The 57,671-nt window shown below is 72.7% G+C and carries 43 protein-coding genes and 1 pseudogene (2 of these 44 cut by a window edge); 16 read left to right on the top strand and 28 right to left on the bottom strand.

Translation table 11 applies throughout. The features are described 5' to 3' along the window. Nucleotides 1-840 carry the 3' portion of an LAETG motif-containing sortase-dependent surface protein gene (locus VT50_RS39905; RefSeq protein ID WP_107424692.1) on the top strand. The gene continues 180 nt to the left of window position 1, outside the view, so the window shows 840 of its 1,020 coding nt (coding positions 181-1,020); its start codon lies off the left edge, out of view; its stop codon occupies nucleotides 838-840. A gap of 87 nt (nucleotides 841-927) precedes the next feature. Here VT50_RS39905 and VT50_RS01370 read toward each other — a convergent pair whose 3' ends face one another. The 6 genes from VT50_RS01370 to VT50_RS01345 all read right to left on the bottom strand — a co-directional run bounded on the left by VT50_RS01370 (nucleotide 928) and on the right by VT50_RS01345 (nucleotide 11,537). Then, on the bottom strand, nucleotides 928-2,679 hold the full coding sequence (locus VT50_RS01370; protein WP_046090731.1) for a GMC family oxidoreductase: 1,752 nt from the start codon (nucleotides 2,677-2,679) through the stop codon (nucleotides 928-930). Between the two features lie 172 nt (nucleotides 2,680-2,851). Beyond that, entirely contained in the window at nucleotides 2,852-4,471 is a 1,620-nt protein-coding gene (locus VT50_RS01365) for a succinic semialdehyde dehydrogenase (RefSeq protein ID WP_046090715.1), read from the bottom strand. A 120-nt stretch (nucleotides 4,472-4,591) separates the two neighbouring features. After that, complete coding sequence (locus tag VT50_RS01360; protein ID WP_046090714.1) at nucleotides 4,592-6,397, bottom strand: serine/threonine-protein kinase; 1,806 nt, start codon at nucleotides 6,395-6,397, stop codon at nucleotides 4,592-4,594. A gap of 77 nt (nucleotides 6,398-6,474) precedes the next feature. Beyond that, a complete protein-coding gene (locus VT50_RS01355; protein ID WP_046090713.1) occupies nucleotides 6,475-8,175 on the bottom strand; it encodes a serine/threonine-protein kinase in 1,701 nt (566 codons plus the stop codon). A gap of 393 nt (nucleotides 8,176-8,568) precedes the next feature. Next, entirely contained in the window at nucleotides 8,569-9,957 is a 1,389-nt protein-coding gene (locus VT50_RS01350) for a M64 family metallopeptidase (RefSeq protein WP_078841023.1), read from the bottom strand. A 221-nt stretch (nucleotides 9,958-10,178) separates the two neighbouring features. Next, the gene (locus VT50_RS01345) at nucleotides 10,179-11,537 is read right to left on the bottom strand and encodes an alpha/beta fold hydrolase (RefSeq protein WP_046090712.1); all 1,359 of its coding nucleotides are present in this window, start codon (nucleotides 11,535-11,537) and stop codon (nucleotides 10,179-10,181) included. Between the two features lie 67 nt (nucleotides 11,538-11,604). On the opposite strand from VT50_RS01345, the gene VT50_RS01340 reads away from it, so the two are divergent. The 3 genes from VT50_RS01340 to VT50_RS01330 all read left to right on the top strand — a co-directional run bounded on the left by VT50_RS01340 (nucleotide 11,605) and on the right by VT50_RS01330 (nucleotide 15,586). Then, a complete protein-coding gene (locus tag VT50_RS01340; protein ID WP_420822159.1) occupies nucleotides 11,605-13,095 on the top strand; it encodes a helix-turn-helix domain-containing protein in 1,491 nt (496 codons plus the stop codon). A gap of 458 nt (nucleotides 13,096-13,553) precedes the next feature. After that, on the top strand, nucleotides 13,554-14,222 hold the full coding sequence (locus VT50_RS01335; protein WP_079343743.1) for a response regulator: 669 nt from the start codon (nucleotides 13,554-13,556) through the stop codon (nucleotides 14,220-14,222). Further along, a complete protein-coding gene (locus VT50_RS01330; RefSeq protein ID WP_078840983.1) occupies nucleotides 14,219-15,586 on the top strand; it encodes a sensor histidine kinase in 1,368 nt (455 codons plus the stop codon). The genes VT50_RS01335 and VT50_RS01330 overlap by 4 nt, the downstream gene beginning before the upstream one ends. Nucleotides 15,587-15,777: 191 nt before the next feature. Here VT50_RS01330 and VT50_RS01325 read toward each other — a convergent pair whose 3' ends face one another. Beyond that, the gene (locus VT50_RS01325; protein WP_046090069.1) at nucleotides 15,778-16,155 is read right to left on the bottom strand and encodes an STAS domain-containing protein; all 378 of its coding nucleotides are present in this window, start codon (nucleotides 16,153-16,155) and stop codon (nucleotides 15,778-15,780) included. 311 nt (nucleotides 16,156-16,466) lie between these two features. Between VT50_RS01325 and VT50_RS01320 the strand changes: the two genes are divergently transcribed. Together VT50_RS01320 and VT50_RS01315 are read left to right on the top strand one after the other, a co-directional pair. Next, nucleotides 16,467-17,045 carry a sigma-70 family RNA polymerase sigma factor gene (locus tag VT50_RS01320; RefSeq protein WP_046090070.1) on the top strand — a complete coding sequence of 193 codons (579 nt, stop codon included), beginning with the start codon at nucleotides 16,467-16,469 and terminating at the stop codon, nucleotides 17,043-17,045. Next, a complete protein-coding gene (locus VT50_RS01315; RefSeq protein ID WP_206269315.1) occupies nucleotides 17,042-18,538 on the top strand; it encodes a zf-HC2 domain-containing protein in 1,497 nt (498 codons plus the stop codon). Before VT50_RS01320 ends, VT50_RS01315 begins: the two co-directional genes overlap by 4 nt. Nucleotides 18,539-18,624: 86 nt before the next feature. On the opposite strand, the gene purU is transcribed toward VT50_RS01315, so the two are convergent. Beyond that, a complete protein-coding gene (gene purU, locus VT50_RS01310) occupies nucleotides 18,625-19,494 on the bottom strand; it encodes a formyltetrahydrofolate deformylase (protein WP_046090071.1) in 870 nt (289 codons plus the stop codon). 70 nt (nucleotides 19,495-19,564) lie between these two features. Beyond that, nucleotides 19,565-20,011 (bottom strand): SCO4402 family protein, encoded by a 447-nt coding sequence (locus VT50_RS01305; protein WP_046090072.1) that lies wholly within the window; start codon nucleotides 20,009-20,011, stop codon nucleotides 19,565-19,567. Between the two features lie 171 nt (nucleotides 20,012-20,182). Between VT50_RS01305 and VT50_RS01295 the strand changes: the two genes are divergently transcribed. Further along, entirely contained in the window at nucleotides 20,183-21,493 is a 1,311-nt protein-coding gene (locus tag VT50_RS01295; protein ID WP_046090073.1) for an ABC transporter substrate-binding protein, read from the top strand. 98 nt (nucleotides 21,494-21,591) lie between these two features. Here the strand turns inward: VT50_RS01295 and VT50_RS01290 are convergent, their stop codons facing one another. Then, the gene (locus VT50_RS01290) at nucleotides 21,592-23,022 is read right to left on the bottom strand and encodes a hypothetical protein (protein ID WP_240528993.1); all 1,431 of its coding nucleotides are present in this window, start codon (nucleotides 23,020-23,022) and stop codon (nucleotides 21,592-21,594) included. Between the two features lie 455 nt (nucleotides 23,023-23,477). Continuing rightward, entirely contained in the window at nucleotides 23,478-24,875 is a 1,398-nt protein-coding gene (locus VT50_RS01280) for an NsdA family TPR-like regulatory protein (protein ID WP_046090074.1), read from the bottom strand. A 384-nt stretch (nucleotides 24,876-25,259) separates the two neighbouring features. Here VT50_RS01280 and VT50_RS01275 point away from each other — a divergent pair, with 384 nt between their 5' ends. The 3 genes from VT50_RS01275 to VT50_RS01265 all read left to right on the top strand — a co-directional run bounded on the left by VT50_RS01275 (nucleotide 25,260) and on the right by VT50_RS01265 (nucleotide 28,569). Then, the gene (locus tag VT50_RS01275) at nucleotides 25,260-25,925 is read left to right on the top strand and encodes a bifunctional DNA primase/polymerase (protein WP_046090092.1); all 666 of its coding nucleotides are present in this window, start codon (nucleotides 25,260-25,262) and stop codon (nucleotides 25,923-25,925) included. A gap of 203 nt (nucleotides 25,926-26,128) precedes the next feature. Next, nucleotides 26,129-26,887 (top strand): ABC transporter ATP-binding protein, encoded by a 759-nt coding sequence (locus VT50_RS01270; RefSeq protein WP_046090075.1) that lies wholly within the window; start codon nucleotides 26,129-26,131, stop codon nucleotides 26,885-26,887. Continuing rightward, nucleotides 26,884-28,569, top strand: a complete 1,686-nt coding sequence (locus VT50_RS01265) for a hypothetical protein (protein WP_046090076.1) — start codon at nucleotides 26,884-26,886, stop codon at nucleotides 28,567-28,569. Before VT50_RS01270 ends, VT50_RS01265 begins: the two co-directional genes overlap by 4 nt. 87 nt (nucleotides 28,570-28,656) lie before the next feature. Here the strand turns inward: VT50_RS01265 and VT50_RS01260 are convergent, their stop codons facing one another. Both VT50_RS01260 and VT50_RS01255 read right to left on the bottom strand, forming a co-directional pair. Next, nucleotides 28,657-29,001: an SH3 domain-containing protein gene (locus tag VT50_RS01260; protein ID WP_046090093.1), complete on the bottom strand. Its 345-nt coding sequence runs from the start codon at nucleotides 28,999-29,001 to the stop codon at nucleotides 28,657-28,659. Nucleotides 29,002-29,092: 91 nt separating this feature from the next. Next, nucleotides 29,093-30,280: a lactate 2-monooxygenase gene (locus tag VT50_RS01255; RefSeq protein ID WP_046090077.1), complete on the bottom strand. Its 1,188-nt coding sequence runs from the start codon at nucleotides 30,278-30,280 to the stop codon at nucleotides 29,093-29,095. Nucleotides 30,281-30,598: 318 nt separating this feature from the next. Here VT50_RS01255 and VT50_RS01250 point away from each other — a divergent pair, with 318 nt between their 5' ends. Further along, nucleotides 30,599-31,060 carry a hypothetical protein gene (locus VT50_RS01250; RefSeq protein WP_240528992.1) on the top strand — a complete coding sequence of 154 codons (462 nt, stop codon included), beginning with the start codon at nucleotides 30,599-30,601 and terminating at the stop codon, nucleotides 31,058-31,060. 111 nt (nucleotides 31,061-31,171) lie between these two features. On the opposite strand, the gene VT50_RS01245 is transcribed toward VT50_RS01250, so the two are convergent. Both VT50_RS01245 and VT50_RS01240 read right to left on the bottom strand, forming a co-directional pair. Beyond that, entirely contained in the window at nucleotides 31,172-32,041 is an 870-nt protein-coding gene (locus VT50_RS01245) for an alpha/beta fold hydrolase (RefSeq protein ID WP_046090078.1), read from the bottom strand. A gap of 654 nt (nucleotides 32,042-32,695) precedes the next feature. Then, nucleotides 32,696-33,388 carry an iron-dependent transcriptional repressor DtxR gene (locus VT50_RS01240; protein ID WP_046090079.1) on the bottom strand — a complete coding sequence of 231 codons (693 nt, stop codon included), beginning with the start codon at nucleotides 33,386-33,388 and terminating at the stop codon, nucleotides 32,696-32,698. Nucleotides 33,389-33,540: 152 nt separating this feature from the next. Here VT50_RS01240 and VT50_RS01235 point away from each other — a divergent pair, with 152 nt between their 5' ends. Beyond that, nucleotides 33,541-34,293, top strand: coding sequence for an SIS domain-containing protein (locus VT50_RS01235; RefSeq protein WP_046090080.1), 753 nt, complete (start codon nucleotides 33,541-33,543; stop codon nucleotides 34,291-34,293). A gap of 213 nt (nucleotides 34,294-34,506) precedes the next feature. On the opposite strand, the gene VT50_RS01230 is transcribed toward VT50_RS01235, so the two are convergent. After that, nucleotides 34,507-36,063: a PAS domain-containing protein gene (locus tag VT50_RS01230; RefSeq protein ID WP_046090081.1), complete on the bottom strand. Its 1,557-nt coding sequence runs from the start codon at nucleotides 36,061-36,063 to the stop codon at nucleotides 34,507-34,509. 407 nt (nucleotides 36,064-36,470) lie between these two features. Beyond that, nucleotides 36,471-37,169 carry a pyridoxamine 5'-phosphate oxidase gene (pdxH, locus tag VT50_RS01225; RefSeq protein WP_240528991.1) on the bottom strand — a complete coding sequence of 233 codons (699 nt, stop codon included), beginning with the start codon at nucleotides 37,167-37,169 and terminating at the stop codon, nucleotides 36,471-36,473. A 354-nt stretch (nucleotides 37,170-37,523) separates the two neighbouring features. Here pdxH and VT50_RS01220 point away from each other — a divergent pair, with 354 nt between their 5' ends. Further along, on the top strand, nucleotides 37,524-38,627 hold the full coding sequence (locus tag VT50_RS01220) for a citrate synthase 2 (protein ID WP_046090082.1): 1,104 nt from the start codon (nucleotides 37,524-37,526) through the stop codon (nucleotides 38,625-38,627). A gap of 1 nt (nucleotide 38,628) precedes the next feature. Here the strand turns inward: VT50_RS01220 and VT50_RS01215 are convergent, their stop codons facing one another. From VT50_RS01215 to VT50_RS01175, 9 genes and pseudogenes are all read right to left on the bottom strand, one after another. Beyond that, a complete protein-coding gene (locus VT50_RS01215; protein WP_046090096.1) occupies nucleotides 38,629-39,273 on the bottom strand; it encodes a TetR/AcrR family transcriptional regulator in 645 nt (214 codons plus the stop codon). Continuing rightward, complete coding sequence (locus VT50_RS01210; protein WP_078840985.1) at nucleotides 39,270-40,235, bottom strand: enoyl-CoA hydratase family protein; 966 nt, start codon at nucleotides 40,233-40,235, stop codon at nucleotides 39,270-39,272. Before VT50_RS01210 ends, VT50_RS01215 begins: the two co-directional genes overlap by 4 nt. After that, nucleotides 40,232-41,815 (bottom strand): 4-coumarate--CoA ligase family protein, encoded by a 1,584-nt coding sequence (locus tag VT50_RS01205; RefSeq protein WP_046090083.1) that lies wholly within the window; start codon nucleotides 41,813-41,815, stop codon nucleotides 40,232-40,234. The genes VT50_RS01210 and VT50_RS01205 overlap by 4 nt, the downstream gene beginning before the upstream one ends. 101 nt (nucleotides 41,816-41,916) lie before the next feature. Continuing rightward, complete coding sequence (locus VT50_RS01200; RefSeq protein ID WP_046090084.1) at nucleotides 41,917-43,077, bottom strand: acyl-CoA dehydrogenase family protein; 1,161 nt, start codon at nucleotides 43,075-43,077, stop codon at nucleotides 41,917-41,919. 169 nt (nucleotides 43,078-43,246) lie between these two features. After that, on the bottom strand, nucleotides 43,247-45,184 hold the full coding sequence (locus VT50_RS01195; RefSeq protein WP_046090085.1) for an acetyl/propionyl/methylcrotonyl-CoA carboxylase subunit alpha: 1,938 nt from the start codon (nucleotides 45,182-45,184) through the stop codon (nucleotides 43,247-43,249). An 11-nt stretch (nucleotides 45,185-45,195) separates the two neighbouring features. Next, on the bottom strand, nucleotides 45,196-46,794 hold the full coding sequence (locus VT50_RS01190) for an acyl-CoA carboxylase subunit beta (RefSeq protein ID WP_046090086.1): 1,599 nt from the start codon (nucleotides 46,792-46,794) through the stop codon (nucleotides 45,196-45,198). 79 nt (nucleotides 46,795-46,873) lie between these two features. After that, nucleotides 46,874-48,583 (bottom strand): acyclic terpene utilization AtuA family protein, encoded by a 1,710-nt coding sequence (locus VT50_RS01185; RefSeq protein ID WP_046090087.1) that lies wholly within the window; start codon nucleotides 48,581-48,583, stop codon nucleotides 46,874-46,876. Nucleotides 48,584-49,155: 572 nt separating this feature from the next. After that, nucleotides 49,156-49,935: pseudogene (locus tag VT50_RS01180) on the bottom strand (TIGR03084 family metal-binding protein); the annotation flags it as partial. Nucleotides 49,936-50,152: 217 nt separating this feature from the next. Next, entirely contained in the window at nucleotides 50,153-52,996 is a 2,844-nt protein-coding gene (locus VT50_RS01175; protein ID WP_046090063.1) for an FAD-binding and (Fe-S)-binding domain-containing protein, read from the bottom strand. Nucleotides 52,997-53,185: 189 nt separating this feature from the next. Between VT50_RS01175 and serC the strand changes: the two genes are divergently transcribed. After that, complete coding sequence (gene serC, locus VT50_RS01170) at nucleotides 53,186-54,304, top strand: phosphoserine transaminase (RefSeq protein ID WP_046090054.1); 1,119 nt, start codon at nucleotides 53,186-53,188, stop codon at nucleotides 54,302-54,304. Between the two features lie 100 nt (nucleotides 54,305-54,404). Here serC and VT50_RS01165 read toward each other — a convergent pair whose 3' ends face one another. Then, nucleotides 54,405-55,409, bottom strand: coding sequence for a membrane protein (locus VT50_RS01165; protein ID WP_046090053.1), 1,005 nt, complete (start codon nucleotides 55,407-55,409; stop codon nucleotides 54,405-54,407). Between the two features lie 293 nt (nucleotides 55,410-55,702). On the opposite strand from VT50_RS01165, the gene VT50_RS01160 reads away from it, so the two are divergent. Together VT50_RS01160 and VT50_RS01155 are read left to right on the top strand one after the other, a co-directional pair. Beyond that, complete coding sequence (locus tag VT50_RS01160) at nucleotides 55,703-56,230, top strand: Trp biosynthesis-associated membrane protein (RefSeq protein WP_046090052.1); 528 nt, start codon at nucleotides 55,703-55,705, stop codon at nucleotides 56,228-56,230. Nucleotides 56,231-56,473: 243 nt separating this feature from the next. Beyond that, on the top strand, nucleotides 56,474-57,469 hold the full coding sequence (locus VT50_RS01155; RefSeq protein ID WP_046090051.1) for an aldo/keto reductase: 996 nt from the start codon (nucleotides 56,474-56,476) through the stop codon (nucleotides 57,467-57,469). A 188-nt stretch (nucleotides 57,470-57,657) separates the two neighbouring features. Here VT50_RS01155 and thpR read toward each other — a convergent pair whose 3' ends face one another. Then, nucleotides 57,658-57,671 carry the end of an RNA 2',3'-cyclic phosphodiesterase gene (gene thpR, locus VT50_RS01150; protein WP_046090050.1) on the bottom strand. The gene runs 565 nt beyond the window's last position, so the window shows 14 of its 579 coding nt (coding positions 566-579); its start codon lies beyond the right edge, outside the window; the stop codon is at nucleotides 57,658-57,660.

Below are 57,671 nucleotides of genomic sequence, written 5' to 3'. Positions count from 1 at the left end.
ACCACGCCGACCACCCCGGCGCCGTCCACGAGCGCCACCCAGGCGCCGACCCCCGGCGACCCCTCTCCCACGGGCACGCCGACCGAGACCGCCAGCCCGACGCCGACCCCGACGCCGACCCCGACGCCGACCGGGGGGCCGGGCGACGACGAGTGCGCGGACGACGGGGACTACAACGAGGACCCGGAGCTCAGCACCGCCCTGGTCGGCCTGCCGTCAAAGGTCGTGGCGGGCAGCGGCTTCCACGGCTTCAGGTTCCAGGTGAAGAACGCGTCGGACCGCGCCTACCAGCGGGTCGACTTCGGGCTCTTCGCGGGCACGGTGCACGAATCCGCCCCGGACGGGACGGGCAGGTATCTGACGCTGCAGTACAAGGACCCCGAGTCCGGCGCCTGGAAGGCGATCTCCACCGACGAGGACGACCCGGGCTCCGGCTACATCGGCTACACCGATGTGCGCCCCCACGAGACCCTTACGGTCGACCTCCGGCTGAGCGTCGCCAAGAGCGCGCCCGAGGGCTTCGGTTACGCCATCAGCGTCGGCGTGTACGCGGACGACGAGGGCAACTGCGTCTACTCGACCGGTGAGTACTACGAGTTCGACGTGGTGAAGGCGGGTTCGGAGCCGGGCGATGTGCCCCCGGCCGACCCCAAGCCGCAGGGTGGCGAGAAGCCGCTGCCGCACAAGCCGGAGGGCGACACGGCGATCAGCCCGCAGGGCAGCCTGGCCGAGACGGGCTCCTCCTCCGCGCTGCCCGTGATCGCGGTGGTCGGCGGTGTGGCGATGGCCGCCGGCGGAGGCGCGGTCTTCGTGGTCCGCCGCCGTCGCGCCACGGTCTGACGGCCCTTGCGACGGTTCTGAGGGGCGCCGTACGGACCGGTCTCCGGTCCGTACGGCGCCCGCCCCGGCACTCAGGCGCTGTGGCGCTCAGGCGTGCGGCGGGACCTTCGGCACCGGCAGCAGCGGGAGCCTCAGGGCCCCGAAGGCGTCCGCCGGGACGGCGGGGCTGCGCGGCGGAACGGGCCGCAGGCGTTCGTACGGCGCCTCCGGGGCCGGGCGCGGGTCGGACTCGCCCTTGTTGGGCCACAGGGACATCGCCCGCTCGGCCTGTGCCGTGATGGTCAGGGACGGGTTGACGCCCAGGTTGGCCGAGACGGCGGCGCCGTCGACCACATGGATGCCCGGATGGCCGTAGAGCCGGTGGTATGGGTCGATGACGCCCTCCTCCGGGGACGCCCCGATCGGGCAGCCGCCGAGGAAGTGGGCGGTCAGCGGGGTGCCCATGAGCTCGCCGACGTTGCTGCCCGCGAAGCCGTTGATCGAGTCGGCGATGTGGCGGGCGGCCTCGGCGCCTTCGGGGATGTGGTCGGGGTTGGGCTCGCCATGGCCCTGGCGGGCGGTGAGCAGCCCCTTCCCCGGCCCCTTCGGCTTGCGGTAGGTGGTCAGCGAGTTGTCGTGGGTCTGCATGACCAGGCCGATGATGGTCCGCTCCGACCAGCGGCGGTTGGACAGCGAGCGCACCGCCAGGGTGGGGTGCCGGAGGTTGGCGCCCAGGAAGCGCAGCCAGCGCGGCACACGGCCGCCGTGGGGGATCTGCAGGATGGAGAGCATCCCCATCGCGTTGGAGCCCCTGCCGTAGCGGACGGGCTCGATGTGGGTGTTCCCGTCCGGGTGGATGGACGAGGTGATCGCGACCCCCCGGGTGAAGTCCGCCCGTTCCTCCCCGCCCCGCGCACGGCGGTAGCGGCGGTCGGTGGTCTGCGCGCCCACCAGGGCCTCGGAGTTGGTGCGGGTGAGGATGCCGAGCCGCTCGGAGACGCGCGGCAGCAGCCCCTTGTCCCGCATCGTGTGCAGCAGCGTCTGGGTGCCGTACGTACCGGCGGCGAGGACGACGTACCGGGAGCGCAGCGCCTTCGGTTTGCCCTTGCGGCGGTTGTCGGTCGGGACGGTGGTGACCGTATAGCCGCCGTGCGGGTCGTCGCACAGGGCGACGACGGTCGTCATCGGGTGGACCACGGCTCCGGCCCGCTCGGCGAGGTGGAGATAGTTCTCGTTGAGGGTGTTCTTGGCGCCGTGGCGGCAGCCGGTCATGCACTCACCGCACTCCGTGCACGCCTTGCGGGACGGGCCCGCACCGCCGAAGTAGGGATCGGGGACGGCCCCGCCCGGCGCGGCCTTCGTGGTGCCGTCGGCGTCGTGGCCGTCGCCGAAGAAGACCCCCACGGGCGCCATGTGGAAGGTGTCGCCCACGCCCATCTTCTCGGCGGCCGCCTTGAGGTGGACATCGGACGGGGTGAGGGTGTGGTTGAGGCGCGCCCCGAGCATCCGCCGCGCCTGGTCGTAGTGCGGGCCCAGCTCCTCCTGCCAGTCGGTGATGTGCCCCCACTGGCGGTCCCGGAAGAACGGCTCGGGCGGTACGTAGAGGGTGTTGGCGTAGTTGAGCGAGCCGCCCCCGACCCCGGCGCCCGCCAGCACCATGACCTTGCCCAGGACGTGGATGCGCTGGATGCCGAAGCAGCCGAGGGCCGGGGCCCAGAGGTAGTTGCGGAGGTCCCAGGAGCTCTTGGGCAGGGTTTCCGGGGTGAATCGGCGGCCCGCCTCGAGGACGCCGACCCGATAGCCCTTCTCGGTCAGGCGCAGGGCCGATACCGAGCCGCCGAATCCCGAGCCGATCACGATCACGTCATAGTCGAAGTCACCGTCACCGTCGTCGGCGTGGTCGTGGACGTGGGCATCGGCGTCGGTGCTGGCCTCGGGATCGCTGGCGAAGTGCTCGTCGCGGCCGGGCTCTTGTGCCCGCTTTTGGGCAGACTTCTCCCCTGACACTGGTACCTCCCTTGAAATGTGCTGGTCAGCGCAGGCGCAGTGCCTTGAGCGCACGCAGGCTGCGGGTCATGAAGTCCGCGTATTTCTCATCCGTCATCCCGAAGGCCGGGCCGAGCGGCATCAGCCGCTGCTGGGCCACCGTCTGCGGTTCGGTGAACCTGAGGATGCCCTCGGAGCCATGGCGGCGGCCGAGTCCGGAGTCGCCCATGCCGCCCATGGGGGACGCGACGCTGCCGAAGGCGGCGGCGTAGCTCTCGTTGAGGTTGACCGTGCCCGCGCGCAGCCGGGTGGCGATCGCCCGGCCGCGCCGGGCGTCCTTGGTCCAGACGCTGGCGTTCAGACCGTAGGACGTCGCGTTGGCGCGCTCGACGGCCTCGTCCTCGTCGCGGAAGCGGTAGACGGAGACGACCGGGCCGAAGGTCTCCTCGGCGCAGACGGCCATCGGGGACTCCACGCCGTCCAGGATCGTCGGCTCGTAGAAGTACGGGCCGATGTCGGGGCGGGCACGGCCGCCCGCGAGCACCGTGGCGCCCTTGGATACGGCCTCGTCCACATGGCGGGTGACGGTCTCCAGCTGGCGCTCCGAGACGAGCGAGCCCATCTCCGCCCCGTACGCCAGGGCGGTACCGAGCCGCATGGCCTTCGTACGGGCCGCGAAGCGCTCCAGGAAGTCGTCCGCGATCGACTCGTGGACGTACAGCCGCTCCATGGAGATGCACAGCTGTCCGGCGGAGGCGAAGCTGCCGCGCACCGCGCCGTCGACCGCGCGGGCGAGGTCGGCGTCGCGCAGCACCAGCATGGCGTTCTTGCCGCCGAGTTCGAGGGAGCAGCCCACCAGTCGGGCGGCGGCGGCCTGGGCCACCTCGCGGCCGGTGCGGGTGGAGCCGGTGAACGCGACGTAGTCGGCGCGTTCGACCACGGCGGGGCCGACCACCGGGCCGTCCCCGATCGCGATCTGCCACACCCCGGCCGGAAGTCCGGCCTCCACCATCAGCTCGCGCGCCCACAGGGCGGACAGCGCGGTCTCGGTGTCGGGCTTCATCACCACGGCGTTTCCCGCCACGAAGGCGGGGATCGCATCGCCCACGGAGAGCTGGAGGGGGTAGTTCCAGGGGGCTATGAGGCCCACGACCCCGCGCGGCTGGCGCAGTTCGGTGACCTTGGTGAGGGTGGGCACCGCGCCCAGATGTCCCTTGGGGCGCAGATACGCGGGCGCCTTACGGCCGTAATGGCGGGCCACGATGGCCACGCCCTGGACCTCCTCCTGGGCGTGCAGCCGGGTCTTGCCGGTCTCCAGCTGGATCAGGTCCAGGATCTCCGGCTGGCGGCGCAGCAGCAGATCGTGGAAGCGGAGGAGGACGGCGGCGCGCTTGCGTACCGGGGTCGCGGCCCAGGCCCGCTGGGCGGCGCGGGCGTTGTCGAAGGCGGTGGCGACGTCCTCGGGGGTGGACTCGGGCAGGGCGGCGGCGAGCACTTCCCCGGTGAACGGCGTGTGGCTGACGGTGGTGCCGCTGCCGCCGACGCCCCGGGTGAGCCGGGTGATCAGCTCCGGGGTGACGACGTCGGCGGCGGTGCGGGGGCCTTCGGGGGCGACCGGATTGCCGGTGCTGCCGGTGCCGCCCTGCGTGATGTGCGAGTCCGTCATGGGGGCGAGAGTAGGCCCGCCCGACGGCTTTGGGTACCCGGCGGTAACAACTTTCGCCGCGCGCCCCCGCGGGTCGGCCGTGGGCGGTTCCGCCACCCAGGGCGGAACCGCCCCGCTCCCTCAGAGCTGGTGGATCTTCAGATTCCGCACGATCTGCTCGTAGAGCTTCTGGCCGTCCTCATGGGCGTCACCGTCGGCGGGCATGGTGACCGTCAGATCCCAGGCGACCTTGGCCTTGTTCATATAGAGGTGGTCCCGCTTCACATACCGGATGGGGTTCTTGTTGCTGCTGGTGCCGTACGGCAGATAGGAGGTGGTGACGTCACTCGCCTCCTTCCCCTGCTGCTTCGCCCCGGCCTTCTCGCTCTTGGCCTCCTCGACCGTCGCCTCGCCGCCGTCCTTGTAGAAGGCGACGATCTGGTCCGCCGCCGCGTCGAGGTTCGCGGGGTCGTCCTCGCCGTCGGGGGTGGAACGCCGCAGCGAGACGGTGAAGACACCGCTGGGGTCGTAGTACGTGACCAGCGGGTTGTCCGAGTCGCTGTCGTCCTGGACCCGCCGGTACTCGCCCGGCACGGCCAGGGACGCGCCCACGACATCGCGCTCCTCCCGGACCGACCAGCGCGCCGGCAGCCCCTCACCGGAGAACGGCTTCATAACGGTGAGCACCAGGGCGGCCGCCACCACCAGCACCACACCGCCCAGCCCGAGCTGGGCCTTACGGTTCTTGTGCAGGATCGGCGGCACGAAGCGGCTGCCCGCGGACTGCCCGCCGCCCATCGGGTATCCGGCCGTCGCGAGCATGGTGGGCACCGGCTGCGGCTCCCGCGCCGCCTCCTCCAGGGCCCGCCGCACCTCGGGCGCCGCCGGGCGCATCGCCGCGTCCTTGCGCAGCAGTTGCATGATCAGCGTGGCGAGCGGGCCGGTGGCCCGCGCGGGGACCTGCGGTTCGGAGCCGAGTACGGCCTGGAGGGTCGCGGGGGCGTGGGAGCGGCGGAACGGGGACATGCCCTCGACCGCCGCGTACAGCACGACGCCGAGCGACCACAGGTCGGACTCAGGGCCCGGCCGCTGCCCCAGCACCCGCTCGGGCGAGATGAACTCGGGCGAGCCGACGAAGCCGCCCGTCTCGGTGAGCCGCTGCTCGCCCTCGATCTGCGCGATGCCGAAGTCGGTGAGCACCACCCGGTCGCTCCGGCCCAGCAGGACGTTGTCCGGCTTCACATCGCGGTGCAGCACCCCCGCCTCATGGGCCGCCGCCAGCGCGCCCAGCACGGCGAGGCCGATCCGGGCCGCCTCGCGCGGATCCAGCGTGCCCTCCATCAGCCGGTCGCCCAGCGACTGGCCGCGCACCAGCTCCATCACGATCCAGGGGCGGCCGTTCTCGACCACCACATCGTGGACGGTGACGACGGAGGGGTGGTCGATCCGGGCCGCGGCGCGCGCCTCGCGCTCCATCCGCTGATAGACGGTCTGCCGCTCGCGCTCGGGGAGTTGGTCCGGGACGCGCGGCTCCTTGACCGCGACATCGCGGTCCACGATCTGGTCGTGCGCCCGCCAGACGGTGCCCATACCGCCGTGGCCGAGGCGGGAGACGAGCTGGTAGCGGCCGCCGATGAGCCGCCCGCTGTTGGGGTCCTGCGCGGCGGTCAGGTCTTCGGCGGGCCGGTCTTCAGCAGGCTGGTCTTCGGCAGGCCGCTGTCCGGCGGGCGGCTGGACGCCGCCTCGCGGATCGGCGTACTGCGTCGGCTCGTACGCACCCCGCGACGGCCCCGCCGCTCCGGCCTCCCGGCCCGGCTGCTCGGGCGCCTCATGCGCCCCGGGCGCCTCGGGCGGCGGCTGCGGCGCCGGCACCTGGGCGGCCGGCGCGTGCGGTGGCCGCAGGCTGTAGCTGGTGGGCTCGTTCGCCCGTCCCCCGTCGTTCGTCATAGGCCCATCATTACCCAGGGGGCGGTACCGCTGTGGAGGCACCGTGGGCGCTCGTGACAAAGCCGTTGCGACGTCGTTCAGTTCGGCGCGCCGGGGTACGAGAACGTTTTGGTGGCGATGTCGAAATGCCGCTTGCCCTGGGATTTCTCCCCCACGGGTGCGGATAGCCACACGTCATACATTTTGCCGTTTTCGTTCCAGCTCAGGTCGTATGTCTGCCGTGAACCGCCGTCGTCGGCCGAGCCGTTCCAGATGAACGCCCACAGGGCGGCGGGCTGGCCGTTGTGCTCGGTCTCGATGACCTGGCCGCTGCGGTAGCCCGGATAGTCCTGCGGGCCCTTGTCGTCCGCCTTAAGGCTGAGCTCGAACGGGCTCTGGGCGCTCTGCAGCTGGACGTGGATCCCGATCCGGAACTCCATACCTGGCGAGTTGTAGTAGACCCGCGGCGGCTTGTACTCGCGGGCGAACCCCTTGGGCACGGCGAGCGAGAAGCCGAGCGGGTCCGTGACCCGCTCATAGCCCTCGGGGATCCGGTCCGACGGATTCGCCGTGGAGCCGGAGTCCGTCGCGGGCCGCTGCGGCGCCTTCTCGGAGCCGCCCGGGCTCCGGTCGGCGCCCTGGCTGCTACGCCCGCCCCGCTTCTCGTCGCCGTCACCGCCCCCGTTGTGCAGCAGCGCCACGACACCCGCGCTGGTCCCGGCGAGCGCGACCACCGCGGCGGCCGCCATAAGGACGACACGACGGCGCCCGCCACGGCCGGAACGGGACCCGGCGGCGGAGGCGCCCGGGGCGGCGGACGCGGCCGGGGGCCCCGAAGCGGGGAACGGCGCGTGGGAGAACTCCGGAGACGGCGGCCGCACGGGCACGGACGCCGACGAACCGCGGCCGTCCGGCCCGAACGGCGCGCCGGGCTGGGTCGGGGTGTACTCCAGCGGAATCTCCGGAGTGTCGCCCACCTCCCTGGCCATCAGCAGCATCCGCTCGACCTCTTCGGCGGTCAGCCGCTCCTCCGGCGCCCGCCGCAACATCCCCTCGATGACCGGCTTCAGGGGGCCCGCCGCCTCCGGCACGTGGATCTCGTCGAAGACGACGGCGTGCAGCACCCCGGCCAGCGACTCGCGGTGGAACGGTGATTGGCCCTCCACCAGCGTGCAGAGCAGCACCCCCAGCGACCACAGGTCAGACTCCGGCCCGGTGCGCCGCCCCGACATCCGCTCCGGCGCGGTGTATTCGGGCGAGCCCACGAACGAGCCGGTCTCGGTGATCGTGGTGGACCCGGTGACCTGCGCGATCCCGAAGTCCGTCAGCACGACCCGGCCGGTGGCCGACTCCATCAGCACATTGGCGGGCTTGATGTCGCGGTGCAGCACCCCGCGCGCGTGCGCGGCGCGCAACGCGCCCAGCAGCGCGGTCGCGATCCGCCCCGCCTCACGCACCCCGACGGGGCCGTCCGCGCCCAGCCGGTCGGCGAGCGAGAACCCGTCGACCAGCTCCATGACGATCCAGTCGCAGTCGTCGTCCTCGATCACATCGTGGAGGACGATCACGTTCGGATGCTTGATCTGGGCGACGGTCCGGGCCTCGCGCAGGGTGCGCTCGCCGCGCAACTGCGAGTCGAAGGCCGTGAGCCCGTCGTCCATGTGGAGCTCCTTGACCGCGACATCGCGGCCCAGCAGCTCGTCGACGGCCCGCCAGACCGTGCCCATTCCGCCGCGTCCGAGCCGTGTCGCCAACCGATAGCGGTTGGCGATAAGGCGGCCTTCTCCCCCGGTACCCATGGGCTCATCTTGCCTCACTCCCCCGGCGCCCCCGAACACCGGACCACCGACCCACCCCCACGGGCGATTGAGCTCGGGCGCGCCATACGGAAGTCTGAGTTCCGCCGATGTTAAAGGGGCGGACCGCGGCCGCCCCCATCGGGTACCTCTGCGCTTCCGGTCCAGAGGGCTCACCGGCGAGTGAGCCGAAGGGGCGCGTCGCTGCCGAAAGGGAGAGCGCGCGCAGGGCCCGAGGAACGAGGACCCGAGCACGGTTGACCGTCGACAGGGGGCACCCCCAGCGGTAGCTGGGGGAGGCTGAAGCGCCCCGGAGGCGAACCGAGCCCTCAAAAAAAGGGGGCCGCCCCGTGGCGGGGGTCCACGGGGCGGCCAGTCGGAGTGGGACAGGAACGGTCAGCCAGTGACCTTCCATGTCCGGGAATCGCTCAGCAGCTTCCGCAGGGCCGGGTCCTTCACCGCATCCGTGGTGTCCGTCGCCTTCGCGGTGACCTTATGGGTCGCACCGTCGCCCGGGACGCCCAGTTCCGCCGGGGTGACGCTCGTCTTGCCGTTCGCGGTGGTGACCTCCGCCCCGTCCACGTACCACGTCAGCGACGCGCCCTTGGGCACGTCCACCTCGATGCCCGCCGACCGCTTGACGGCCGTCGCGGTGGCCGTACGGCTGCTGAGCGCGCTGGCGTGGCGGTAGAAGCCCGCGATCATCGCCTCGCGGCCGGGGAGGCTGAACTCCCGCCCCAGGGTGCGCATGATCGAGTTGTCCGTGGGGCGGTTGATGCCCTTGGGGTAGTAGCGGCCGCCCTCGTAGGCGCCGACCGTGCCGCCGTCCGGCGAGGTCTGGCCGATCCAGCGGTACCACTTCTGCTGCTGGGCGGTCAGCTCCGCCGCGCTCAGCTTGGTGGCGTTGGACTCTTCGGGCTCGGCTCCCGTGTAGGTGCCGTACTCCGGGTAGAAGTACTCATCGGCCAGCTTGCCGAGCGAGTGGCCGGTCTCGTGGACCGCGATCTGGTCGGAGTCGGCGTGGTCGGAGGAGGCGGTGGCGATGCCGTCGTAGCCGACCTGCGAGGTGAGGGTGTAGCCCGCGCCGCCGTACTTGGTGGAGTTGGACAGCACGACCACCAGATCGGCCTGCGGCGCCTTGGCCGCGTACGACTCGACCTTGGCGGTGTCGACGCACAGCAGCCGCTCGATGTCGTCGCACCAGAAGTACGAGCCGAGGGCGGTGTCCTTGACGACGTCCTTGGACGGGTCGCCGGAGACGCCGGACTGGTTGGAGACGGCGTCCACGGTCCAGACGTTGAAGAGGTCCTGGTACGAGGCGTAGGGCTGCACGGCGGACATCTGCTCCCACTTGGAGCGCGCGTCGGCGTGGAAGTCCTCCTGCTGGCCCGAGGTGTAGCCGTCGCCGATGAAGACGACGTCCAGCTTGTCGGCCGTGGTGCCGTTCTCGACGACCGAGCCGACCTCGCCGTCGGCGGCGGCCTCCTTGGCGGACAGGGGACCGGCGGCGCGGGCCAGCCGCTCGGGGGTGGCGGCCGGGACCTCGGTATGGCGGGGGTGGCCGCCCGGGCCGGTGAAGTACTCCACGTCCAGGGTGCGCTGCGCCGAAGCGGCGTCGGCGTGGGCGGCCGGGCCGGACGCGCCCGGCGACGCCGTGGCCGAGCCGGTCGACGCCGTGGCCGAGGCGGTCATGGCCGCGGCCGCCGCCAGGGCGATGCCTCCGGCGACGGCCGCGGTGCGCAGGGGGTTGCGGCTGCGTATGCGGCTCCGTATGCGTCTGCGCACGGTGACTCCCGTAAGTCCTCGCTATAAGCGGCCAGTTAAGCAGGATTAATTCGCCGCTCAACCTAAGGGGTCCGGGTGTCGGGGGCAATGGGAATTAGGGAAGTGGCTAGGAAATCGGACACCGCACAACCCCGCGGCGCGCTCCCCGCTCACCCCCGCCCTTCGGCCCGCTCGACGCCGCCCGAACCGCCGCTCAGCCCCTCCCCGCCCAACGCCCCCGGTCACCCCCTCCCGTCGCGCGCCAGCCGCAGCAGCCGGTCCAGCACCCGGCGGCCCCCGGCCCGGATCCCGTCGTGCTCGAACTCGTCCGTCACCCAGGTGCGCAGGCCCCGGATCGCCCGCGCGGTGGCCAGGGAGTGCTCCGTGTCCACGTACAGGTCGTCGTGGTAGATCACCGCGGCCACCGGCACGGTGTTACGCGCCAGCCGCTCGGTGTCGTACAGCGGGCCCCAGCCGGTGCGCGCGGCGAGCAGTTCGGCGGTGCGGGCGAGCGGGCGCAGCGCCGCGTGGGTGTCCAGCATCCAGGGGTGCACCGTCTCGCCCGTAAGGAGCACGGGACGGTCCTCGGTGACCGCCTTACCGGCGTCGAACGCGGGGAATTCGGCGCGGACCCGCTCCGCCGCCCAGTCGGTGGCCCGGCCGTCCTGGGCGTAGATGGACTCCAGCAGGAGGCTGAAGAGCGGGATGGCGGCGCGGGAGAGGACGGCCGCCACCTGCTCGCGGAAGGCGTCGCCCAGCCGCGGCCCGTCGGCGGTGGGCACGAACGCGTCCTCCAGGAGGTAGTGCAGCCGGTGCGAGCCGTCGCCGGTGCCGAGCAGGAAGCCGAGCTGCTGGAGGGCGGGGACGGTGAGCCGGGTCCCGTCCGTCAGGACCTCCTCGTGCTCGGTCAGGTGCCGTACGAGGGCGTGGACGGTGTCCGCGTCGCCCGGATAGCGGGCGTAGTGGGCGAGGGTCTTGCGCTCCATCCGCGGATAGGCGGTCCGGTAGACGGCGTCCGCGTCGGTGCCGGGGTCGATCGCGGGCAGCCCGCCGGCCAGCAGCAGCGCGTCCAGCCCCTCGGGCGCGTGGGACAGATAGCTCACGGCGCAGAAGCCGCCGAAGCTCTGGCCGAGCACGGTCCACGGGCGGTCGCCCAGGAGCCGCTGCCGGATCAGCTCGCAGTCGCGGACGATCGCGTCGGCGCGGAAGTGGGAGAGGTACCCGGCCTGTTCCCCGGGCCCGCCGCGCAGCGGCAGCGTCTGGCGGTTGGCCGGGGTGGAGCGGCCGGTGCCGCGCTGGTCGAGCAGGAGCACGCGGTATTCGTCCAGCGCGCGGTCCAGCCAGCCGGAGCGGCCCACCGGACGGTCCGCGCCGCAGCCGGGCCCGCCCTGGAGGTAGAGCAGCCAGGGGAGCCGTTCGCGCTCGGCGGCGGATTTGCCCGCGGCGACGACCTCTCGTGCGTAAAGCCGGATCAGCTCGCCCTCGGGAGCCTTATGGTCGAGCGGTACGTCGAAGTGATAGTCGGCGAGGAGCAGTTCCGGCTGACGGACGGTCGTCACGGCGCCCGGCCCGGCCGGTACCGCTGTGCTTGCCTGCTGCATCCTTCAATCCTCACGTTAAATGGACTTAGCCCGGCGATTAAGTTACCGCCGGGGAGAAGAGGGCACGGTGGCCGACAGAAGCGCCGGTGACGGGCGGACGGCGGGAACGGTGACGGGGGCGGCCGGGGCGGAGTCGACCGCCGAGATAGGGCGCCGGGTGCTCAGGCTGCGTACCGAACGCGGCTTCACCCAGCGGCAGCTGGCCGAGCCCGCCTACACCGCCGCCTACGTCTCCACCCTCGAGGCCGGAAAGGTGCGCCCCTCGGAGGCCGCGCTGCGCCATCTCGCCGACCGGCTCGGCGTCAGCTACGAGGAGCTGACCACCGGCCGCTCACCGCGCGACGCCACCCGGCTGCGGGCCGCCCTCACCGACGCCCGGCGGGCGCTGGCGACCGGCGCCGCGGAGGACGCCGCCGGGCTCTTCGAGGAGGTGCGCCGCGAGGCCGAGCGGCTGGGGTTCGCCGAGGAGCGCGCGGCGGCCCTGCTGGGGCTCGGCGACTGCGCGCTGGAGACCGGCGAACTCACCGTCGGCCGCGACCACTTCGAGGCCGTGGAGCGGCTGCTCGCGGGGGAGCCGCTGCCCCGCCGGATCCCGGCGATCCGCGGCCGGGCCGTGGCCCATCTCCTCGCGGGCGAACTGCGCTACTCCTGCTATCTGCTGGAGAGCGCCATCGACGAGCTCAACGCCTCGGGGCTGCACGATCCGTACGCGCTGCTGCTGCTCTACACGGCGGCCATCGCGCCCTATATGGACATGGGGGCGCACGCCCGTGCCGTGCGCGCCGCCGAGTTGGCGCTCGCGCTGGCCCCCAGCGTGGACGACCCGGGGCTCATCGCCCGGATGCACCGCGGAGTGGCCCGCACCCTGATCGCCGAGGGCCGGACGGCCGAGGCCGACGCCTCCCTGGCCAAGGCCCAGGAGCTGTACGAGCAGCTGCGCATCCACACCGACCTGGCGCACTGCCACTGGATGCGCGGCTATGTGCACGCCCAGGACGGCAATCTGGAGCGGGCCGAGCGCGAACTGCGCACCGCCCGCGACATGCTGGCCTCCAAGCGCGCCGCACTGTTCACCGTGCAGGTCGAGGTCGAGCTGGCGGACGTGCTGCGCCGTCGCGGCCGTACGGCGGACGCCGAGGCCCTGCTGCTACCGCTGCTGGCGAGCTCCCCGGCCGTGGCGGAGGCCGTGAACACCGCCGGGAAACCGGGCGAGGCGTTGGGCGAGGCCGCGTCGGACGAAGCCGGACCGGGCGAGGCCGGGCTGACCGCCGACCGCGGCGCGGTCCACGCGGGCGGCGCCCACCGGCTGCTGGGCCTGATCGCGGACGAACGGGGCGACGCCGAGGCCGCGGAGGAGCACTACTGCGCGGCGCTGTCCCTGCTCGAACGCACCGGCGCCGCGGGTGACCTGGCCGACCTGTGCCGGCTGCTGGGCGATCTGCTGCGCAGGGAGGGCCGTCTGGAGGCCGCGATGGACGCCTACCGCACCGGGCTCGGCCACCGTGCCGCGCCCGGCACCACCACCCTGGGCCCGGCCCCCGCCGAGCCCCCCATGTGAGGCGTCCACCGGCCCCTCCCGCCCCTACCGACCGCCCGCCCGGCCCCTCCCCGTAGCTTCTCGGGGGGCCGGCCGGCGCCTGGGTCGCCGGGCCGGGCGCCTGGTCGGGGCGCACCGCGCGGCGGGCGGTCGGAGAGACGAACAGGCCGCCGCGTGTGGGGGTCGCGGCGGCCTGACCGCGGCAACGCCCCGCTGCCGTGTCCGCCGATCGCGCATCGGGAGGCACTCCGGCGCGGTCACGGGGCTGGGGTTCGGGACGACCCCACGGGGTGATGCGGCTTGACATCCACTCTGCCTGTCGGGAGCCGCCGGGGAAATCCGCCATTGGTCGGCCGTCACCCCCGCCGACTGGCGGGGGTGTTCCCGCCCACTGACGGAGCCAACTACTCCATATTCGCTCTCTGATGAGGCAGGCTGTCCAGGCAATGGGCATGACAGCTGAGGAGAGGGAGCGGCCGGTGATCCGTGTGGCTGTGGTGGACGACGAGGCGCTCGTACGATCCGGTCTGCGACTGATCCTGGGCACGGCCCCGGACATCGAGGTGGTCGCCGAATGCTCCGGAGCCTTCGCGGTGGAGACGGTGCTGGGCAGCAAGGCCGATGTGGTGCTGCTCGATATCCGGATGCCGGACGCCGACGGGCTCAGTGTCCTCAGACAGTTGCGGGCCGCGCCCGCCTCCCCCGCCGTGGCGATGCTGACGACCTTCGACGTCCAGGAGTACCTGGCGGCCGCGCTGCGCGCCGGAGCCGCGGGCTTCCTCCTCAAGGACACCGATCCGGAACAGCTCGTACGGGCCGTGCGCACGCTCGCCGAGGGCGGCAGCGTCCTCGACCCGGCCGTCACCCGCGCCGTGATCGGCGGCTATCTCGCCGCCGAGGCGGAGGTGACGGCGGCCGAGGCCGTCGAGGCGCTCACCCCGCGCGAGCGCGAGGTGCTGACGCTGCTCGGCGAGGGGCTGGCCAATCCGCAGATCGCCGAGCGGATGGGGCTCGCTCCCAGCACCGTGAAGGACCATGTGCGGGCGGTGCTCGGCAAGTTGGGCGGACTCAACCGCGTCCAGGCGGCGATCGTGGCCGACCGCGCCGGGCTCGTCACCAGCCGTCCGCCGATAGGTGGCCCCCGATGACCGTCTCCCCGCTGCCCCCGCCCCGCAGTTCGTCCCCCGGTTCGCCGGGCACGCCCGACGCGTCCGGTACACCCGATATTTCCGGTACGTCAGGCACCTCCTCCGCCGCCTCCGCGCTCTCCTCGCCGCCGCCCGCCCCGGCCTCCCGGCTGCGGCCGCCACGGCCGGTCATCCACTGGGGCGCGCTGATCGTCCCCGTCCTCCTCGCGGTCGCCGACGCGCTGCTCGTCAACGGCGTCACCTTCGGCCTCGAGCTCAACGTCTCGCTGGCGGCGGCGGCCGCGCTGCTGGTGCGCCGGAAGCTGCCCGCGCTGGTCTTCCTGATCACGCTGCCGGGGATCCTCATCGGCTACGTCTGGTTCGCGCCGATGATCGCCCTCTACACGGTCGCCAGGCTCCGCCCCGACCGGTGGCTGCTGTGGATCTCCGCGCTGCTGCTGGCCGCCGCGCACTTCATCCCCTGGCCGGTATCCGACTTCGAGCCCACCGCGTACCGGGAGAACACCCTCACCCTGATCGACGCGTGTGTGACCTCGGTGGGCCCCATCGCGCTGGGCCTCCTGGTGCGTACCCGCGCGGAGCTCGCGGCCCGGATCGAGGACCTGACCCGCAGCCGCCGCCACGCCGACGAGCTGATCGCCGAGCAGGTGCTGTCCACCGAACGCGCCCGGCTCGCCCGCGAGATGCACGACGTGGTCGCCCATCAGGTCAGCCTGATCAGCCTCCAGGCCGGTGCGGTGCAGATCAGCGCGGAGGACGCGAAGGCGCGGGAGGGCGCGCGGACCATCCGCGAGCTGTCCGTGCGGACCCTGGACGAACTCCGCCATATGGTCGGCATCCTGCGCGCGGCGGGCGGCGACCACGAGGAGCTGACCCCGCAGCCCCGGCTGGCGGATCTGCCCCGGCTGATCGAGCTCAGCGCGCTGGACGTCACCTTCGAGACGGACAGCGCGACCCAGCGGCCGGGCCACTCCGAGGCGGTGGAACGGGCCGCCTTCCGCATCGTCCAGGAGGCGCTGACCAACGTCCGCAAGCATGCCCCCGGGGCGCGGGTGACGGTACGGGTGAACGACGCGCAGGGCGACGCAGAGGGAGAGGGGCCGGAGGCGGCGGAAGAGGCGGCGCAGGAAGCCGATCAAGCGGCGGAGGAGACCAGGGGCTTGCGGGTCGAGGTGCGCAACGGCCCGCCCGACGCCTCAGCCGTGGCCCCGGGACTGCCGGGCGGCGGACACGGTCTGGTCGGACTGCGGGAGCGCGCACAGCTGCTGGGCGGCACGCTGGAGGCCGGGCCCACGGAGGAGGGCGGCTTCGCCGTACGGGCCGACTTCCCCAAGACCCCGCGCGTCACGGGACCGGCGGCATGAGTGGGCCGCGCGGCGCCCTGGGCGGGCATCCGGGCACCCCAGGCGGATCGGTGGACGTCGGCCGCGGTTCGGTGGCGCCCCGAAGGGGCGCGGGGCCGTGTCGATGTGCGGCTCCGCCGCGCGGGCACGACCAGCAACGACGGCGCCGTTCGGACGATCGACGGCAGGTCAGGGCAGTTCCGGCGGAGCGCTCAGGCCGACAGGGTGTCGACCGCGTCCTCGTCGTCCTCGTCCGCCTCCGTGGCCGCCCTCAAGTCGGGGTAGACATCGAACAGCCGCCGCACTCCCAGGGCCGCGAGCACCCGGTGCACATGCGAACCGTGCGCGGCGTCCTGCGGCGGCAGGATCAGCCGCAGCCGACCCGAACACGACCGCATCAGCCGGCGCGCCGCGATCAGTACGCCGACCCCGCTGGAGTCACAGAACCGGACCTCCGAGAGGTCCAGAACCAGCCAATGGCGGCCCTCGGCGACCGCGTCGTGGACGTGCTGCCGGACTGCGGGCGAGGTCACCAGGTCCATCTCTCCAGAGACCTGGAGAACGACCCACTCCCCCCGCCGGTCCTCCATCACCTTCAACGTCACGCGCCCGAAGCCCTTCGCTCGCCGCTAACCGGAATTTGCTGTTCCCGGGCGGCTGCCCGCCCGTCGGCGCATGAAACTCCCCCGGGCATACGCCTTGGGGAACGACCCTATGCCGTGCCGAAGCGTTTCGTCTCCCCGATCCTGCGCAAAGCGACCGTCCCAATACCATGCGCAACCCGGTTCTTACGCACTTTGCCTGATGGACGCGTGCTGTGTGAGCCACCGGCATTACATTCGATATGAACGCGGGCATAGTGCCTGGAGGGCCGGTCGAACAACTCGGGATTGGGGGCCGCATGGCGAACGACGCACCTCCCCGCTGGGACCGCAGGATGCAACAGCGCCTGGCACGCGGCGAAGCGGCCGCACTCGCCGAGCTCTATGACCGTTTCGCCTCGCTTGTCCATGCTTTGGCGCATCGGGTCCTCGAGGACGATACCGGTGCCGACCGCGTCACCCGGGAAGTCTTCGGCTACGTCTGGGAGAACCCGGACGCGTACGACCCCCGGCAGGGCTCGCTGCGCGCCTGGATCGCCATGCTCACCCAGCGCCAGGCGGTGCATCGGCTACGCGCGTCACAGCCCGCCTCGGCCGGCGGGGACACCCTCACGAGCGAGGCCCTGGAGGAGCGGATCCGCGAGGCGTCCGTGGCCGCCCGCGCCGACTACATCGTCACCTCGATGCCCGCCCCGCTGCGCGCCGCCCTGGAGCTCGCCTACTTCGACCGCCGCGACTACCGCGAGGCGGCGGCCGCCCTCGGGGTGACCGAGGACGAGGCCAGGCGCCGCCTCCGGCTGGGCCTCCAGCTGCTGTCCACGGCCCATGTCCAGCCGTCCCGCGCGGTCCCGCCCCCCGGCTACGGGCGGGCGCTGTGACCGGGCGCGGCGGGCCGGACCCGTATGACGACGACGCCTACGGCGACAGCTCCGGCGGAGCCGGGGACGGCAGAGACGGGCCCGGACGGGGCAGCGGCGCGGATCTGCCGTCCCACCCCGCCGGGCCACCCCGCATCCCGCCGCCGCGGTCGGCCGCCGAGGACGGCGGCCGCTGGCCGGGCGCCCTGGACGGCGGCATCCCCGCCCCACGGCCGCCCACGGCGGACGAGTCACGGACGGACGGGATCCGGGCCGACGAGGCACCGGCGGAACGGGCACCGGAGCCCGGCCCGGAGCCCGATGCGGCACCCATGCCACCGGGCCCGCCCCCGACACCGCCCGCCCCGCCCCTCGCGGCGCCCACGCCCTCCGCGGCCCATCCGCTCTCGCACGATCTGCTGCGCTCGCTGCTCGGCGCCTGGGCGCTGACCGCGTGTTCGCAGGACGAGACCTCCGCCGTCGAGGCGCATCTCAACCACTGCCCCTCCTGCGCCGAGGAGGCGCTGCGGCTGCGTGACGCCGTCGGGCTGCTGCACACCGAGCACAGCCTGGACCTCGACCCGATGCTGCGCTCCCGGGTGCTCGCGGGCTGTCTGGGCCGCCGCCCGGCGCGGATACCCATGCCCGGCTGGGCCGGTGCCTACGACGCCGAGGCCGCCCGGCTGGACGCGCTGCTGCGCGACATGGGCGAGGCCGAGTGGCGTGCCCCGGTGCGGCTCAAGTGGTTCGACGGGCGGCGGCTCACCGGCCGGGACACCACCGTCGCCGGGGTGATCGGCCATCTGATGGTCGTGGACGGCATCGTCGCGGCCTCCCTCGGCCTCCCCGACCCGATGGGCTTTGACGCCCCCGGCACGCCCCTGGCCCGTACGGAGGCGTACTGGCACCTCGAGCCCGGCGCCGCGTACGGGGCCGGTCCGCCCGGGGCGGTACGGGAGTTGTGGCGCGAGCAGGGCCATGCCCTGGTCCGTACGGTGTCCTTCGCCGGGCGCGGGGTGGCGGAGCTCGATGTGCCGTACGGGGACTTCGCGCTGCCGATCCGCGACGCGTTCCTCGACCGCGCCCTGGAGTGCTGGGTGCACGCCGGGGACATCGCCGAGGCCATCGACTACCCCTATGAACCACCGGCGTCCGCCCACCTCAAGGCCATGATCGACCTGTGTGCCCGGCTGCTTCCGGGGACGCTGGCCGAGCGGCGCCGGGCCGGGCTCGCGGCCCCGCCCCGGCGGCTGGTCGAGGCGGGCACCCCGGGCCGTACGCTCCATCTGCAGGTGGAGGGCACGGGCGGTGGCGACTGGTACATCCCGCTGGACTCCCCGGCGGCGATGCCCGAGCCGGAGGAGGCGGTGGCGACGATCGCGCTGGACCAGGAGGCGTTCTATCTGCTGGCGTCCGGGCACGTGCCGCCGCAGGAGGCCGCGGCGGGCCTGTCCGGGGACACCGAGGCGATCCGGGATGTGCTCTTCGCCACAGCGGCCCTGTCCCGCCTCTGAGGAAGACCTGTCCCGCCTCTGAGGAAGAGAGGAAGAGGAGCCCGGTAGCCCGGTTCCGGTAGCCCGGTGTAGCCCGGCGACCGGCCTCAGTCGAAGACGACCGTACGGTGCCCGTCGAGCAGCACCCGGCGCTCGCTGTGCCACTTCACGGCGCGGGCCAGCGCCTGGCACTCCACATCGCGGCCGACCGCCACCAGCTGGTCCGGGGTGAGCCCATGGCCGACGCGCTCGACCTCCTGCTCGATGATCGGGCCCTCGTCCAGATCGGCGGTCACATAGTGGGCCGTCGCCCCGATCAGCTTGACCCCGCGCGCATGCGCCTGGTGGTACGGCTTGGCGCCCTTGAAGCTCGGCAGGAAGCTGTGGTGGATGTTGATGATCCGGCCCGACAGCTCCTTGCACAGGTCGTCGGAGAGCACCTGCATATAGCGGGCCAGCACCACCAGTTCCACATGCTCCGTGCGCACCAGATCCAGCAGCCGGGCCTCGGCCTCCCGCTTGGTGTCCCTCGTCACCGGGATGTGGTGGAACGGAATCCCGTAGGAGCCCACCAGCTCCTGGAAGTCGGTGTGGTTGGAGACCACCGCGGCGATCTCGACCGGCAGCGCGCCGATCCGCGACCGGAAGAGAAGGTCGTTCAGGCAGTGCCCGAACTTGCTGACCATGAGCAGGATGCGCATTTTCTCGTCGGCGCGGTGGATCTCCCAGTCCATCTGGAAGGACTCGCCGACCGCGGCGAAGCTGGCCCGCAGATCCGCCACCTTCACCGGCGAGACGGAGCGGAAGGCCACCCGCATGAAGAAGAGCCCGGTGTCGCGGTCCCCGAACTGCTGGCTGTCCTCGATGTTGCAGCCGGTCATGAACAGATAGCTCGACACGGCGTGCACGATGCCCTGCTTGTCCGGGCAGGACAGCGTCAGGACGTACTGGTCGGGGACGGGATGCGACTCGCTCATGACTCCATAGCGTCCCACACCCGCGGCGGCGCCCCACACCCGCGACGTCGTTCAGACGGCCCGCGTCACATCAGACCGCCTGCGTCATGATCGCCAGCACTTCGAGGGTGCGCGGTGGGATGTCCGGATCCTCGCCGTCGTTGGTGGCCAGCCGCACATGGGCCTCGCGGGCCGCCCGTACGGCTTCCGGCCAGCCGTGGTGCTCGATGTACGCCGAGACGGGAGCGTCCGCGCCCACCTGGTGCATGATCCTCAGCACCCGCAGCACGGCGACGTCGACCAGCGCCGCCTCCTGCGAGTCACGGAAGATCGTGCCGACGTACTTCTCGGCGGACCAGTTGTCCAGCCAGGTGTCCTCGACCAGCCGGTAGACGGCGTCGGTCACATCCCCGTACCCAGGCTGGCCGGCCAGCCAGCACTCCTGCTGGAAGACGGGATCCGAGAGCATGTGCAGCGCCGAGCGCACATTGGTGCGCCAGCGCCACCAGGGCATGTCGTTGACAGGCATGACCCCCATGGTGGTCGAGCGACGGGCGCGACGGGAAGAGTTCTCCGAACCTTGCACAATCACCGATCGTACGTTCTTCACACAGAGAGACGGTTCAGCCCCCGCTGTTCACCTCTACGTCACCATCCCTTGTCTTGTCATAGCGGCTGTGTTCCTCGCGAAGCACCAAGCTCGCTTGCCATGACCGGACGGCGACGCCCCTCCTCCCGCCCCTTCCGAGCCGCCGTTGCGGCACTGTGTACGGCGGTCGGCGCATCGCTGCTGTCCGGCTGTGGCGCGGTGCTGTCGAACAAGAGCGACAGCGACCCCATCATCGTCATGACCTGGGCCCCCGAGGGCACCAAAGCGACGAACATGCCGGGAATGCCCGCCATGGCGAAGGCATTTGCCCGCTGGGTCAATGACTCCGGCGGCATCCACGGCCGCAAGCTCGAGATCGTCACCTGCAACGAGCGCAATGACGCCGTCCAGGCCGCCGCGTGCGCCCAGCGGGCCAAGGAGGACAAGGCCGTCGCGGTCGTCGGCTCGTACAGCCAGTACGGCCGGGCCTTCATCTCCCCGCTGGAGGTCGCCGGTATCCCCTACATAGGCGGCTACGGGCTGACGCAGGAGGAGTTCGACAGCCCGTACTCCTATCCGGTCAACGGCGGCCAGGCCGCCCTGCTGGTGGGCAACGGCCGCCAGCTGGCCCCCCGCTGCGAGCGCACCGCGCTGGTGCGCCCCGACACCATCGCGGGCGACGATCTCCCCCAGTTGCTCAACACCGGCCTCAGGGCGGGCGACCGCGCCGACGCCCGCGACGTCCGCGCCCCCGAGGACGCGGGCGACTACAGCGAGCAGGCCACCACCGCACTGGAGGGTGTGGGCGCCGACAGCTCCCTCGGCACCGCCGACCAGGGCGCGGCCCTGGAGAACTCCTGCGTCACCGCCGCGCTCGGCAATCGCACCGGCACCTTCTTCGACTCCTTCCGCCGGGTGCAGGAGAACCATCCGAAGGTGCGGATAGCCTCCATACTCGGCGGCGTCCGGCAGTCCCTGATCGACTCCACCGGCGGCGCCTCGAGCCCCCTGGAGGGCACCTACGCCACCGGCTGGTACCCGGCCGGGGACGATCCGCGCTGGAACTCCATGAAGAAGGTCATCAGCAAGTACGCCTTCGACGACAACCGCATCGATCCGGACGACCCCGGGACGCAGACCACCTGGATCGGCTACACGGTGCTGCGCTCGGTGCTGATGTCCCTGCACGCCGACGACATCAGCGCCCGCACCGTGCGCGACGCGCTGGACAACGGCCACGCGGTCGACACCGGCGGGCTGACGCCGACGCTGCGCTGGGGCTACGGCGACACGCTGCACGTGCCCAACTACTCGCGGATCGTCAACGCGGACGTCACCTACCAGATGGTGCGCGACGGCCAACTGGTGGCGGTGCGCAAGGGCTTCGTCAACGTGTCCAAGATCCTGGAGCGCTACCACCCGGCGGACTGAGCCACGGGCCGGGCCCCTACGGGCTCAGCCGCGGTTGCGCCCTTACGGACCGAGCCACGGGCTGGGCCGGGGAGGGTGCCGCCGCCCCGGCCGTCCGGTCACAGGTCGGTGGCCTGGCGCGCGGTGAGGCCGTACTGGGAGGCGATCGGGTTCCACAGCCCCGAGGCCGTCTTCTTGGCCTGGGTCGCCTCGCCGCTCGCCCGCTCGGCCGCCCCGACCCGGGGCGTACGGCGGGCCTTGCCCTTGGGACAGCCCTTCTTGCCGCCGACCTGGTCGGCCCAGGCCGCGTACTCGTTGTCGGCCCTGGCCGAGGACTTCCACGCCTTGGTGAGGGACGCGGTCAGCCGCGCGTGATCGGGCAGCTTGTCCACCGACAGCTTGCCCAGCCGGGTCACCAGGTCATTGCGCTGGCCCGCGGCCGTCCGCAGATCGGACGCCGCGGTGGTCAGGTCCTTGCAGGACTTGATGTTGTCCACGGCCTTGATCACCGAGGAGCGGCTGTTGTTGCTGTCGCCGAGCAGCGCGTCCAGCGCCTTCGCCTGCGTCTCGACGGGGTCGGCGGCCTTGGTCGACTCCGCCGCGCTCGGCGAGGAGCTGCTCAGCGTCGAGTTGTCCTTACCGTCGTCGCCGCCCATGCTGAGCACGGCTCCCGCGGCGAGTCCGGCGACGGCGCAGCTCGCCACCACCACAATGCCGATGATCACGCCCCGCGACATCTGGCGCCGTCCACCGCCACCATGACCGTCATAGCCGCCGCCGTCCCCGTGACCGCCGTTCGGCGGTTGCGGAACGTCCGGGCCGAACTGCGGGAATCGCTGGGTCTCATCGGCGGCACCGGCACCGCCACCGCCCGCGTCGCGGAACAGACCGTCGAACTCCGAGGGCGGCGGCCGGTCCCCGGGGCGGCCGGGACGGATCGCGTACGGGGCGCTGCCGGGCCGCTCAGGAATCGGCGCGGACGCGGCGGGCGTGGGCGGGAGCACCGCGGTCTCCTCGGCCGCCGCGGGGGGCTGGCGGTGGGCGCCCCGGTGGCCGGGGCGGACGGCGCGCAGCTGGGTGGTGGACTCGGCCGGTGACTCGGGCCGGTTCTCGGGCGGCAGCGGTGCGCTCCTGATCTGGGCGAGCGTGGTCGTCGGGGTGTCCAGGGGCGGCCGGGACTCACCCGGGACCGGGGGCATGACCTGGGTCGCGTCCGCGTCCCCCGCGGGCTGCGGCGGTATCACCTGGGTCTCGTCGGCGGCCTGGTACGGCTGCTGCTGGGGCGGGTACGGCGGCTGGACGTCGTACGGCGGCTGGGCGTTGTACGGCGGCTGGTGGGCGTTGTACGGCGGCTGAGCCGGTCTCTCCGGAGCCGTCCAGCCCTGCTGCTGCCCGTACGGCTGCGCCTCGGGCGGCGGGGCGCCGAATCCAGCCTGAGGCGGCGACTCCCCGTGCGGCGGGGCGCCGAACCCGCCCGGCGGCGGCAGCTCCCCCTGCCCCGGCGCGCCGAACCCACCCGGCGGCGGCAGTTCGCCTTGCTGTGGCGGCAATTGGCCCTGCTGCGGCGGCAGTTGGCCATGCTGCGGCGGTTCCGGAGCGCTCTGCGGCCCCCAAGGCTGCCCCCACGCCTGTCCACCGGCCGGGGCCCCCTGTTGGGCGTCCGAGGGCCTGTAGTCCCCTTGGGCAGGGAGCACAACCCCCTCGCGCACAGGTTGCGCGGGCGGGACCGCGGGAAGCCGCGGCTCATTCCCCTGACCGCTCTGCGTCACCGGGACTCCTTGGTTATACGGAACGACGGAATCGTCGGGTCACGCTACCGGTTCCCCAGAGGGCGCGGTGCCCATGAGCCCATCGGGACGGAGAGACACTGGTCACCGCGACATGGGGCACATCACCACGATCGAGGGCGATATGAACCCCATCCGTACCCCCGGTAAACACAACGCAACACACCTCACAGCACCCATCCCCCACCACACCCGCATCAGCCACCACAGGCCGTCTCTCACGCCACCTGCACCTGGAGCCGCGCCCCGAACTCCCGCACCACCGGCTCGTCCCGGTACGGCTCCAACCGCTGCTGGAAGTCGTCCAGATACTCCGCACCCCGGTTGGACCGCAGCGTGCCCAGCAGATCCACCGCCTGGGTGCCCACCAGGCACGCCTGCTCCACCTCGCGCTGCTGCACATGCGCGGTGGCCAGCAGCAGCAACCCGATCGCCCGCCGCCGCGCCCGCCCCTCCGGAAGGCCCTCCAGGGCCTCCTGGGCGCGCCGCCCGGCCTGCTCGGCCTGGCCCAGGTCGCGGTGGCAGTGGGCCAGCTCATCGGCGAGGTAGGCATGGCCGAAGTGGCGGATCCAGGGGGGCTCGTCGCCCGTGACGGAGCCCGAACCGCTGCCCACCGCCCGCTCCATGGCGTCCAGCGCCCGCCCGGCCGCGGACTGACAGGCCCGCGCGTCCCCCATCAGGGCGTGACCGCGCGCCTCGGCCGCCAGGAACATCGATTCGGCACGCGGCGGCACCTGACCCCGCGCGCCCTCCTGCGCGGCCTTCGCCAACTGGGAGATCTCCCGGGGATTGCCCAGTTGGGCGGCGAGATGGCTCATGCTGGCGGCGAGCACATAGCCGCCGTAGCCCCGGTCCCCGGCGGCCTGGGCGAGCCGCAGCGCCTGGATGTAGTAGCGCTGGGCGAGGCCGGACTGACCGGTGTCGACCGCCATATAGCCCGCCAGCTCCGTCAACCGCGCGACGGCCGCGAACAGTTCGCGGCCGACCGCCTCGGTGTACGACCCGGCCAGCAGCCCGGAGACCACGCTGTTCAGATAGTGGACGACGACGGGGCGCACATGGCCGCTGCCGTAGCGGTGGTCCAGGTCGACGAGCGCGTCCGTGGTGGCCCGCACCGCCGCCACGTCGGACCGCCCCACCCGGGCGCCCGCGGTGCGCGCCACCTGGGTGTCCGCACCCGTGATCAGCCAGTCGCGGCTGGGCTCGACCAGCGCGGAGGCGGCGACCGTCGAGCCGCTGAGGAAGTCACGGCGCCCCACATCGCTGCGCCACAACTCGCATACCTGCTCTATCGCGCCGAGGACGGTGGGCGAGAACTGCAGCCCGACCCCGGAGGCGAGGTTCTTGCCGTTGGCCATCCCGATCTCGTCGATGGTGACCGTACGGCCGAGCTTGCGGCCCAGCGCCTCGGCGATGATGCCCGGCGCCCTGCCCCGCGGCTGCTGGCCACGCAGCCAACGGGCCACCGACGTCTTGTCGTACCGCAGATCGAGACCGTGCTCGGCGCCGCACATATTGACCCTGCGCGCCAACCCGGCGTTGGAGCAGCCGGCTTCCTGGATGAGCGCCTGCAGCCGTTCGTTCGGCTGCCGCGCCACAAGCGGCCTAGCGGCCATGGCATTACCCCCAGTGACTGCTTGCGTTCTCGGCGTATCCGTCCTGTTGCTGAGTGATGCCCCGCAGATATCGCAGGTATACGGCGAATGCGGAACTTGCCCGTATTGACCACATAGACCGCACCGTTCGCGTACGGCGCCGATCCGAATCCGTCACCGCCCTCCCCCTGGCGCCGCGGCATGACCGCCGGACACTCGCACGCCCGTCACGCATGGTGGCTACCCGCTTACACAGCCGCAACCCCACACGCGCCCCCGCCCGTGCACCCATGCGCCCCGCCGTGCCGTCACCGCGCACCCCGGGCCCCCGGCGGCACCGCCCGTGCGGGGGCCCGGCCGTAACCCCCGTTGACGGCGGAAGTTGTCCTCTGCGTGGACGAGACCATGGACGTGACAGGACCAACGCGGTTCCCCGCGGGAACCTCGCAGATCCCCCAGCAGCGCGGGGAGCGGCTGCGCGACGCGGCGGTGCGCTACGCCGAGGAGCGGCACTGGGACGTGCTCTCCGGCGCCTGGCTCGAGGCCGTGGACGGAGCGGAGCGCTGCTCCTGCGGGACCGCCGACTGCCCGGCCCCCGGTGCCCATCCGGTCGGCCGGGACTGGGTGAACCAGGCCACCGGCAGCGCGGTCGTGGTCCACCGCATGTGGGCCAGGACGCCGCGCGCCTCCATCCTGCTGCCCACCGGCCGCACCTTCGACGCGCTCGACGTCCCGGAGTCCGCCGGCTGTCTGGCGCTCGCCCGCATGGAGCGCCGCCAGGTCGAGCTGGGCCCGGTCACCTGCACCCCCGGGCGCCGGATGCTCTTCTTCGTCCTCCCTGGCGCCGCCGCCAAGGTCCCCGACCTGGTGCGGAACCTGGGCTGGCCGCCGAACGCGATCGACCTGACCGCCCGCGGCGAGGGCGACTACCTGGTCGCGCCGCCGACCCGGGTGGGCGTGCGCGGCCCGGCCCAGTGGGCCCGGCGGCCCACCGCCGCCAACCGCTGGCTGCCCGACGCGCAGGAGCTGGTGAGCGCCCTCGCCTACGCCTGCGGCCGCGAGCGCCGCTGAGCTCCCGGAGCGCTCACCGGGACGGCCCCTATCGTGGAACGACGGCGGGGGCGGCAGGACCGGCCCCCGCGTGATAGGTCAGTGGGAGACGTCCCACAGGAAAACGGGGTAAGCCGGTGCCGCACGAGCAAGCAGCAGACAACACACAGTCACAGCCACAGCCCTCCCAGGCCGCACAGTCACCGTCCTCCGGGGCCGCCGCCGTGCGGGTCAGCGACCTGTGGAAGCGCTACGGGGAGCAGGTCGCGGTCGCCGGGATCGATCTTGAGCTGCCCGCCGGGCAGTTCATCGGTCTCGTCGGCCCCAATGGCGCCGGTAAGACCACCACGCTTTCGATGATCACCGGTCTGCTGCGCCCCGACAAGGGAACCGTGGAGATCGGCGGCCATGACGTCTGGCGGGACCCGGTCGAGGTCAAGGCGCGGATCGGGGTGCTGCCCGAGGGGCTGCGGATGTTCGAGCGGCTATCCGGCCGGGAGCTGCTCACCTACACCGGGCGGCTGCGCGGGCTGCCAGGCGCGGAGGTCGACCGGCGCGCCACCCAGCTGCTGGACGTCCTCGATCTCGCGGGCTCCCAGAGCAAGCTGGTGATCGACTACTCCACCGGTATGCGCAAGAAGATCGGGCTGGCCGCCGCGCTGCTCCACAACCCCGGAGTCCTCTTCCTCGACGAGCCCTTCGAGGGCGTGGACCCGGTCTCCGCCCAGACCATCCGCGGCGTCCTGGAGCGCTACACCCGCTCCGGCGCGACCGTCGTCTTCTCCAGCCACGTCATGGAGCTGGTGGAGTCGCTGTGCGACTGGGTGGCGGTGATCGCGAGCGGCCGGATCCGGGCCCATGGCCCGCTGGCCGAGGTGCGGGGCGAGGCACCGTCCCTGCAGGACGCCTTCCTGGAACTGGTCGGCGCCAACCGGCGCCAGGCGGGCCAGAGCCTGGACTGGCTGGGCGGCGGCGCCCGATGACGCTCACCGGCCCGCTCGACGCCAAGGACCCGCTCGGCACCGCGGCCCCCGCACCGCCCGCCGCCCCCGCCGGCTCCCCCACCCCCGTCTTCGTCTCCCTGAAGCTGGCGCTGCTGCGCAACGGGCTGCGCCAGTCCGGCGGCAGGCGGGCCGCGTACATCACCTCGCTGGTGTTGACCATGCTGTTCGCCGCGCTGCAGCTGCTCGGCCTGGTGCTGCTGCGCGGTACGAACCACGCCGACGCGCTGGTCACGCTGCTGACGGCGGTGCTCACCCTCGGCTGGGGGGTGATGCCGCTGTTCTTCCCCGGCGGGGACGAGACCCTCGACCCGACCCGGCTGGTGATGCTGCCGCTGCGCCCGCACTCGCTGATCACCGCCCTGCTGGTGTCCTCGCTGATCGGCATCGGCCCGCTGTTCACCCTGACCCTGGCGGTCGGCTCGGCGGTCGCCGTCGCGCATGGGGCGGCGGCAGTGGTGGCGGGCGTCATGGCCGTGGTGCTGACCCTGCTGGTGTGCGTGGCGCTGGCCCGCGCCGTCGCCACGGCCAACATCCGCCTCCTCACCAGCCGTAAGGGCCGCGATCTGGCGGTGCTCAGCGGTCTGTTCGTGGCGATCGGCGCGCAGTTCGTGAACCTCGGGGCGCAGAAGCTCGGCGGTGAGAACGGCCTGTCCGTGCTGGAACCGGCCGCCGCGGTGCTGCGCTGGGTGCCGCCCGCGGCGGCGGTGGACGCCGTCCAGGGCGTGAGCGACGGCGCCTATGGGGTCGCGGCGGCCCAATTCGCGCTCACCGTCGCGGCGCTGGGGCTGCTGATGTGGTGGTGGCGGGGCACCCTCACCCACCTGATGACCGCCCCGGACGCCTCCACGATCCAGGCGGCGGCGCCCCGCGAGCGCGGCTCCTCCGGTGCGGCCGACACCCCGGACGCCTCGGGCCCGTTCGCCCGGCTGCTGCCCTCCGGCCGCACCGGCACGGTGCTGCTGCGCACGCTGCGCTATGCCATACGCGACCCGAAGACCAAGTCGGCATGGGTCACCTCGCTGGGCGTCGGCCTGCTGATGCCCTTCATCACCGCCGCCCAGGGCAACGGCTCGATCTACTGGGCCTGCTGGGCGTCGGGGATGCTCGGCATGCTGATGTACAACCAGTTCGGCCAGGACACCTCCGCCTTCTGGATGGTCGCGCAGACGATCTCCGCGCCCCGTGACGCCTATCTGGAGCTGCGCGGCCGTGCGCTGGCGCTGCTCCTCGTCGCGGTGCCGTACGTGGCGACGGTGGTGCTCTGCTGCGCCGCCCTCCTCAAGAACTGGTCGGCCGCCCCCGAGGCGCTGGGGATCGCCCTGGCGCTGCTCGGCTCACTGCTGGCGACCGGCGCCGTGACCTCGGCGCTGGCCCCGTACTCCATTCCGCAGGACAGCGGCTACAAGAACGTCGCGCCGGGGCAGGGCGGGATCGCCTGGCTCAGCATCCTGGGCGGGATGATCGTGGGTTCCGCGCTGTGTGCGCCGGTGCTGGGCCTGACGATCTGGCTGCATGTCTCCGGGTCGCACGGCCTGCTGTGGGTGGTGTTCCCGGTGGGCGCGGTGTACGGCGCGGCCATCGCGGAGACCGGGATGCGGGTGGCGGCGCCGCGGGTCGCGGCGCGGCTGCCGGAGATCCTGGCGGCGGTCAGCAAGGGGTGATGACGCGGGTCGGGGCGCGCGGCGGTCCGGGGCGCCCCGGACCGCCGCGCGCCCCGACCGCCGCGCCCAACTGCCGTGACCATCCGGCTAGTCGAGGTACTTGCTGTACACCCAGCCCCTGGTCCCGGCGTGAATTCCGGTCGTGGTCCGCTTGAGGATCTTTCCGTAGGACCAGCTGTTCTCAAAGCCCCGGGTGCGGCAGAAGTACCGGAAGGAATCCCCTCGGTAAAGCGTCCCCATAGCGTGGTACCGCTTTCCCGGACCGCCGCGGAATCGGGCGCCACTGGTCGAGACCTTGAAATTGACATCCGGGGAATTGAATTGACACGCCGATGACCCCACCGCCGAAGCCGCTGGCGCCAGCGCGATGGAACCGCCGAGCATCAGCGCCGCCGAGAGCACGACCAGCGAGGCTTTACGTTTGACCGTCACGCGACCACCCCCCATGATCAGTTAATTCATTGCGCGCCAAGGAGCGTAGCACCCGTCAATCCGGAAGCCGGTTGGCGACCAAAGGGAATGGTCAGCCAAGCGCCCCCGGGGTGAGCCCCGCGGCGTCTGTGTGGCCCGACAGCGCCAGCGTCAGCTCGAACTCGGCCAGCAGCGCGCGGATCACATGCTCCACCCCCGGCTGCCCGTCCAGCCCCAGCCCATAGGCGTACGGCCGCCCCAGCAGCACCGCGCGGGCGCCGAGGGCGAGCGCCTTGAACACATCGTCACCGGTGCGCACTCCGCTGTCGAAGAGCACCGCCAGCCGGTCGCCGACCGCCTGCACCACCCCCGGCAGCGCGTCGGCCGCCCCGATCGAACCGCCCACCTGGCGGCCGCCGTGGTTGGACACGACGACACCGTCCATCCCCGCGTCCGCCGCGCGCCGGGCGTCGTCGGGGTGCAGCACGCCCTTCAGCACGATCGGGCCGTCCCACTGCTCGCGCAGGAAGGCCAGGTCCTCCCAGGTCTTCCCGGGGTCGCCGAACAGCTGCACAAAGTGCAGCACCGCGGCGTCCCGGTCCTCGTCGACCGACTTGGCGAGCCCGGCCAGGAACGCCGGATCGGTGAAGTAGTTGGCGGTGCCCACACCGTGCAGGAACGGCAGATACGCCTGGTCGAGATCGCGCGGCCGCCAGGCCAGCAGCGGGGTGTCGAGGGTGACCACCAGGGCCGTGAAACCACAGGACGTGGCCCGGCTCAGAAAGCTCCTGGTGACCTCGCGGTCCTTGCCCCAGTAGAGCTGGAACCACCGCTCACCGTCCCCCATCGCCTCCGCCACCCGCTCCATGGGCGTACTGGACGCGGAGGAGAGGATGAACGGCACCCCCTGCGCCGCGGCTGCCCGCGCCGCCGCGCACTCGGCCTCCGGGTGCATGATCGACAGCACACCGATCGGCGCGAGCGCGAGCGGCGCGGGCAGCCGGGTGCCGAACAGCTCGACCGACAGATTCCGCCGCCGTACGTCACGGAGCATCCGCGGCACGATCCGATGCCGGTCCAGCGCCGCCCGGTTGGCCCGCTCGGTGCCGCCGCTCCCCGCGCTGCCCGCCACATAGCCCACCGGCCCCGGCCCCAGCCGCGCCTCGGCCAGCTCCTCGAGCCGGGTGAGATCGGCGGGAAGCCGCGGAACGGCACCGGTCATCCCGTTCAGATAGATCTCGTACTGAAATGCCGCCCAGTCCTTGCCGGGTTCCGGCTCCGTTATGTCGCCACCGATCATGCGCTTCCCTTCATCCGTCCCTTATTGGCCAATCTCCCATTGCCGTAAGGGAGTAGAGGACTCGTAGGATCGACGAACCGTCGATCGCGTTCAAGAGATCACACCGGAACGCGATGAGGCCGCGTTCCCGTATTGGAGTTCCACTTGCCGCTGACCAAGACAGCGTGGCTGCGTTCCGGTGCGCGCGTTGTCGTGCTGGCGCTCGCCCTGACCGCGTGCGGACCATTCGGGGAAGAGGACGATACATCCGAGAACGCACGGCGCACTTCCCGCTCGGGTGCCACCGATGGTCACCGCAGCGGTGCGCAGAAGGTCGGTATGCGATCGGACGGTGGGCGGCCGCTTCCGCCGGGTCAGACCGGTACGCGTGTGTTCAAGGAGGACACCGGGATCGAGCCCACCTACCGGATCGCGGCACAGAAGGTCGACATCGGTACGGCGGCCGAGGCGCGGGCGCTGGTGCCGGATCCCGCGGACGCCGAGGGCAAGGTGCCCGCGGTCGCCTATGTGAGGTACACCCATCTGCGCGGGGCCACCGTGCGGGAGTATCCCCGGGTCGGGGACTACCCGGAGGTGTACGCGGACGGGCGGCGGGGAGCGAAGGTCACCGGCGCCGCGGTGGGACGGCCCAAGGGGTGCGCGGACTCGGATGAGATCAGGAACTGGCGGAGCGGGCAGAGCTACCTGCTCTGCAACACCTTTCTGATTCCCGCGCGGGCGAGGTCGGTTGAGGTCATGTGGACGGAGATCGGCGGGAAGCCGTTCGTCTGGACGTTCTGAACTGGTGTTGTGACGTGGGTGTTCTGCAGGGTTCTGGCTGAGGGTTCCGGGCTGGGTGTTCCTGAAACGGGCGCCGCATCGTGGGGGGTGGGCTCCGCGGGGCGCGCTTGGCTAGACGGGCAGAACCGAGGCCAGGAAGGGCTCAACGGCTCGGCGCCAGCCCTCGGGCTGGTCGTAGTGGACGAGATGGCCCGCGTCCACCACCTCCGCATACTGCCCGCGGGGCAGGACGCGGACCATCTCCTGCGCCTCCGCACGGCCCAGCTCACCGTCCAGCCCGCGCACGACCAGGGTGGGGCACTCGACCAGCGCAAGCTCCTCCCAGTGGGCGTCATGGACCCAGGTGTCGCGGACCTTCAGCATCTGACGGCAGGAGAACACCGGGCGCCAGCCGTCCGAGCGCTCGGCCATGACCTCGGCGAAGAAGTCGCCCCGGGACGGATTCGGCCGCTCCAGCGTCGGATCGTCCTCGCCGAACCACTTGCGCACATCGGCGAGGGTGGCGAACGGCACCGGCCAGGAGCGGAACCACTCGGCCCACTCGCGCTGTGAGGCGGAGCCGGGGGCCGAGGCCCGCATATCGCTGATGACCAGCGCCCGGACCAGATCGGGGCGGCGGGCGGCGAGCTGCCAGGCGGTGAGGGCGCCCATGGCATGGCCGATCAGGGTCACCGGGGCGAGGCCAAGCTGCTCCACGGCCGCCTCGGCGTCGTCCACATAGGTGGAGCGGTCGAAGGGGCCCTCGGCGGGCTTCTCGCTGCGGCCGTGGCCGCGCTGGTCCAGGGCGACCGCCCGATGGCGGGTGGAGAGCCAACGGGCCGTCTCCGCCCAGTGGGCGGCCCGGCCCAGCAGCCCATGGAGCAAGAGCACTCCGGGGCCCCGCGCTCCCTCGCGGCCAGCGCCTGCCTTGGGCGGATCGGTGAACTCCCAGGCGGCGAGCCGCACGCCGTCGGCCCCGCTTACTTGGATACGTCGCACCATGTGGTCTGGCACCTCCAACCCTCTCTCGAACACCCTCACAGTATCGAACTCATATTCGAACACAGGGGCATTGCCGTCCAACACCCCTCGTTCGGGTGACCGCGCTCGGGGGTTGATCGTCTGTGCCCTGGGGAGACAGCTAGCGGGAGGCGGACTGCTCGGGGAAGGGAGTCCGCGGGGGACGACCCTGGGAGCTCGGGGCTCCGGGTCATCAGGGCCCCGGGTCGCACCGGCCGCGCTCGCGCGGTCCATGCGGCCCGGGGCCCAGCGGGGGGACATGGGGAAGCGGGGCCCCGGCACCTGACAGCACCGGGGCCCTCGCTGAAGAACGACCCCCTCGGCGGCACACCTCATCGGGCCCACCGGACCCCCTCCCCTGACGACCCCAGCGTCAGCGACAGCGTCGCACGCGGCGGCCCGGCCCGCTCGGTTTCTGTCGAGTCTGGTATCGGGAAAATCCGTCGTCGCAGGTCGTGACGGCCGAATGGCTTGAACCGGGTGTATCGGTCAGCGTGTCGAGGTGCGGGAGGGTGTGCGGGGCGGGTACGGGGGGTGTGGTCACGGAGGTGTTCGCGCGGTGGTGATCGTGCGGTGATGAGCGGCGCGGTGGTGAGCCGCGCCGTCAGGAAGCTTCGGCCGTGCCGTCAGGAAGCGTCAGCGCTTGGCCACGAAGACATGCGAGGCGATCTCCGACTCCAGCTCCGCCGCCTCACCACTGCTGCCGACCAGCACCCCGCCCGGCGACTCGGTGACGCTCACCACGGAGCCCGGCTGCACCCCGGCCCGCCGCAGCGTGTACATCACCTGGGCGTCGGCCTGGATGGGCTCGCCGATGCGGCGCACCACCACGGTCTTGCCCTCCGAGCCCGGCTCCAGCTCCCGCAGGCTCACCATGGACTCGTCCAGGAACGGATCGGCCTCGGCCTTCTCGCCCAGCTCCTCCAGACCCGGAATCGGGTTTCCATACGGCGACTCGGTGGGATGGCGAAGCAGCTCAAGCACCCGCCGCTCCACCGCCTCGCTCATCACGTGCTCCCAGCGGCACGCCTCGGCGTGGACCTGCTCCCATTCCAGCCCGATCACATCGACGAGCAGGCACTCCGCGAGCCGGTGCTTGCGCATCACGCGCGTGGCCAGCCGGCGGCCCTCGCCGGTCAGCTCCAGATGACGGTCGCCCGCGACCGTGACCAGCCCATCGCGCTCCATCCGCGCCACCGTCTGGCTGACCGTCGGCCCGCTCTGCTCGAGCCGCTCCGCGATGCGGGCGCGCATGGGGACCACGCCCTCCTCCTCGAGCTCGAGGATGGTGCGGAGATACATCTCCGTGGTGTCGATCAGTCCGGACATGCGTGCCCCTCGAAGTGTCGTGCGGTGGCCCTCAACCAATTCTGACGCATCCCACCGACAACGGGGCCGAGTCGGCCCCTTCCGCCGCAAGGGACCGGGCTGCTATTGACAGCGTCATGATCGATAACCCCCACAGGGAAGGCCACACGGTGATGAGCGAGTCCGAGCCGGCCGGGCAATTCTTCGACGCGGCCATCGGCCTGCTGCGACAGGTGCGGGACGAGGAGGGCGAGCATATCGCCGCCGCGGGCACCCTGATCGCCGATACCGTCGCCGCGGGCGGCCGTCTCTTCACATTCGGCGCCGGGCACTCCGCCCTGCCCGCTCAGGACGTCGTCTACCGCGCGGGCGGGCTCGCGCTGATGAACCTGCTGCCGGTGCCGGGGGCGGTGGTGGACGTCGTCCCCGCCACCCTGGGCAGCGCGCTCGAACGCGTGGACGGGCTCGCCACGACCGTCCTGGACAGCAGCCCGCTCCGGACCGGGGACCTGCTGATCGTGATCTCGCTGTCCGGGCGCAACGCCCTGCCCGTGGAGATGGCCATGAGCGCGCGGGAGCGCGGCATCAGGGTGATCGGGGTGACCTCGGTCGGCTACGCGACCGGCACGACCCCGCGCAACCCTTCCGGTGGCTTCCTCAAGGACCACTGCGATCTGGTCGTCGACAACAAGATCGCGGTCGGGGACGCGGAGCTCACGGCCGCCGGTGTCGGCGCGCCCTTCGCGCCCGCGTCCACCGTCGTGACGAGCGCGATCATGCAGTCCATGGTGGCGGCCGGGATCGGGGAGCTGGCCGAGCGCGGGATCGAGCCGCCCATGCTGAGGTCGGGGAACGTGGACGGCGGGCACGAGTGGAACCGTAAGGTGATGGCCGAGCACGGGGACCGGATCTTCTACCGGTGGTGAGACCTGGCCGGGGCGTTTACCGGTCAGCCCTTATCGGTAGGCCTTTGCCGGTCTGCCTTTACCGGTGGGCCCTTACCGGTGGGCGCTTTACCGGTGGCGGCCCTCCTCCGTCGGTGAGCCGCTACCGGGCGACTCCGCCCCTCCGTGGGCGGCGGTCGCCCGTACGGCGGCCGGTACGGCGCCTTCCGCCGCGGCCGCCTCCCCCGGGCGGCGTCAGCGCCCGCGTACGGCCAGGTCCACCGAGGCCGCGACCCGGGCCGCGACGTCCTCCGCGTACGTCGCGTCCGTCCGGTCGAAGGCCCGGCGGCTTGAGGTGCGCAGGAAGGTGACCACGCCGAGGGTGCGGCCGCGGCTGCGCAGCACCGCGCACAGGCCGTGCACCGAGCCCTCCGGCCATTTGCGGGCCGCCGCCCACTGGGCCGCCCCGGACCCGTCCGAGCGTCTGGCGCTCGCCCGTACCGAACCGCAGCGGTCCACCGCCTGGAGCGCCGGATGGCCCTCCGGGTAGGCCAGCGGGATGCCGTCCGGGGCGACCGGCGGGCAGGGGCCGGGGGCACCGGTGGGCGTGGCCGCCGCCCGGACCAGCCGGATCCGGTCCGCCGGGGCACCCGGCGGCGGGTCAAGGACCAGGTCGATCAGGGCGTGGTCGGCGAAGCCCGCCAGCGCGAAGTCCAGGTGGACCGAGGCGGCCTCCATCGGGTCCTCGCATTCGGCCGCGGCCCGCGCCGCCCGGTGCAGTTGGTTGCCCCGGAAGCGCATCCGGGTGCTCTCCTGCTCCTGGCCCTTCACCTCCGTCACGTCCTGGAAGATCCAGGCCACCCCGAGCGGCGCCGGTTCCTCGGTGAGCGGCGAGGCCAGCCGGAGGAAGCCGCTGCGCAGGCAGCGGCGCCGCGCCGCCGCCCCTGCCTCGCCCCGGTCGCCGCCCTCGCCGCGCACCGCCTCGTCATCGTCGAGCAGTTCGTAGCGCACGCCCTCCGCGCCCTCGAGGCCGTCCGCCGCGTCCGCGTCGGCGTCCCGCAGCGTCACCCACAGCTCGGTGGGCACCGGGGGCACCCCCTCCGCCAGGACGTGCTGGAGCGCGGCCTCCGCCTCCTCCACGCCCTGGTCCAGGAAGTCGCCCAGCGGCCGTCCGGGCGCGGCCTTACGGGCGGTGCGCAGCGTGCCCGCCGCGCTGGCGTTGACGACGGCCACCCGCAGATCCGCGTCGACCAGGATCACGTTCCACGACGCGTCGTCCAGCAGCGCCTCGCTCAGCGCGATCGACCGCTCCAGGTCGACCTGTGCGTGCACCTCGCTGAAGGCGCAGTAGACCCCGGCCGGGCGGCCGTCCGCGCCCGGCACCGCCGAGGACTGCGTACGGACCAGGACCCGGCCGCCGTCCTTGGTCAGCAGCGCGAACTCGTGCACCCGGCGCCCCGTGGCGCCCATGGCCTCCGTAAGGCGCGCCTCGACGTCCTGGGCGTCCCCCGGGCGGGCCGCCCAGCCGCTCAGCCCCTTGCGGCCGACCGCCTCCGCCGCCGTCCACCCGAGGATGCGCTCGGCCTCGTGGTTCCAGTGGGTCACCGTGCCGTCGGCGTCGAACGCGCACAGGGCGGCGTCCATCCCGTCGAGCAGCGCGGCCAGCAGTTCGGAGTCGGGCCGCTCGGGGCCGTCCGGGCGGTCGGGGTGGCCGGACGCCGGCGGGGCCGCGCCCGGCTGCCCCGGAACCCCCCGCGAGGACCGGGCGGAACGCGCTGGACGTGCGGGTTCGGAACGTTGTGAAGCGCTCACCTGACACCCCTTGCTGGACGTGGCTGTCTGTGGTGGGGCACGTCGGACATTGAACTCGAACGTGACACGCGCCACACCGCATTCGTCGAAATCGTTGCCTCACGGAAATTCGCTTGTGTGTGGCAGGAGGGGGTTCTTAGTGTGGCGGTACACGAGAAGGGAGGTGGTTCGGCAGATGTATGAAATCCGGACGCGTGAGGTGACTGCGGGCTAGCGGTCCGTCGTCGCGCTCAGCGCATTCGCCGGACCGGCGCACCGAAGGTGCGCAGCCGGCCAATCCCAAGCAGTCACCCGACCCGCGGGTCGCCGGTACGTCCGACCGGCCCCCTCACGCCTCAGGGCGGCAGGGGACAGACCCGCGGGTTGTCCGCGTTGTGAGGACGCCCGCAGGGCTTCCCGGTCGCGTCCTACGGGTACAGCCGCTCGATCCGCCAGCCGCCCCGCTCCTCCGGCAGCCGGACGTACCGCAGCCGGTCGTGCAGCCGGTTCTCCCGGCCCTGCCAGAACTCCACCGCCTCCGGCACCACCCGGAACCCGCCCCACTCCGGCGGCACCGGCACCTGCTCGCCCGGCGGATAGCGGTCCGCCAGCTCCTCGTACGAGCGGTCCAGCTCCGCCCGCGAGCCCGCCACCGTGGACTGCGAGCTCGCCCACGCCCCCAGCTGCGAGCCGTGCGGCCGGGTGCGGAAGTACGCCGCCGTCTCGTCACGCCCGGTGCGCCGCGCGGTGCCCGTCACGATCACCTGCCGGGCGATGGGGTGCCAGGGGAAGAGCAGGGCGATGTGCGGGTTCTCGCCCAGCTCACGGCCCTTGCGGGAGCCATAGTTGGTGTAGAAGACGAAGCCGCGCTCGTCGAAGCTCTTCATCAGGACCGTACGGGAGCTGGGGCGGCCCTGTGCGTCGGCGGTCGAGACGACCATGGCGTTCGGCTCGAAGAGCCCGCTGCCGACGGCGTCCTCGAACCACCGGGTGAACTGGCGGAAGGGATCGTCCGCGAGGTCCGCCTCGTCGAAGCCGACCGCGCGGTAGTGCTCGCGCATGGCGGCCGGGTCGTACGTACGCGCGGAGGAAGCCGAGGGCTCCGAGTCAACGTGGGGCACGGGCATATCTTGCAACATCATCGGTCCGGCGCACCGGCGCCCCCGGAAGAGCGCTCCGCATCCCCCGCCCCGGCACCCCGTAACCCTCCCGCGATCCGGGGGGGGATGTGCCACTTCTCACGCTTCCCCACAGGCAGCACACCCACCAGACTGAGCGGACCACGCGCCGCCCGTTCGGCGCCTGGGCAGGCACCACCCCCCGTGTCCCGGAGGTCACTTTCCGCCACGGTTGGGTGACCACCACCCGCACGGGGCACATCACGGAGTGACCGGTACGGACCGCGAGCCGTGTCAGGCGGCCGCAGAACCGTTCCGGCACCGTCCGCCGCCGACCGTCGTCCCGCCATGAGGAGCCGCCTGATGTCCGACTTCGTACCCGGACTCGAAGGAGTCGTCGCGTTCGAGACGGAGATCGCCGAACCCGATAAGGAAGGCGGCGCGCTCCGCTACCGCGGCGTGGACATCGAGGACCTGGTGGGCCATGTCTCCTTCGGGAACGTCTGGGGCCTGCTGGTCGACGGCGCCTTCAACCCGGGGCTGCCGGCCGCCGAGCCGTTCCCCATCCCGGTCCACTCCGGGGACGTCCGGGTCGATGTGCAGTCCGCGCTGGCCATGCTGGCGCCCGTCTGGGGCCTCAAACCGCTGCTGGACATCAGCGAGGAGCAGGCCCGTGAGGACCTGGCGCGCGCGGCCGTGATGGCCCTGTCCTACGTGGCCCAGTCGGCCCGCGGCCAGGGGAAGCCGATGGTGCCGCAGCGGGAGATCGACAAGGCCGGAACCATCGTGGAGCGCTTCATGCGGCGCTGGCGCGGTGAGCCGGACCCCAAGCACGTGGCCGCGGTCGACGCGTACTGGACCTCGGCGGCCGAGCACGGCATGAACGCCTCGACCTTCACCGCCCGCGTCATCGCCTCCACCGGCGCCGATGTGGCCGCCGCGCTCTCCGGCGCGGTGGGCGCCATGTCCGGGCCGCTGCACGGCGGCGCGCCCTCCCGGGTGCTCGGCATGATCGAGGAGATCGAGCGCACCGGGGACGCCACCCGCTACGTCAAGCAGGCCCTGGACCGGGGCGAGCGGCTGATGGGCTTCGGCCACCGGGTCTACCGCGCCGAGGACCCGCGGGCGCGGGTGCTGCGGCGCACCGCCAAGGAGCTGGGCGCGCCGCGGTTCGAGGTCGCCGAGGCACTGGAGCGGGCCGCCCTGGACGAGCTGCACAGCCGCAGGCCGGACCGGGTGCTGGCGACGAACGTGGAGTTCTGGGCGGCCATCGTGCTGGACTTCGCCGAGGTCCCCGCGCCCATGTTCACCTCGATGTTCACCTGCGCCCGTACGGCGGGCTGGAGCGCGCACATCCTGGAGCAGAAGCGGACCGGCCGTCTGGTGCGGCCGTCCGCCCGGTACGTCGGCCCCGGCGCGCGCAGCCCGCACGAGGTCGACGGCTACGGGGACACCGCGTCGCGGTAGGTCAGCTCCGGGTGGGTCGGGGGGCGGCCGGGGCCTTCGTGGTCAGGATCCCCTCCAGGATCCGCGACCACTGGGCCACCACCCGCTCCCGGCGGTGGCCGTCGTCCGTCAGCAGATTGGCCAGGCCCAGGCCGCGCCCCATGTCGAGCAGGCCCTGGACGGCCTCCCGGACGCCCGGCACCGACTCGTCTGCGCCCAGCAGCTCCACCGCCATCCGGTGCGTCTCCCGGCCGATCTTCGCCTCCAGGGCGGCCACCCGGGCGCCCAGCTGCTCCTCGTACGAGGCCGCCACCCACAGCTGGAGGGCGGCCCGGAAGAGCGGGCCGGTGTAGAGGGTGACCAGCGCCTCGACCACCGCGGGGACGCGCCCCTCCCCACGCCGGGCGGGAAGGGCGCGCAGCTCCGCCGAGCGCTCCTCGGCGACCTGCTCGACGGCGGCCGTGAAAAGGTCCTCACGGGTCGGGAAGTGGTGCTGGGCCGCGCCCCGCGACACCCCGGCCCGCTCGGCGACCACCGCGACCGTGCAACCGGCCCAGCCGCGCTCGGCGAGGCACGCCACGGCGGCCTCCAGCAGCCGCCTGCGGGTGGCCCGGCTGCGGTCCTGCTTGGGGTCGCGCGGTGCCGTACGGGGCGTACGGGGGGTCATCGGGACGCCCTGCCGGGGCCCGTGTTCCCCGCGTCCGGTACCGCCCGCGCGCCGGCCGCCGTCCGCCGTACCCATTCCGGATCGCGCCGCTCGAGGAACGACGTCATGCCCTCGCGCGCCTCGTCGGAGGCGAAGAGCCGGGCCGACAGCGCGGCCAGCGCCTCGCCGTCCCGGTCGAAGGCGCGCAGCACATCGGCGGTCACCAGCCGCTTGGACTCGGCCAGGCCCTGCGGGGAGCCCCGGCGCAGCCCGTCGAGTACCGGCGCCAGCGCCTGGTCCGCGTCACCCTCCGGGTCCGCGAGCGTCACCAGTCCGATCCGGGCCGCCTCCGCGGCGTCGAACCGCTCACCCGTGAGGTAGTAGCGGGCCGCCGCGCGCCGGTCCAGCCGGGGCAGCAGCGGCATCGAGATGACGGCCGGGGCGAGGCCGAGCCGGGCCTCGGTGAAGGCGAAGCTGGCGCCGCGCCCGGCCGCCGAGATGTCGCAGGCCCCGAGCAGCCCGAGCCCGCCGGCCCGTACGTGTCCGGTGACGCGGGCGACGACCGGTTTGGGCAGCTCCACGATCGACCGCAGCAGGTCCACCAGACCGGACGTCCCGGACGCTGAGGGCGGTTCGCTCAGGTCCGCGCCCGCGCAGAAGGTGGTGCCGGTGTGGGTGAGCAGCACCGCCCGGACGCGGTCGTCCCGCCCGGCCGCCGCCAGCGCCTCGCACAACTCGGCGACCAGGCGCGCGGAGAGGGCGTTGCGGTTGTGCGGCGAGTCCAGGGTGAGGGTGGTGATACCGCGCGCGGAGGCGGCCCGTACGAAGGGGGTAGTCCCCGCGGACGTGGTGGGCCCCCCAGTCGGTGGTTCTCCCGTCGTGGAACCTCCGGTCGGGGGTTCTCCCGTCGGCGGCTCCCCGGCGGCAGGGCCTGCGGTCAGCGGGTGATCGGCCGTGGGGCCGGTCGTGGGGCCGTCGGTCATGGGGCGGTCGAACTCCTTTCCCTGGCGCGCAGTTCGCGCCTGAGGATCTTGCCGGTGGCCGAGCGCGGCACGGCGTCCGTGAACTCCACGCGGCGCACCTTCTTGTACGGGGCCACCTGTCCGGCAACGTACGCGATGAGGTCGTCCTCCGAGATCCGGGTCCCGGGCCTGGGCACCACATACGCCTTGGGGATCTCATTGCCCGCCCCGTCCGTCACGCCGATCACGGCGGCGTCGACGACGGCCTCATGGGCGAGCAGCACGGCCTCCAGGTCGGCCGGGGCGACCTGATAGCCCTTGTACTTGATGAGCTCCTTCACCCGGTCCACCACATACAGCCAGCCGTCCGCGTCCACATGTCCGACGTCGCCGGTGTGCAGCCAGCCCTCGGCGTCGATCATGGCGTCGGTGTCCTCGGGACGGCCCAGGTAGCCCTTCATCACCTGCGGTCCGCGGATGACGATCTCGCCGTCCTCGCCCGTGGCGAGGTCCGCACCGGCGTCCGGGTCCACGATGCGCATCTCGGTGCTGGGGAGCAACTTTCCGACGGTCCCGGGCGGGGCGTTCTTCGTGTCGCGCGGCACCAGATGGGAGCCCGGTGACAGCTCCGTCATCCCGAACGCCTGCAGCAGCGGCGGTACGCCGAGCCGCTGGGCGCACGCCTCCGCGAGCCGTGCGTCCAGCGGGGCCGCCGCGCTCAGCACGTACCGCACCGACGACAGGTCATGGCCGTCCACCGCGGGATGCTTGGCGAGCGCGAGCACGATCGGCGGGGCCACGTAGAGCGCCTGGGCGCGGTGCTTCTCGATCGCCGCGAGGAAGGTGTCGAGTTCGAAGCGGGGCAGCACGATCACCGTGCCGCCGTTGCGGAGCGGTGCGTTCATGAGCGCCGTAAGGCCGTAGCTGTGGAAGAACGGCAGTACGGCCAGCACCCGTTCCCCCGGCCGGTTGGGCACCAGCTTCTCCACCTGCGCGAGATTGGTGGCGACGTTGCGGTGGGTGAGCATCACGCCCTTGGGGGTGCCGGTGGTGCCTGAGGAGTACGGCAGGACGGCGATGTCCTCGGCCGGGTCGATCTCCACCGCCGGTTCGGGCGCGGTGCCGCTCAGCATGGAGCGCAGCGAGCGATGGCCGCTCGCCTCGTCGCATACGAAGATCTCCCGTATTCCGCCCGCCCGTTCCGCGGCCTGCCGGGCCACGCTCAGCAGCGCGGAGACGGTGATGATCCACGACGCGGACGCGTCCCGGAGCTGCTTGGCGAACTCCTCCGGCGTGGCCAGCGGATGCACCGTGGTGACCGCGGCCCCGGTGCGGGTGGCGCCGTAGAACGCCGGTGGGTACATGATCGAGTTGGGGCTGTGCAGGGCCACCACATCGCCCTTGCGCACCCCCGCCTCAGCCAGCGCGGCCCCGGTCCGGCGCGCCGCGCGGTCCAGCGCGGCATAGCTCAGGGCCTCCCCGGTCACGCCGTCCACCAGCGCGGTCAGTTCGCCGAACTCCCCGGCCGCGCGGGCCAGTACGACGTCGTGGATGGGCAGATCGACGGGCGGTACATCGGGATACTCGCTGCGCAGCACCATGGCCGCTCCCCTCAGCTCTGATGGACCTACCTGTCCGTTCTGCCCTACCCGTGAACTCCCTACGACTGGCTCCCGACGAGTGCGCCGGGCCGGGCGCCCGCTCAGTACGACTTGGGCAGGCCCAGGGTCTGGTGGGAGACATAGTTGAGGATCATCTCCCGGCTGACGGGGGCGATCCTGGCCACCCGGGCGGCCGTGATCAGCCGCGCCAGCCCGTACTCGGCGGTCAGGCCGTTGCCGCCGAGGGTGTGCACGGCCTGGTCCACCGCCTTCACCGCAGCCTCCGCGGCCGCGTACTTGGCCATGTTCGCGGCCTCGCCCGCCCCCGCGTCATCGCCCTCGTCGTACAGATGCGCCGCCTTCGCCATCATCAGCCGGGCCAGCTCCAGCTCGATATGGGCCTGGGCGAGGGGGTGGGCGATCGCCTGGTGGGCGCCGATGGGCTCCTTCCACACCTGGCGGGTGCGGGCGTAGTCCACGGCCTTGTCGAGCGCGTAGCGGCCCATGCCCAGCGCGAACGCCGCCGTCATGACGCGCTCCGGGTTGAGCCCCGCGAACAGCTGGAGCAGCCCGGCGTCCTCGTCGCCCACCAGCGCGTCGGCGGGCAGCTTCACATCGTCCAGCACCAGCTCGAACTGCTTCTCGGCGGCGCCCAGTTCCATGGGGATGTGGTGGTGGGAGAAGCCGTGGGTCTCGCGCGGGACGATGAACAGGCAGGGCTTGAGCTTGCCCGTCCTGGCGTCCTCGGTGCGGCCGACGATGAGGACCGCGTCTGCGTTGTCCACACCGGTGATGAAGACCTTACGGCCGTTGAGTATCCAGCCGCCGCCCTCGTCCCGGCGGGCGGTGGTGGTGATGCGGTGCGAGTTGGATCCGGCGTCGGGCTCGGTGATGCCGAAGGCCATGGTGAGGCTGCCGTCGGCCAGTCCGGGCAGCCAGCGCCGCTTCTGCTCGGCGGTGCCGAACCGGGCGATGACGGTGCCGCAGATGGCGGGCGAGACGACGAGCATGAGCAGCGGGCAGCCCGCCGCGCCCAGCTCCTCCAGGACGATGGACAGCTCGGTGATGCCGCCGCCCCCACCGCCGTACTCCTCGGGGAGGTTGACGCCGAGGTACCCCAGTTTTCCTGCCTCGGCCCACAGTTCGGCGGCCCCGTCGCCCTCCTGGGGGCCGCCCGGGGCGTGTCCCTTGGCGAAGGACGACACGGCGGCGCGGAGCGCCACGCGCTCCGGGGTGTCCACAGGCGTGTGCGGGCTGGTCATGGACGGCTCCTCCCACGTGGGTGCGTTGTGCGGGCCATGCGCTGGGCTGTGCTTGTGCTGGGCCGTACTGCGCTGTGCTGTGCTGTGCTCATGCCGCGCGGGTCCCTTGCGGTGCGTTGTGGTCCCGGCGGGTGGGGCCCGTACGGGCCGTGTGGTGTGCGGGGCAGGGTCACTCCCCCGCCGCCACGACGGCGAGCAGGGCTCCGACCTCGACCTGGCGGCCGGGGGCGGCGTGCAGGGCGGTGAGCACCCCGGCGGCGGGCGCGGTCACGCGGTGCTCCATCTTCATGGCCTCCAGCCACAGCAGGGGCTGTCCGGCCTCGACCCGGTCCCCGACCGCCACCCCGGCCACCCGCACCACCGTGCCCGGCATGGGCGCCAGCAGCGAGCCCGGTTCGGTGCGGGCGGTGGGGTCGGGGAAGCGGGGCAGCGCGGTGAACACATGGCCGCCCTGGGGCGTGTCGACATAGCGGCGGTCCCCATGGGCCGTCACCTCGAACGTCCGCCGTACCCCGGCCACATCGAGCACGACCCGCGCCGGGTCGGCGTCCCGCCCCGGCTCGACGCCCAGCGGCCGGACGTCGGAGAAGCCCTCCGCGAGCATCCCGTCCCGGGTGAGGCGGTAGCGCACCTCGTGCTCGGTGCCGCCCGGTTCGGCGCGGTAGCTCCGCAGCTGCGGCTGGGAGGGCACGTTGCGCCAGCCGCCCAGCCGCCCGGCCACGGTCGCCGGTCGCCGCGCCGCGTCGGCCAGGGCGGCGGCGAGGGCGGCGACCGGAGCCGCCTCGTCGTCGTCCGGGGCGGCGGTCAGCTCGGGCAGCTGGCGTTCGAGGAAGCCGGTGTCCATACGGCCCGCCGCGAACTCCGGGTGGCGCAGCGCCCGTACGAGCAGGTTCCGGTTGGTCACCGGGCCGTGGATGCGGGCCCGCTCAAGGCCGTGGGCCAGCCGCCGTACCGCCTCGGCCCGGGTGGGGGCCACGGCGATGACCTTGGCCAGCATCGGGTCGTAGTGGACGCCGATCGCGTCCCCGTCGCCGGGCCCCGCGTCCACCCGCAGCCCGGGGATCTCCAGCCGGTGCAGGGTCCCCGTCTGCGGCCTCCAGTCACGCGCCGGGTCCTCGGCGTACAGCCTCGCCTCGACGGCGTGTCCCCGCGCCTCGGGGGGTTCGGCGTCGAGCCGCTTCCCTTCCGCGATCCGCAGCTGGAGCGCCACCAGGTCGAGGCCGTGGATCTCCTCGGTGACCGGGTGCTCGACCTGGAGGCGGGTGTTCATCTCCAGGAAGTACGCCCGGCCCGAGGGCGAGACCAGGAACTCCACCGTGCCCGCGCCCTGGTAGCCGATCGCGCGCGCCGCGTTCGCCGCCGACCCGGCCAGGGTGCGCCGCAGTTCCTCACCGAGGCCGGGGGCCGGGGCCTCCTCGATGACCTTCTGGTGGCGGCGCTGGAGGGAGCAGTCGCGGGTGCCGAGGGTCCATACGGTGCCGTGGGTGTCGGCGAGCACCTGGACCTCGACATGGCGGGCGCCCTCCATGTAGGGCTCCACGAAGATCTCGCCGTCGCCGAAGGCGGAGGCCGCCTCGGCGCGGGCGGAGTCGAGTTCGGCGGGGAGCGCGGCCAGTTCGCGCACCACCCGCATGCCCCGGCCGCCGCCGCCCGCCGCCGCCTTGACCAGCACGGGCAGCTCGTCGGCGGTGACCTCCGCCGGGTCGAGCGGATCGAGCAGCGGCACACCCGCCTTGCGCATGATCTCCTTGGCGCGGGTCTTGGAGGCCATGGCCTCCATCGCCTCGGGCGGCGGCCCCACCCACACCAGCCCCGCGGCCCTTACGGCGCGCGCGAAGTCGGCGTGCTCGGAGAGGAAGCCATAGCCGGGGTGAACGGCGTCGGCCCCGGCGGCCAGGGCGGCCTTCACCAGGAGGTCGCCGCGCAGATAGGTGTCGGCCGGGGCGTCGCCCGGCAGCCTTACGGCGGAGTCGGCCTCGCGCGCGTGGGGCGCGTCCTCGTCCGCGTCGGAGTGCACCGCGACGGTGGCGATGCCGAGGTCTCGGCAGGTGCGGATGACGCGCCGAGCGATCTCGGCGCGGTTGGCGATCAGGAGGGCACGGATCATGGGTTCCTCACTCACATCCGGAAGACGCCGAAGCCACCGCGCGCGCCCTCGACCGGCGCGGTGTGCAGGGCGGACAGACACAGGCCGAGCACGGTGCGGGTGTCGCGCGGGTCGATGACGCCGTCGTCGTAGAGCCGCCCGGAGAGGAAGAGCGGCAGCGACTCGGACTCGATCTGCCGCTCCACCATGGCGCGCAGCGCGGCGTCGGCCTCCTCGTCGTACGGCTGCCCCTTGGCGGCGGCGGACTGCCGGGCGACGATCGACATCACCCCGGCGAGCTGCTGCGGGCCCATCACGGCGGACTTGGCGCTGGGCCAGGCGAAGAGGAAGCGGGGGTCGTACGCCCGGCCGCACATCCCGTAGTGACCGGCGCCGTACGAGGCGCCGATGAGCACCGACAGATGCGGGACGCGGGAGTTGGAGACGGCGTTGATCATCATGGCGCCGTGCTTGATGATGCCGCCCTGCTCGTAGTCGCGGCCGACCATGTAGCCCGTGGTGTTGTGCAGGAAGACCAGCGGGATGTCGCGCTGGTTGGCGAGCTGGATGAACTGCGCGGCCTTCTGGGACTCCTCGCTGAACAGCACCCCCTGGGCGTTGGCCAGGACCCCGACCGGATAGCCGTGCAGCGCGGCCCAGCCGGTGGCCAGGCTGCGCCCGTACAGCGGCTTGAACTCGTCGAAGTCCGAGCCGTCAACGATCCTGGCGATCACCTCGCGCGGATCGAAGGGGACCTTCAGATCGCTCGGAACGATGCCCAGCAGCTCCTCGGCGTCGTACTTCGGCGGTGCGGCGGGCCCGGGATCGGGGTGCGCCTTGCGCCAGTTGAGGCGGGCCACGACCCGGCGGGCCTGGCGCAGCGCGTCGGGCTCGTCTACGGCGAAGTAGTCGGCCAGCCCGGAGGTGCGGGCGTGCATCTCGGCGCCGCCCAGCGACTCGTCGTCGCTCTCCTCGCCGGTGGCCATCTTCACCAGCGGGGGACCGCCCAGGAATACCTTGGAACGCTCCTTGACCATGATCACGTGGTCGGACATCCCGGGGATGTAAGCGCCTCCGGCGGTGGAGTTGCCGAAGACCACGGCGACCGTGGGGATCCCCTCGGCCGACAGCCGGGTGAGATCCCGGAACATCGCCCCGCCGGGGATGAAGATCTCCTTCTGGGAGGGCAGATCGGCGCCGCCGGACTCGACGAGGCTGACCAGCGGAAGCCGGTTGGCGCGCGCGATCTCATGGGCGCGCAGCGCCTTCTTGAGCGTCCAGGGGTTGCTGGCCCCGCCGCGTACGGTCGGGTCGTTGGCGCTGATCAGGCACTCCACCCCGGAGATCACCCCGATGCCGGTGACGATCGAGGCGCCGACCGGATAGTCGCTGCCCCAGCCCGCCAGCGGGGACAGCTCCAGGAAGGGGGTGTCCGGGTCCAGCAGCATCTCGATCCGCTCCCGGGCGAGCAGCTTGCCGCGCTTGCGGTGCCGCTCGACGTACTTCTCACCGCCCCCGGCCAGCGCCTTGGCGTGCTCACCCGCCAGCTCGGCGAGCTTGGCGAGCATCGCCTCCCGATGGGCCGTGTGGTCGGCGCCCGCGGGGTCGAGCGCGGACGGGAGCACGGTCACGGAGATACCTCCGGTGTGTCGAGGTGGCGGGAGGGCGGCCCATCGCCAACCGCTGTGGCCCGGGGGCCGGAACGGGGGGTCACAGCAGTACCTCCGGTATGTCCAGATGGCGGGAGCGCAGCCATTCGCCGACGGCCTTGGCCTGGGGGTCGAAGCGGGCCTGCGCGGCGACGCCCTCGCCGAGCAGGCCGTCGACGGTGAAGTTGAGGGCGCGCAGATGCGGGAGTTGGTGGCGGGTGACCGGCAGTTCCGCGGTCTCCGGGAGGAGTTCGCGGAGCCGGTCGACGGTGAGGGTGTGGACCAGCCAGCGCCAGGCGTCCTCGCCGCACGCCCAGACGCCGATGTTGGCGCTGCCGCCCTTGTCGCCGCTGCGGGCCCCGGCGACCGCGCCGAGCGGGGCACGGCGGGTCGGGCCGGGCGGCAGCGGGGGCGGCGGCGGAGGCTCGTCCGGCGGGCCTCCGGCGTCGGGCGTGGCGGGTGCGGCGAGTGCCGGGGGGATGGGCTGCCGCGAGCCGTCCGGCAGTACGGCGGTGTGCGGCACGGTGTCGGCCGGGGTGCCCACGGCCTCGAAGACGCCGTAGGGGGAGCCCTTCCCGGGCGGGGCGGTGACATGGAAGCCGGGGTAGCTGGCGAGGGCCAGTTCCACGGCCGCGCCACTGATCACCCGGCCCACCGCCGCCGGGTCCCGGTCGCGCACCACCAGCCGCAGCAGCGCGCTCGCCTCCTCCTGAACGGACGCGTCCGGGTGGTCGGTGCGGGAGAGGGTCCAGCGGACCTCGGCGGGGCGGCGCTTGCTCATCGCCCCCTCCATCTGGTCCCGTACAAGCGCCGCCTTGGCCTCGATGTCCAGGCCGGTGAGCACGAACACCACCTCGTTGCGGTGGCCGCCGAGCCGGGTCAGCCCGGTCTTGAGGGTGCGGGGCGGCGCCTCGCCCCGTACGCCGTGGACGCGCACCCGGTCCGGGCCGTCCTGGGTGAGCCGCACCGAGTCCAGCCGGGCGGTGACGTCCGGGCCGGGGTAGCGGGCGCCCGCCGTCTCGTAGAGCAGCTGGGCGGTGACGGTCCCGACCGTGACGGCGCCGCCGGTGTGCGGATGCTTGGTGATCACGCTGGAGCCGTCGTGGTGGAGCTCGGCGAGGGGGAAGCCGGGGCGGCGGACGTCGTGCTCGGCGAAGAAGGAGTAGTTGCCGCCGGTCGCCTGGGCACCGCATTCCAGGATGTGCCCGGCGACCACGGCTCCGGCGAGCGCGTCCCAGTCGTCGGCTGCCCATCCGAAGTGCGCCGCGGCCGGGCCCGTGACCAGCGCGGCGTCCGTCACCCGCCCGGTGACCACCACATCCGCGCCACCGCGCAGACAGGCCGCGATCCCGGCCCCGCCGAGGTACGCGTTGGCGGTGACCACGCCGGGCCCCCAGTCGCGGGCGCCCAGGAGGTCGTCGCCCTCGACATGGGCCACCCGGCAGCCGACCCCCAGCCGCTCGGCGAGCTCGCGGATCGCCTCCGCCAGCCCGGCCGGGTTGAGCCCGCCCGCGTTGGTGACGAGCCGCACGCCGCGCTCCAGGGCGAGCCCCAGGGTGTCCTCGAGCTGGCGCAGAAAGGTCGTGGCATAGCCCCGCGCGGGGTCCTTGGCGCGGTCCCGGCCCAGGATGAGCATGGTCAACTCGGCGAGGTAGTCACCGGTCAGCACGTCCAGGGGCCCGCCGGTGAGCATCTCGCGCAACGCGTCGAAGCGGTCGCCGTAGAAGCCGGAGGCGTTGCCTATGCGGAGGGGACGGCGCGAAGGCGTCACGAGACGCCTCCGGCGGGGTGGTTGAACGGGCCGCTGCCGAACGGACGGCCCCCGGGCCGGATTCCGCCACCGGCGCCGAGGCCCGGCGAACGGTCGCCCCCGGACCGGATTCCGCCACCGGCGCCGAGGCCCGGCGGACGTTCCCCCGGCTGGAATCCACCACCGGCGCCGACGCCGGACGCCCGGCCCCCAGGCTGGCTTCCACCACCCGTGCTGGCACCGGGCGAACCGTCCCCGGACCGGATTCCGCCACCGGCGCCGAGGCCGGACGGGCGATCGCTCCCGGGCCGATAGCCGCCACTGGCGCCGACGCCGGACAGACGGTCGCCCCCGGGCCAATGGCCGCGACCGACGATGGCACCGGACGAACCGTCACCCCCGGGCCGGAATCCGCCTCCGGCGCCGAGGCCGGACGAACGGTCCCCCGGCTGGAATCCACCACCGGCGCCGACGCCGGACGGACGCTCCCCCGGTTGGCTCTCGCCACTGGCGGTGGGGGCCGACGGGCCGCCGCCCGCCATGGGGGCCGGAGGGCCGCCGCCCGCCGTGGGGGCCGGAGGGGCCGTCCGCTGGCCCGGGGCGCGGCCCTTGCCGGGTGGGCCCGCGAAGGCCTGGGCGATGTCCAGCCAGCGGTCCGCGTCCGGGCCTTCGGCCCGTACGGCCAGATCGTCGCGGTGGGCCCGCTGGGTCACCAGCAGACAGAAGTCCAGCGCGGGCCCGGTCACCCGCTGAACGGCGTCCTCAGGACCGTACGTCCACAGCTCACCGTCCGCAGCGGTGAGTTCGACCCGGAACTCGTCGGCCGGAGGCTCCATCCTCCGCGCCGCGTACGCGTAGCCCCGCGCCCGGACGCCGATTCGGGCCACATGGCGCAGCCGGGCGGTGGGGGCCCGGTGCACACCCAGGGCGTCGGCGATGTCCTGGCCGTGCGCCCAGGTCTCCATCAGCCGGGCGGTCGCCATGGACATCACGCTCATCGGCGGCCCGTACCACGGCAGCCGGGCGCGCGGCGGCTGCGCGGCCAGCGTCCTGAGCAACCGCTCCCGCCGCTCGCGCCAGCGGTCCAGCAGCACCCCTGGCGGCTCGGCAGCGCCGCGCTCGGCGCCCTCGTCCACGAACGCGTCCGGCGCGGCCCACGCCCGGCGCACCTCGTCCGCGAACCCCTGGGCGTCCTCGGCGGCTTGTACGGCACGCTCGTCGGTCCACGCGAGATGGGCGATCTGGTGGGCGATGGTCCACCCGGGCGCGGGCGTCGCCATCCGCCACTCCGCGCCCCCGAGCCCGGCCACCAGGCCGTCCAACTCGTCCCCCTCCGCCCGCAGATCGCCGAGCAGAGCCTCCGTCTCGGACACGCGTCGCTCCCGTCGTCGGGTCTCGTCGAGCGAGGGTGGCAGCGCGACGAGAAACAATCAAGCGCGCTTGCATGATTCAGCCGGTTGCGACGGCCGCCCGTCAGGACAGACAGCAGACGGACACCGGACACCGGACGGCGGACAGCGGACAGCGGACAGCGGACAGCGGACAGCGGACAGCGGACAGCGGACAGCGGACAGCGGACAGACAGTGGGCCTACGGCAGCCGGTCCGCCAGGACCTCTGCCAGGTGGCGGCCCTTCTGGCCCGCCAGCTGGGTGAGTTGGGTGCGGCAGGAGTAGCCGTCCGCCAGGACCTCGGTGCCGGGGGCCGCGGCCCTTACGGAGGGCAGCAGTTGCTCCTCGGCGCAGGCCGCCGAGACCTCGTAGTGGCCGTCCTCGAAGCCGAAGTTGCCCGCCAGGCCACAGCAGCCGCCGCTCAGGGCGCCCGTAAGGCCCGCACGTTCGCGGAGGCGGCCTTCGGCGGCGTCGCCGAGGACCGCGTGCTGGTGGCAGTGGGTCTGGCCGACGACGGGGCGGTCGATCCTCGGGGGCCGCCAGTCGGGGGCGTACCGCTCCAGCGCCTGGGCGAACGTCGAGACGGACCCGGCGAGGCGCGCGGCGCGCGGGTCGGCGGTGAGGAGTTCGGGGAGGTCGGTACGGAGGGCGGCGGTGCAGCTGGGTTCCAGGCCGACCACCGGGAGCCCGGCGTCCAGGGCCGGGGCCATGACGTCCAGGGTGCGCCGCATGACCGTACGGGCGCGGTCGAGCTGGCCGGTGGAGACCCAGGTCAGGCCGCAGCAGACCGGTCGGGGCGGGACGACCACCCGGAGCCCGGCCGCCTCCAGTACGGCGACCGCCGACCGGCCGACGGACGGGGAGAGGTGGTTGGTGAAGGTGTCGGGCCAGAGGACGACGGTCTGTCCGTGTCCCCGCCGCCCCGGTCCGGCCCCTGCCTCGCGCGCCGCCCCGCGGACCCGGTCGCGCCACCACCTCGTGAAGGGCTCGCGGGCCAGTTCCGGGATGTCGCGCTCGGGGGCGATGCCGCCCAGGCGCTTGGCCAGGGCGGCCAGTGGGCCCACCCCGGCCAGCGCGTTGGCCGCCGGGGCCGCCCGCAGGAGGGACGCGGCGCGCAGCCAGACCGGGAGCCAGCCCATCGAGTAGTGGGCGGCGGGGCGCACCCGGCCCTCGTAGTGGTGGTGCAGGAACTCCGCCTTGTAGGTGGCCATGTCGACCTCCACCGGGCAGTCGCTGCGGCAGCCCTTGCAGGACAGGCACAGGTCGAGCGCGTCCCGTACCTCCTCCGAGCGCCAGCCGTCCTGGACGACCTCGCCCGCCAGCATCTCGTGCAGCAGCCGGGCGCGGCCGCGCGTGGAGTGCTTCTCCTCGCCGGTCACGCGGTACGAGGGGCACATCACCCCGGCGCCGGACACCGACTCGTTGCGGCACTTGGCGACGCCCACACAGCGCCGGACCGCCGCCGAGAAGTCGCCCTTGTCGTGCGGATAGCCGAACTCGACGTCCACCGGGCGCCTCGGCAGCGGATCGAAGCGCAGGTTCTGGTCCAGGCGCTGGGGGCGGGCCAGGACGCCGGGGTTGAGGCCGCCCTCCGGGTCCCACAGGTCCTTGAAGCGGGAGAAGAGGCCGACCATCTCCGTCCCGTACATGCGCGGCAGCAGCTCGGCGCGGGCCAGGCCGTCGCCGTGTTCGCCGGAGAGCGAGCCGCCGTGCGCGACGACGAGGTCGGCGAGGTCGGCGGAGAACGCGCGGAAGACCCGGATCCCGGGCTCGGTCAGCAGGTCGAAGTCGATGCGGACGTGGATGCAGCCGTCCCCGAAGTGCCCGTACGGCGTGCCGCGCAGCCCGTGCTGGGTCATCAGGGCGCGGAAGTCGCGCAGATACGCGCCGAGCCGGGGCGGCGGCACCGCGCAGTCCTCCCAGCCGGGCCACGCCTCGCTGCCGTCCGGCGTACGGGTGGCGGTCCCGGAGGCGTCCTCGCGCACCCGCCACAGGGCGCGCTGCCCGGCCGGGTCGGCGACCACGGTGTGGTCCGTGGTGGCCCCGGCGGCGGCGCGGGCCACCTCCTGGGCGCGGGACAGCGCCTCCTCACGGGTGGCGCCGCCGACCTCCACGAACAGCCAGGCGCCGCCCTTGGGCAGCCCGGTCGCCCCGGCGACCAGGTCGGCGGCCATGCCCTCGACGGTCAGCGGACCGTACGGCAGCAGGGTGTGCGCGGCCTCGGCCGCCGCGCTCTCGTCGGGGTAGCCGAGCACGGCCAGGGCGCGGGCCCCGGGCGCCTCCACCAGCCTTACGGTCGCCTCGGTCACCACGCCGAGGGTGCCCTCGCTGCCGGTGAGGGCCCGGGCGAGGTCGGCGTTCTTCTCGGGCAGCAGCTCGTCCAGGGCGTAGCCGGAGATCCGGCGGGGCAGCTCGGGGAAGCCGGTGCGGAGCAGGGCCAGATGCTGACCGGCCAGGGACCGCACGCCGTCGCGGAGCCGGGCGGGCAGGTCGTGGAGGCCCTGGGCGGCGCGCACCCGCTCCCCGCCGTAGGTGAGGACGTCCAGCTCGTGGACGTTGTCGGCGGTGGTGCCCCAGGCCACGGAGTGGGAGCCGCAGGAGTTGTTGCCGATCATGCCGCCGAGGGTGCAGCGGCTGTGGGTGGACGGGTCGGGGCCGAACGTCAGCCCGTGGGCACCGGCGGCCGTACGGAGGTCGTCGCAGATCACGCCCGGCTGGACGACGGCGGTGCGCCCCTCTGGATCGAGCGAGAGGATGCCGCGCATATGGCGGGTGAAGTCGAGGACGACGCCGAGCCCGGTGGCCTGGCCCGCGATCGAGGTCCCGCCGCCCCGCGCGACCACCGGCACCCCGCGCTCCCGGCACACGGCCAGCACCGCCGCCACATCGTCGGCGTCCCGGGGCGCGACCACCCCGGCGGGCACCCGCCGGTAGTTCGACGCGTCCATGGTCATCAGGGCCCGGCTCGCCGTATCGAAGGAGACATCCCCGCGAACGGCTCGTCGCAGCGCCTGCTCCAGCTCGTCTGCCTGGTGATCAGCCATGCCCCCATGGTCCACGGCGAGGCGGCCGTTGAGAATGTCCAATTCCGATTCATCGCGGCCGCCCCGTGGTCACCATGCGTGGCCCGCACGCGGGGCCACATCCTCGCCCGTCAACAGGGTGTGGACATACCGTCTCACCCGCTGGACGCACGGTCGGAGCGCGGCGGCCGACGGATTAGGCTTCGGTTCGTGGCTGAGATCCGGATTCCCGATGACATCAAGCCCGCCGACGGACGCTTCGGCTCGGGCCCCTCCAAGGTGCGCACCGAGGCGCTGAGCGCCCTGGCCGCGACCGGAAGCTCCCTGCTGGGCACCTCCCACCGCCAGGCCCCGGTCAAGAACCTGGTCGGCGCGGTACGCGAAGGGGTGCGCGAGCTCTTCCAACTCCCTGAGGGGTACGAGGTCATCCTGGGCAACGGCGGCTCCACCGCCTTCTGGGACATCGCGACCCACGGGCTGATCGACTCCAAGTCCCAGCACCTGTCCTTCGGCGAGTTCTCCTCGAAGTTCGCCAAGGCGGCGAAGCTGGCGCCGTGGCTCGAGGAGCCCACGGTGATCACCTCCGACCCCGGAACCCACCCGGAGCCGAGCGCCGAGGGCGGCACGGACGTCTACGCCCTCACCCACAACGAGACCTCCACCGGTGTCGCCATGCCCATCCAGCGGGTGGCCGGTGCCGACGAGGGCGCGCTGGTGCTGGTGGACGCCACCTCCGGGGCGGGCGGTCTGCCGGTCGACACCGCCGAGACGGACGTCTACTACTTCGCACCGCAGAAGTCCTTCGCGGCGGACGGCGGCCTGTGGATCGGCGTCTTCTCGCCCGCCGCGCTGGAGCGCGCCGCCCGGATCCACGCCTCCGGCCGCCATGTCCCCGAGTTCTTCTCGCTGCCGACCGCGATCGACAACTCGCTGAAGAACCAGACGTACAACACCCCGGCGCTGGCGACGCTCTTCCTGCTGGACGACCAGCTGAAGTGGATCAACGGCCAGGGCGGTCTGGACTGGGCGGTGCGGCGCACCGCGACCTCCTCGCGCACGCTGTACGGCTGGGCCGAGGAGTCCAAGTTCGCCACCCCGTTCGTGACCGACCCGGCCAAGCGGTCGCAGGTCGTCGGCACGATCGACTTCAACGAGGAGATCGACGCCGCCGCGGTCGCCAAGGCGCTGCGGGCCAACGGCATCGTGGACACCGACCCTTACCGCAAGCTGGGCCGCAACCAGCTGCGGGTGGCGATGTTCCCGGCCGTCGACCCGGCGGACGTCGAGGCCCTTACGGCGTGCGTGGACTACGTCATCGAGCACCTCTGAGGGGCTTCCTCCGGGGGCTCGCTCCGAGCGCTGGGGGCCCGCGGCCGACCACCGGCCGCGGGCCCCCTCGCATGCGCTGAACACCGGCCCGGCCCCGGGATCAGCTCCGGCGGAAGAGCCTGCGCAGGCCGAAGAAGACCACCAGCGCGCCGACGAAGGTGAGCCCGGCCTTCACCAGGTTGCCGTTCTTGTCGTCGTCGGTGAGCTTGCCGTCGACGCGGTCGGAGTACTCCCCGTTCTTCTTCTGCTCCTTCGCGGTGGCGTCCGGCAGCAGCTCCCCGCCGAGGTCCACCGGTGTCACCTTGGAGCCCGCGCCCTCGGTGCCGTACATCAGGGTGCCGCCGTCGGGGGTGAAGGTGACCGACTCGCCCTGGCGCTGCAGCGGCAGCCCCGGCTCCTCCTCCAGCCGTGCCGGCCTTCCGTTCCGCCAGCGGTACTCGGCGGCCGAGAAGTAGCCGCGGAGCACCAGCCGGGTGCCGTCCGGCGAGAACGCCCCGTCCGTGACCTCCATGTCGAGGTCGGAGACCCGCTGGAAGACATTCACCCCGGACGGGCTCAGGGTGGTCGGTCCGGCGTACAGCCCGGCGTCCTCGTCGCTCTTGCTGGCGATGTAGACGCGGCCCGTCTTGGGATGGACCATCAGCGCCTCGGCGTTGCGCGGCCCGCCCTGGTACTTCACGGTGAACTGGGTCGCGGTGACGGTGGTGTCCGTGAGCCGCTTCGGCTCCGGGAAGCGGTAGATCCACACATGGGACCACTGACCGCCCAGGTTGTCGCCGATGTCGCCGACGTAGACATTGCCGTCAGGGCCTATCGAGATCGCTTCCACATCGCGGGGATCCCCTATCCCGCGCAGGGTGACCCGCGCGACCGTCTTCCCGGTCCTGCTGTCCACGGCGTAGACGTACGGGCCGTCCGAGCTGTCGTTGTGCGTCCAGTAGACGCCTGGGTGGAGACGGCTGGCGGCGAGGCCGCTGGACTCGGTGATCCGTGGGTCCTGGATCGTGAAGGGGGACGGCGACGACGAGTCGTCGGCGGCGGCCGGGGCGGCTGCGGACACGGCCAGCAGCGCGGCGGCACCGAGTACGAACGGAAGCGGACGCATGGGCCCAAGCCTGCCATCCCGCCGGGACGTGGAGGGCGCGGGCCGGGCCCAGGAAGGGGCCGGGAGCCCGCCGCGGCCCCGCGCCCAAACACGTCAGGCCATCGTGTGCATAACATCTCCGATTACGGGCACATAACGCCTGTCAATTATTCGTGAGGAAAGAGCCACCCAAATGACCCCGAGATTATTTGATCTCATCCGGGGATGATTTCGGCGCGAAATTTATCGGTCATTGACGGCATAGCGGGCGGCGACATTGCGCTGAAGAATGCCCCCGCTTACGGTCTCTGCCCATGAGCGAATACAACCAGTCTTACGCACAACCCGCGCCCGCCACACATTCCGGTGGGCACGGCGCTCCGGCGGCAGCCGGGCCTTCGAAGAAGCTCGCCATCTTCGCAATCGTCGGCGCACTCATCGTGCTGGTCGGCTCCCTGGTCAACTGGGTCGTGTCCGACACCGCAGGTGACGGCGGCGTCAAGGGAACCGACGGCGACGGCACGATCACGCTGATCGTGTCCATCGTCATGGCGATCGTGTTCATCGCCGCCTTGGTCACCAAGAAGGGAATGCTCTACCTGGTCGGCGCCATCGGGGCACTGGTCTCGGCGGTCTTCGCCGTGAAGAACATGATGGACCCCGAGGCGCTGGTCATCACCAAGGCGCAGGACAAGCTCGGCGTCAGCGAGAAGGTCGCGGAGCAGGCCGTCAAGCAGCTCGAACTCTCCGCCGGCCCCGGCATCTACATGGTCCTGGTCGGCGCGCTGCTGGCCCTGGCCCTCGGCGCCCTCGGCTTTATGAAGTCCCGCGCCGCCCGGTAATCCAAAAAGACCGGCCGCATTCGGCGGCCCCAGTCAGCGGCACCTGCGACGATCACGCACCATTGAATTCCGGCCGGAGCCGCAGCATCCCAAGACGCCCGCTTTTTGACCGCACGGGGGGCCAAAAAGCGGGCATGCGGGTTTTCCACGGGGGAATTCCCGGCCGGGGCCCCACCACCGATGACCGGGCAACCCGGCCCGTCCCCTTGATTAGAGCGCACTCGAACGGCTTGGCTGATCCCCATGGAGTACACGCAGCTCGGACGCACAGGTCTCAAGGTCAGCCGTATCGTCCTCGGCACCATGAACTTCGGTCCGCAGACGGAGGAGACCGACAGCCACTCGATCATGGATGCCGCGCTCGACGCGGGCATCAACTTCTTTGACACCGCCAATGTGTACGGCTGGGGCGAGAACAAGGGCCGCACCGAGGAAATCATCGGGAGCTGGTTCGCCAAGGGCGGCGGACGGCGCGAGAAGACGGTCCTCGCGACCAAGGTGTACGCAAACATGGCCGCCGACGGCGATCCCTGGCCCAACAGCGACAAGCTCTCGGCCGTGAACATCCGCCGGGCCGTGGACGCCAGCCTCAAGCGGCTCGGCACGGACTACATCGACCTCTACCAGTTCCACCACGTGGACCGCTCCACCCCGTGGGATGAGATCTGGCAGGCCATCGACGTCCTCGTACAGCAGGGCAAGATCGTCTACGCGGGCTCCTCCAACCACGCGGGCTGGCATATCGCCCAGGCCAACGAGGCCGCGGCCCGCCGTGGTTCGTACGGGCTGGTCAGCGAGCAGTGCCTGTACAACCTGGCCGAGCGCCGCGCCGAGATGGAGGTCATCCCGGCCGCGGAGGGCTACGGCGTGGGCATCATCCCGTGGTCGCCGCTGCACGGCGGGCTGCTCGGCGGCGCGCTCCGCAAGGAGCGCGAGGGTGGCGGTTCCCGCAGTACCTCCGGGCGCAGCGCCGACGCGCTGAAGGACACGGCGGTCCGCGCTCAGGTCCAGCGGTACGAGGACCTGCTGGCCAACCACAACATCGACCCCGGCGAGGCGGCGCTGGCCTGGCTGCTCACCCGGCCCGGGGTCACCGGCCCGATCGTGGGTCCGCGCACGGCCGAGCAGCTGGCGTCGGCGGTGCGGGCGTCGGAGCTGGAGCTGGGCGAGGAGGTGCTGGCGGAGCTGGACGAGATCTTCCCGGGTCCGGGGCCGTCGCCGGAGGCGTTCGCCTGGTAGCCGCGGGCGGGAGCCATGAGGGGGTGTGGGCCGCGGCGCGGCCCACACCCCCTCTTCTCAGGCTCCTAGGGCCTTCTCAGGCTCCGAGGGCGGCAGCCGCGGCGACGACGACGAGAATCAGCACCAGCGCGCCGCTCATGATCATGTTTCTGGTCTTGGGGTCCACGCCTCGAGATTAGCCGGACCGCTCAGTGCCCCAGCG

Source organism: Streptomyces antioxidans (genome assembly GCF_000968685.2).
Lineage (GTDB): Bacteria > Actinomycetota > Actinomycetes > Streptomycetales > Streptomycetaceae > Streptomyces > Streptomyces antioxidans.
This window is presented reverse-complemented; position numbering and strand designations above follow the sequence as displayed.

Excerpts from the sequence above, each read along its gene's own strand:
- VT50_RS01330 (WP_078840983.1), top strand. The coding sequence starts at position 14,219 with ATGACCGTCTCCCCGCTGCCCCCGCCCCGCAGTTCGTCCCCCGGTTCG.
- VT50_RS01265 (WP_046090076.1), top strand. The coding sequence starts at position 26,884 with ATGACGCTCACCGGCCCGCTCGACGCCAAGGACCCGCTCGGCACCGCG.
- VT50_RS01235 (WP_046090080.1), top strand. The coding sequence starts at position 33,541 with ATGAGCGAGTCCGAGCCGGCCGGGCAATTCTTCGACGCGGCCATCGGC.
- VT50_RS01275 (WP_046090092.1), top strand. The coding sequence starts at position 25,260 with ATGGACGTGACAGGACCAACGCGGTTCCCCGCGGGAACCTCGCAGATC.
- VT50_RS01155 (WP_046090051.1), top strand. The coding sequence starts at position 56,474 with ATGGAGTACACGCAGCTCGGACGCACAGGTCTCAAGGTCAGCCGTATC.
- VT50_RS01195 (WP_046090085.1), bottom strand. The coding sequence starts at position 45,184 with ATGATCCGTGCCCTCCTGATCGCCAACCGCGCCGAGATCGCTCGGCGC.
- VT50_RS01325 (WP_046090069.1), bottom strand. The coding sequence starts at position 16,155 with ATGGAGGACCGGCGGGGGGAGTGGGTCGTTCTCCAGGTCTCTGGAGAG.
- VT50_RS01250 (WP_240528992.1), top strand. The coding sequence starts at position 30,599 with ATGCGATCGGACGGTGGGCGGCCGCTTCCGCCGGGTCAGACCGGTACG.
- VT50_RS01255 (WP_046090077.1), bottom strand. The coding sequence starts at position 30,280 with ATGATCGGTGGCGACATAACGGAGCCGGAACCCGGCAAGGACTGGGCG.
- VT50_RS01365 (WP_046090715.1), bottom strand. The coding sequence starts at position 4,471 with ATGACGGACTCGCACATCACGCAGGGCGGCACCGGCAGCACCGGCAAT.
- VT50_RS01175 (WP_046090063.1), bottom strand. The coding sequence starts at position 52,996 with ATGGCTGATCACCAGGCAGACGAGCTGGAGCAGGCGCTGCGACGAGCC.
- VT50_RS01245 (WP_046090078.1), bottom strand. The coding sequence starts at position 32,041 with ATGGTGCGACGTATCCAAGTAAGCGGGGCCGACGGCGTGCGGCTCGCC.
- VT50_RS01280 (WP_046090074.1), bottom strand. The coding sequence starts at position 24,875 with ATGGCCGCTAGGCCGCTTGTGGCGCGGCAGCCGAACGAACGGCTGCAG.
- VT50_RS01205 (WP_046090083.1), bottom strand. The coding sequence starts at position 41,815 with ATGGTGCTGCGCAGCGAGTATCCCGATGTACCGCCCGTCGATCTGCCC.
- VT50_RS01240 (WP_046090079.1), bottom strand. The coding sequence starts at position 33,388 with ATGTCCGGACTGATCGACACCACGGAGATGTATCTCCGCACCATCCTC.
- VT50_RS01295 (WP_046090073.1), top strand. The coding sequence starts at position 20,183 with ATGACCGGACGGCGACGCCCCTCCTCCCGCCCCTTCCGAGCCGCCGTT.
- VT50_RS01360 (WP_046090714.1), bottom strand. The coding sequence starts at position 6,397 with ATGACGAACGACGGGGGACGGGCGAACGAGCCCACCAGCTACAGCCTG.
- purU (WP_046090071.1), bottom strand. The coding sequence starts at position 19,494 with ATGAGCGAGTCGCATCCCGTCCCCGACCAGTACGTCCTGACGCTGTCC.
- VT50_RS01220 (WP_046090082.1), top strand. The coding sequence starts at position 37,524 with ATGTCCGACTTCGTACCCGGACTCGAAGGAGTCGTCGCGTTCGAGACG.
- VT50_RS01165 (WP_046090053.1), bottom strand. The coding sequence starts at position 55,409 with ATGCGTCCGCTTCCGTTCGTACTCGGTGCCGCCGCGCTGCTGGCCGTG.
- VT50_RS01345 (WP_046090712.1), bottom strand. The coding sequence starts at position 11,537 with ATGCAGCAGGCAAGCACAGCGGTACCGGCCGGGCCGGGCGCCGTGACG.
- pdxH (WP_240528991.1), bottom strand. The coding sequence starts at position 37,169 with ATGCCCGTGCCCCACGTTGACTCGGAGCCCTCGGCTTCCTCCGCGCGT.
- VT50_RS01215 (WP_046090096.1), bottom strand. The coding sequence starts at position 39,273 with ATGACCCCCCGTACGCCCCGTACGGCACCGCGCGACCCCAAGCAGGAC.
- VT50_RS01200 (WP_046090084.1), bottom strand. The coding sequence starts at position 43,077 with ATGACCAGCCCGCACACGCCTGTGGACACCCCGGAGCGCGTGGCGCTC.
- VT50_RS01160 (WP_046090052.1), top strand. The coding sequence starts at position 55,703 with ATGAGCGAATACAACCAGTCTTACGCACAACCCGCGCCCGCCACACAT.
- VT50_RS01210 (WP_078840985.1), bottom strand. The coding sequence starts at position 40,235 with ATGACCGACGGCCCCACGACCGGCCCCACGGCCGATCACCCGCTGACC.
- VT50_RS01305 (WP_046090072.1), bottom strand. The coding sequence starts at position 20,011 with ATGGGGGTCATGCCTGTCAACGACATGCCCTGGTGGCGCTGGCGCACC.
- VT50_RS01355 (WP_046090713.1), bottom strand. The coding sequence starts at position 8,175 with ATGGGTACCGGGGGAGAAGGCCGCCTTATCGCCAACCGCTATCGGTTG.
- VT50_RS01320 (WP_046090070.1), top strand. The coding sequence starts at position 16,467 with ATGGCGAACGACGCACCTCCCCGCTGGGACCGCAGGATGCAACAGCGC.